The sequence below is a fragment of the Nostoc sp. DedQUE08 genome, assembly GCF_034530895.1.
In the GTDB taxonomy this organism is placed as follows: Bacteria; Cyanobacteriota; Cyanobacteriia; order Cyanobacteriales; family Nostocaceae; genus Nostoc.
Genome location: NZ_JAVRCD010000001.1, coordinates 250,888 through 308,558, shown reverse-complemented (window position 1 = coordinate 308,558; position 57,671 = coordinate 250,888). Strand labels below are relative to the sequence as shown.

42 protein-coding genes and 1 pseudogene (1 of these 43 running past the window's edge) are annotated in these 57,671 nt (G+C 41.0%); 7 read left to right on the top strand and 36 right to left on the bottom strand.

The window, feature by feature from the left end; all coding sequences use genetic code 11:
• Positions 1 to 210: 210 nt before the first annotated feature.
• Positions 211 to 1,659, bottom strand: a complete 1,449-nt coding sequence (atpD, locus tag RMY64_RS01200; RefSeq protein WP_322670030.1) for a F0F1 ATP synthase subunit beta — start codon at positions 1,657 to 1,659, stop codon at positions 211 to 213.
• Between the two features lie 572 nt (positions 1,660 to 2,231).
• Here atpD and RMY64_RS01195 point away from each other — a divergent pair.
• The gene (locus RMY64_RS01195; RefSeq protein ID WP_322699070.1) at positions 2,232 to 3,056 is read left to right on the top strand and encodes a SirB1 family protein; all 825 of its coding nucleotides are present in this window, start codon (positions 2,232 to 2,234) and stop codon (positions 3,054 to 3,056) included.
• 71 nt (positions 3,057 to 3,127) lie between these two features.
• On the opposite strand, the gene RMY64_RS01190 is transcribed toward RMY64_RS01195, so the two are convergent.
• A complete protein-coding gene (locus tag RMY64_RS01190) occupies positions 3,128 to 3,571 on the bottom strand; it encodes an SRPBCC family protein (RefSeq protein WP_322689514.1) in 444 nt (147 codons plus the stop codon).
• A 278-nt stretch (positions 3,572 to 3,849) separates the two neighbouring features.
• Here RMY64_RS01190 and RMY64_RS01185 point away from each other — a divergent pair, with 278 nt between their 5' ends.
• The 4 genes from RMY64_RS01185 to RMY64_RS01170 all read left to right on the top strand — a co-directional run bounded on the left by RMY64_RS01185 (position 3,850) and on the right by RMY64_RS01170 (position 7,961).
• Positions 3,850 to 5,526, top strand: a complete 1,677-nt coding sequence (locus RMY64_RS01185) for a mechanosensitive ion channel (protein ID WP_322670027.1) — start codon at positions 3,850 to 3,852, stop codon at positions 5,524 to 5,526.
• A 382-nt stretch (positions 5,527 to 5,908) separates the two neighbouring features.
• Complete coding sequence (locus tag RMY64_RS01180) at positions 5,909 to 6,079, top strand: hypothetical protein (RefSeq protein ID WP_322699069.1); 171 nt, start codon at positions 5,909 to 5,911, stop codon at positions 6,077 to 6,079.
• Positions 6,080 to 6,126: 47 nt separating this feature from the next.
• Entirely contained in the window at positions 6,127 to 6,714 is a 588-nt protein-coding gene (locus tag RMY64_RS01175) for a hypothetical protein (protein WP_322699068.1), read from the top strand.
• Positions 6,715 to 6,956: 242 nt separating this feature from the next.
• The gene (locus RMY64_RS01170) at positions 6,957 to 7,961 is read left to right on the top strand and encodes an HNH endonuclease (RefSeq protein ID WP_322670024.1); all 1,005 of its coding nucleotides are present in this window, start codon (positions 6,957 to 6,959) and stop codon (positions 7,959 to 7,961) included.
• Here RMY64_RS01170 and RMY64_RS01165 read toward each other — a convergent pair.
• The 28 genes and pseudogenes from RMY64_RS01165 to RMY64_RS01030 form a co-directional block, all read right to left on the bottom strand.
• Positions 7,945 to 9,246, bottom strand: coding sequence for a response regulator (locus RMY64_RS01165; RefSeq protein WP_322699067.1), 1,302 nt, complete (start codon positions 9,244 to 9,246; stop codon positions 7,945 to 7,947). The two genes, RMY64_RS01170 and RMY64_RS01165, sit on opposite strands and share 17 nt — an antisense overlap.
• Positions 9,243 to 12,116, bottom strand: a complete 2,874-nt coding sequence (locus tag RMY64_RS01160) for a CHASE2 domain-containing protein (RefSeq protein WP_322699066.1) — start codon at positions 12,114 to 12,116, stop codon at positions 9,243 to 9,245. Before RMY64_RS01160 ends, RMY64_RS01165 begins: the two co-directional genes overlap by 4 nt.
• A gap of 190 nt (positions 12,117 to 12,306) precedes the next feature.
• Complete coding sequence (locus RMY64_RS01155; protein WP_322670021.1) at positions 12,307 to 13,227, bottom strand: DUF928 domain-containing protein; 921 nt, start codon at positions 13,225 to 13,227, stop codon at positions 12,307 to 12,309.
• Positions 13,228 to 13,421: 194 nt separating this feature from the next.
• On the bottom strand, positions 13,422 to 15,983 hold the full coding sequence (locus tag RMY64_RS01150; RefSeq protein WP_322699065.1) for a CHAT domain-containing protein: 2,562 nt from the start codon (positions 15,981 to 15,983) through the stop codon (positions 13,422 to 13,424).
• A gap of 278 nt (positions 15,984 to 16,261) precedes the next feature.
• A pseudogene (locus tag RMY64_RS01145) lies at positions 16,262 to 16,458 on the bottom strand (IS1 family transposase); the annotation flags it as partial.
• 12 nt (positions 16,459 to 16,470) lie between these two features.
• On the bottom strand, positions 16,471 to 18,963 hold the full coding sequence (locus tag RMY64_RS01140) for an S-layer family protein (RefSeq protein WP_322699064.1): 2,493 nt from the start codon (positions 18,961 to 18,963) through the stop codon (positions 16,471 to 16,473).
• Between the two features lie 649 nt (positions 18,964 to 19,612).
• Positions 19,613 to 19,780, bottom strand: coding sequence for a CopG family transcriptional regulator (locus tag RMY64_RS01135; protein WP_322662451.1), 168 nt, complete (start codon positions 19,778 to 19,780; stop codon positions 19,613 to 19,615).
• Positions 19,781 to 20,182: 402 nt separating this feature from the next.
• The gene (locus tag RMY64_RS01130; protein ID WP_322699063.1) at positions 20,183 to 21,529 is read right to left on the bottom strand and encodes a DUF4910 domain-containing protein; all 1,347 of its coding nucleotides are present in this window, start codon (positions 21,527 to 21,529) and stop codon (positions 20,183 to 20,185) included.
• A 145-nt stretch (positions 21,530 to 21,674) separates the two neighbouring features.
• Entirely contained in the window at positions 21,675 to 22,592 is a 918-nt protein-coding gene (locus RMY64_RS01125) for an NAD(P)-dependent oxidoreductase (protein ID WP_322699062.1), read from the bottom strand.
• 35 nt (positions 22,593 to 22,627) lie between these two features.
• Positions 22,628 to 23,512 (bottom strand): hypothetical protein, encoded by an 885-nt coding sequence (locus RMY64_RS01120; RefSeq protein ID WP_322699061.1) that lies wholly within the window; start codon positions 23,510 to 23,512, stop codon positions 22,628 to 22,630.
• 157 nt (positions 23,513 to 23,669) lie between these two features.
• Positions 23,670 to 24,236, bottom strand: coding sequence for a dTDP-4-dehydrorhamnose 3,5-epimerase (gene rfbC / locus RMY64_RS01115; RefSeq protein WP_322699060.1), 567 nt, complete (start codon positions 24,234 to 24,236; stop codon positions 23,670 to 23,672).
• Positions 24,237 to 24,275: 39 nt separating this feature from the next.
• Complete coding sequence (locus tag RMY64_RS01110) at positions 24,276 to 24,929, bottom strand: PIG-L deacetylase family protein (RefSeq protein WP_322670014.1); 654 nt, start codon at positions 24,927 to 24,929, stop codon at positions 24,276 to 24,278.
• Entirely contained in the window at positions 24,926 to 25,723 is a 798-nt protein-coding gene (locus RMY64_RS01105; protein ID WP_322670013.1) for a sugar phosphate nucleotidyltransferase, read from the bottom strand. The genes RMY64_RS01110 and RMY64_RS01105 overlap by 4 nt, the downstream gene beginning before the upstream one ends.
• Before the next feature lie 36 nt (positions 25,724 to 25,759).
• Positions 25,760 to 27,025 carry a class I SAM-dependent methyltransferase gene (locus tag RMY64_RS01100; protein ID WP_322699059.1) on the bottom strand — a complete coding sequence of 422 codons (1,266 nt, stop codon included), beginning with the start codon at positions 27,023 to 27,025 and terminating at the stop codon, positions 25,760 to 25,762.
• A 10-nt stretch (positions 27,026 to 27,035) separates the two neighbouring features.
• The gene (locus RMY64_RS01095) at positions 27,036 to 28,064 is read right to left on the bottom strand and encodes an SDR family oxidoreductase (protein WP_322699058.1); all 1,029 of its coding nucleotides are present in this window, start codon (positions 28,062 to 28,064) and stop codon (positions 27,036 to 27,038) included.
• Positions 28,065 to 28,067: 3 nt separating this feature from the next.
• Positions 28,068 to 30,611: a glycosyltransferase gene (locus RMY64_RS01090; RefSeq protein WP_322699057.1), complete on the bottom strand. Its 2,544-nt coding sequence runs from the start codon at positions 30,609 to 30,611 to the stop codon at positions 28,068 to 28,070.
• 50 nt (positions 30,612 to 30,661) lie between these two features.
• A complete protein-coding gene (locus RMY64_RS01085; RefSeq protein ID WP_322699056.1) occupies positions 30,662 to 32,662 on the bottom strand; it encodes a tetratricopeptide repeat protein in 2,001 nt (666 codons plus the stop codon).
• Positions 32,663 to 33,048: 386 nt separating this feature from the next.
• Positions 33,049 to 34,329 carry a calcium-binding protein gene (locus tag RMY64_RS01080; protein WP_322670008.1) on the bottom strand — a complete coding sequence of 427 codons (1,281 nt, stop codon included), beginning with the start codon at positions 34,327 to 34,329 and terminating at the stop codon, positions 33,049 to 33,051.
• A gap of 108 nt (positions 34,330 to 34,437) precedes the next feature.
• Positions 34,438 to 34,608 (bottom strand): hypothetical protein, encoded by a 171-nt coding sequence (locus RMY64_RS01075; RefSeq protein WP_322670007.1) that lies wholly within the window; start codon positions 34,606 to 34,608, stop codon positions 34,438 to 34,440.
• A gap of 6 nt (positions 34,609 to 34,614) precedes the next feature.
• Positions 34,615 to 35,877: a nif11-class peptide radical SAM maturase 3 gene (locus RMY64_RS01070; protein ID WP_322670006.1), complete on the bottom strand. Its 1,263-nt coding sequence runs from the start codon at positions 35,875 to 35,877 to the stop codon at positions 34,615 to 34,617.
• Positions 35,878 to 35,944: 67 nt separating this feature from the next.
• The gene (locus tag RMY64_RS01065; RefSeq protein WP_322670005.1) at positions 35,945 to 36,382 is read right to left on the bottom strand and encodes a Nif11-like leader peptide family RiPP precursor; all 438 of its coding nucleotides are present in this window, start codon (positions 36,380 to 36,382) and stop codon (positions 35,945 to 35,947) included.
• Positions 36,383 to 36,454: 72 nt separating this feature from the next.
• Positions 36,455 to 39,547: a tetratricopeptide repeat protein gene (locus RMY64_RS01060; RefSeq protein WP_322670004.1), complete on the bottom strand. Its 3,093-nt coding sequence runs from the start codon at positions 39,545 to 39,547 to the stop codon at positions 36,455 to 36,457.
• 543 nt (positions 39,548 to 40,090) lie between these two features.
• The gene (locus tag RMY64_RS01055) at positions 40,091 to 40,342 is read right to left on the bottom strand and encodes a hypothetical protein (protein ID WP_322670003.1); all 252 of its coding nucleotides are present in this window, start codon (positions 40,340 to 40,342) and stop codon (positions 40,091 to 40,093) included.
• A gap of 433 nt (positions 40,343 to 40,775) precedes the next feature.
• A complete protein-coding gene (locus tag RMY64_RS01050) occupies positions 40,776 to 41,564 on the bottom strand; it encodes a peptidylprolyl isomerase (RefSeq protein WP_322670002.1) in 789 nt (262 codons plus the stop codon).
• A 175-nt stretch (positions 41,565 to 41,739) separates the two neighbouring features.
• The gene (locus tag RMY64_RS01045; protein ID WP_322699055.1) at positions 41,740 to 43,284 is read right to left on the bottom strand and encodes an HlyD family efflux transporter periplasmic adaptor subunit; all 1,545 of its coding nucleotides are present in this window, start codon (positions 43,282 to 43,284) and stop codon (positions 41,740 to 41,742) included.
• Positions 43,285 to 43,400: 116 nt separating this feature from the next.
• Positions 43,401 to 46,511 (bottom strand): peptidase domain-containing ABC transporter, encoded by a 3,111-nt coding sequence (locus RMY64_RS01040; protein WP_322699054.1) that lies wholly within the window; start codon positions 46,509 to 46,511, stop codon positions 43,401 to 43,403.
• A gap of 1,661 nt (positions 46,512 to 48,172) precedes the next feature.
• Positions 48,173 to 48,325, bottom strand: a complete 153-nt coding sequence (locus RMY64_RS01035) for a hypothetical protein (RefSeq protein ID WP_322669999.1) — start codon at positions 48,323 to 48,325, stop codon at positions 48,173 to 48,175.
• Positions 48,326 to 48,462: 137 nt separating this feature from the next.
• On the bottom strand, positions 48,463 to 48,651 hold the full coding sequence (locus RMY64_RS01030; protein WP_322699053.1) for a hypothetical protein: 189 nt from the start codon (positions 48,649 to 48,651) through the stop codon (positions 48,463 to 48,465).
• A 217-nt stretch (positions 48,652 to 48,868) separates the two neighbouring features.
• Between RMY64_RS01030 and RMY64_RS01025 the strand changes: the two genes are divergently transcribed.
• The gene (locus RMY64_RS01025; protein ID WP_322699052.1) at positions 48,869 to 50,068 is read left to right on the top strand and encodes an acyl-CoA dehydrogenase family protein; all 1,200 of its coding nucleotides are present in this window, start codon (positions 48,869 to 48,871) and stop codon (positions 50,066 to 50,068) included.
• Between the two features lie 123 nt (positions 50,069 to 50,191).
• Here the strand turns inward: RMY64_RS01025 and RMY64_RS01020 are convergent, their stop codons facing one another.
• From RMY64_RS01020 to ssuD, 6 genes are all read right to left on the bottom strand, one after another.
• Complete coding sequence (locus RMY64_RS01020) at positions 50,192 to 51,142, bottom strand: D-2-hydroxyacid dehydrogenase (protein ID WP_322669996.1); 951 nt, start codon at positions 51,140 to 51,142, stop codon at positions 50,192 to 50,194.
• Positions 51,143 to 51,276: 134 nt separating this feature from the next.
• Positions 51,277 to 52,224 carry a D-2-hydroxyacid dehydrogenase gene (locus RMY64_RS01015; protein WP_322669995.1) on the bottom strand — a complete coding sequence of 316 codons (948 nt, stop codon included), beginning with the start codon at positions 52,222 to 52,224 and terminating at the stop codon, positions 51,277 to 51,279.
• A gap of 120 nt (positions 52,225 to 52,344) precedes the next feature.
• A complete protein-coding gene (locus RMY64_RS01010) occupies positions 52,345 to 52,851 on the bottom strand; it encodes a GNAT family N-acetyltransferase (RefSeq protein WP_322669994.1) in 507 nt (168 codons plus the stop codon).
• Positions 52,852 to 53,199: 348 nt separating this feature from the next.
• Entirely contained in the window at positions 53,200 to 53,970 is a 771-nt protein-coding gene (locus RMY64_RS01005; protein WP_322669993.1) for an ATP-binding cassette domain-containing protein, read from the bottom strand.
• Between the two features lie 116 nt (positions 53,971 to 54,086).
• A complete protein-coding gene (ssuC, locus tag RMY64_RS01000; protein ID WP_322669992.1) occupies positions 54,087 to 54,914 on the bottom strand; it encodes an aliphatic sulfonate ABC transporter permease SsuC in 828 nt (275 codons plus the stop codon).
• Between the two features lie 98 nt (positions 54,915 to 55,012).
• On the bottom strand, positions 55,013 to 56,161 hold the full coding sequence (ssuD, locus tag RMY64_RS00995; protein ID WP_322699051.1) for an FMNH2-dependent alkanesulfonate monooxygenase: 1,149 nt from the start codon (positions 56,159 to 56,161) through the stop codon (positions 55,013 to 55,015).
• A gap of 879 nt (positions 56,162 to 57,040) precedes the next feature.
• Between ssuD and RMY64_RS00990 the strand changes: the two genes are divergently transcribed.
• Positions 57,041 to 57,671, top strand: the start of a protein-coding gene (locus RMY64_RS00990; protein WP_322699050.1) for an iron uptake porin. Its footprint extends 1,181 nt past the window's final position; only the first 631 of its 1,812 coding nucleotides appear in the window; its start codon is at positions 57,041 to 57,043; its stop codon lies off the right edge, out of view.

Here is a 57,671-nt window from a genome sequence, read left to right as displayed (position 1 = left end):
TGTCCTTTGTCTTTTGTCCTTTGTCTTTTGTCTTTTGTCCTCTCTTACAAAGTTCTGATGCCTACGGCGGGCTGCGCCAACGCCGGAAGCTGGCGCTCAGACTTTGCGCTTTGTCATTTGTAATTGCCATTAGTCATTAGCCTTGAACTAATGACTAATGACCAATGACCAATGACCCGTGACCAATGACCAATGACCAATGACTAATGACTAACCTTTGATTTTGTCAGCTTTGGCGATCGCTTCGTTAATATCGCCAACCAAGTAGAAAGCCTGTTCTGGCAGAGCATCTAACTCACCAGACAGAATTTTTTGGAACCCTTTGATGGTATCTTCCAACTTCACGTACTTACCAGGAGAACCGGTGAATACTTCTGCCACAAAGAACGGCTGAGACAAGAAACGCTCAACTTTCCGCGCCCGCGCTACGATCAGACGGTCTTCTTCAGACAATTCATCTAGACCGAGAATGGCGATAATGTCTTGGAGTTCTTTATAACGTTGCAGAGTTGATTGCACCGCCCGCGCCGTATTGTAGTGTTCGTCACCGACAATATTGGGCTGAAGCATGGTGGAAGTTGAGCCAAGGGGGTCAACTGCGGGGTAAATTCCCTTAGCAGCCAAACCGCGAGACAGTACTGTAGTTCCGTCCAAGTGGGCGAAGGTGGTAGCAGGTGCGGGGTCGGTGAGGTCATCCGCTGGTACGTACACTGCTTGAATGGAGGTAATGGAACCCTCGGTAGTCGAGGTAATCCGCTCTTGCAGTTCACCTACGTCGGTTCCCAATGTGGGCTGATATCCCACCGCTGAAGGCATCCGACCGAGTAACGCCGATACTTCCGAACCTGCTTGTACAAACCGGAAAATGTTGTCAATAAACAACAGCACATCCTGCTTGTTCACATCGCGGAAGTATTCTGCTACTGTCAATCCTGAAAGACCAACCCGCATTCTTGCTCCGGGTGGTTCGTTCATTTGACCGTAAACTAGAGCAATTTTTGATTCGTTGAGGTTGTCTTTGTTGATAACCCCAGATTCAATCATTTCGTTGTAAAGGTCATTGCCTTCGCGGGTACGTTCACCCACGCCAGCAAATACGGATACTCCACCATGCTGAGTAGCGATGTTGTTAATCAATTCCATCATGATTACGGTCTTACCAACACCAGCACCGCCGAATAGACCAATCTTACCGCCGCGTCGATAGGGAGTCAGAAGGTCAACAACTTTAATCCCAGTCTCGAACACGGAAGGTTTGGTTTCCAGGTCGGTGAATTTGGGAGCAGAGCGGTGGATGGGTAAACTTGCCTCAGCATTTACAGGGCCTTTGTTGTCCACAGGTTCGCCAAGGACGTTGAAAATTCGACCCAAAGTGGCTTTACCAACTGGCACGTTAATGGGAGCGCCTGTATCGGTGACTTCAAAACCGCGCACTAAGCCTTCGGTGGAACTCATCGCAACAGTCCGCACTTGGTTGTCGCCCAGCAGTTGCTGTACTTCAACGGTGATGTTGATTTCCTGTCCAGCTTCGTTGGTGCCAACGATTTTCAAAGCGTTGTAGATTTGTGGCAATTTCCCGCCGGGAAATTTAACGTCTACAACTGGGCCAATGATTTGGGTAATGTAGCCAATGTTTGTTTTTTCTGCGGTTGTGACCATGCTGCGCCTAATGAGTGAAGCTAGATTTCAGATAAGGTCGGAGAAGACATAAGAATAAGAAATGTCACCTTTCACTCTAGCATCGGACGGGGACATAACTTTCTTAGTAATTCCTTAAAAAGGAGTTTGGTGGTTGGGGTTGTAGTCCCGATCCTGACCAGATTGACAGAATACGCTCAAGTTTATCTTAATTTCATTTTTCAAATGCGATCGCCCTAATTTTCCTATACTGTATCAAAATATACTACTATTCTAACTTCCCTAAATATTTACACTTGCAGGCAAAAAGCAGATATTTTGATATCTAAACTTTGGTCTTAAAATAATGCATATTTATATTACGTCATATATTTTGCGTGGTTACAGCCCATAAAATACATCACCAAGGCAGCATTTACTAAAAGTTAGTTAGTAATAGATATATAAAGCTATCCATAAACTACATTTCCAAAACTTCTGAATATCCATAAGATAAAGAAAGATAGATACAAAAACAGTTTTTAGCCAAGCCGCGATGCTTGAATTGGGCGTACCTGCGGCTTCATCCTCACACTTACACCGAGCAATAGCCTATGAACTTCTCGTCAGCACGACAATATTTTTACCAGGAGATTCAGCAGTCTGACGAGCAAATTGACCTAGCAAAGGCAGCTTTGTACATTGCACAAGAAGAATATCCCAAGTTAGACCCAGAGGAATATCTCAACGCCCTTGATACAATGGCATGGGAGCTTCAAGAACGCCTGCCTGATTCACGTTATCCTTTGCGAATAGTTCAAACTATTAATCAGTATCTCTACGATGATTTAAAATTTTCTGGTAATAAAATCAACTATTACGATCCCCGTAACAGCTTTATCAATGATGTAATCGATCGCCGATTAGGGATTCCCATTACCTTAGCGCTGGTTTACCTGGAAGTTGCTCGACGTATTGATTTTCCGATGGTCGGTATAGGTATGCCAGGACATTTCCTGATCCGCCCAGATATTCCTGATATAGAGATTTTTGTGGATGCTTTCGATGGTGGTGAAATAATATTTACCCAAGATTGCGAAGAACGCCTATCTCAACTTTATCAGCAACCTGTGACGCTACAACCAGAATTTTTGGCTGTAGTTAGTAATCGGCAATTTTTGGCCCGGATGTTGACAAATTTAAAATTTATTTACCTCAAACAGCAAGAGTTAGAAAAAACGCTGGCAGCAGTCGAACGAATTTTGTTGTTGTTTCCTGGTTTAACCTTAGAATTGCGCGATCGCGGTTTGATCTACTATCAACTCGGTTACTACCCCCAAGCCGTAGACGACTTACAAAATTATTTAGCAAAAGTTCCCGACGCCGAAGATGCATCTGTGATTCAGCGGCTACTTACCGAACTGGGTAAAAACAAGTAGGGAATAAAGACTAGGAACTGGGAAAATTTTAGTAAGCCAATGACAAATGACAAATGACAAATGACAAATGACTAATTTTGTTCTTCTGCAACTCGTTTGAGGCGGCGGAGTTGGGCTTGCATATCTTCTTTTGTCCAAGATGCAGCAAAAGTGTTGAAGCCCCAACTAATTAAAGGGTTAGGGATATCGTACTCAAAGCGGTTGAGTAAAAGCGTTCCCTTTTCTGTTGGCTGACATTCCCAGCGATCGCGCCCTTGAAAAAACCCCTGAAATTCCCAGACTACCAAACCCGGTTGTCGTTCTACAACTACGCTATTCAAGGTGGGTTTCAGTAGAGGAATTTGAATAATAAAACGACTTTTACTGCCGACATCGGTACTCCAAGCTTCGCCCACAGGTTCGCAACGAAGAACGGGGTTGAGCCAACGGTGCATAAGAGCTAAATCGCTAATACAGCGCTCCACCACTGTAGCTGTAGCATTAATTTGAATCGATTGTTCCAAAACTTGGGACATTCCACATCTTTGGTGCTGTTGCTGCAATTAGAGTAACGCAAAATTCAGCAAAGTGGGAGCAGGGAAGCAGAGGGGCAGGGGAGACAAGGGGACAAGGAGATAAACGAAACTCCTAACTCCTAACTCAGCACTCATTACTCATTACTCAACACTGTTTTGCCCAATGCCCGTATATTAAATCAAATATGAGTAAATATGTATGTTTTTACTGGTAAATTGATAGGCAAAACACTGACTCAGTGTTTGCGGCGAATACTTAAGCATAATTCCCGAAAACCATGAACACAACTTGGCAAGAAATAACCCAGGTGATGTCTACGACGGGCTACGCCTATGGAGTTGGTTTATCCACAAAGGTGCAGCAATTTTTGGCACAATCATCGCCCAGCCTGCAACCAATACAACCAGCAGTGAATCAAGGAATCGCTGATGTGCAAGGTATTGTTCAACAGTTGATTCTATTTACGCCTCGTCTTCTAGGGGCAGTAGCAATCTTACTAGTAGGTTGGCTGATTGCAGCGATCGCAGCAGCAGTGACGCGAGGAATCCTCAAGCGCACAAACATAGATAACCGGATTGCTGCTGGGATAACGGGTCGTCAAGATGTTCCCCAAGTGGAGAAATTAATCTCCAGTTTAGTTTTTTGGAGCATTATCCTGTTGACGGCGGTTGCTGTTTTACAGACATTGGATCTGGAGATAGCCTCTCGACCCCTGAATAATTTTCTCAATCAACTTATTGGTTTTTTGCCAAAGTTGGTTGGTGCAGGAATCATTTTGGTAGCAGCCTGGTTTTTGGCGACGATTGTGAAGATTATCACTGTGCGCTCATTACAGGCATTTAACCTGGATGAGCGTTTGAATCCAGAACCAGAAGACAGAGCACCCAGCCTCAATCAGCTGTCTCTAAGTGAGACGATTGGCAACGCTCTGTATTGGTTTATATTTTTACTGTTTCTCGCTCCAATTTTGGATACTCTCGGACTACAGCAGGCTCTACAACCAGTACAAGCTCTAATTACAGAAGTTCTGCTAATTCTGCCGAACATTTTAGCGGCGATCTTGATTGCTGTAGTTGGCTGGTTCATCGCTAATGTAGTACGGCGGATTGTGACGAACTTGCTGGCAACAACTGGTCTTGACCATTTAGGTAGTCGGTTGGGATTATCTACAAGTGCGGGGGTACAACCTCTATCGAGTATTATCGGCACAATTGTCTATGTTTTGATTCTGATTCCTGTGGCGATCGCAGCGCTGAATGCCTTGCGAATTGATGCGATATCTGTCCCGGCGATCGCTATGCTGCAACAGATTCTCAACGCCTTACCTGCCATCTTTACAGCCGCAGCAATTTTGATTGTTGCTTATTTCATTGGGCGGTTTATCGCGGACTTAGTTACAAGTATCCTCACCAATTTAGGGTTTAATAACATTTTCACTATTTTGGGTCTGACTACACCCGGTCGACGAATCGTCATTTCCACAGAATCAGCAACCCCACCGATTCCAACCCGCACTCCATCGGAAGTTGTAGGCATTGTTGCTTTAGTGGGGATCATGCTGTTTGCTACAGTGGCGGCGGTGAATATCTTGAATATTCCAGCCTTGACAGCATTAGTGTCTGGGATTGTGATTATATTCGGGCGGATTTTGGCCGGATTGGTAATCTTTGCCATTGGCTTATTCCTGGCAAATTTGGCTTTTAACATCATTACCAGTTCAGGCGATCGCCAAGCCCAGATTTTAGGACAAGTGGCACGGATTGCCATTATTGCCTTAGTTTCTGCAATGGCACTGCAACAGATTGGAGTTGCCAGTGATATTGTGAATTTAGCCTTTGGACTTTTACTAGGTGCGATCGCAGTTGCTATTGCCCTAGCCTTTGGTCTTGGGGGACGCGATATTGCAAGAGAGCAAGTTCAAGAATGGTTAAACTCTTTCAAAGGTAGAAACTAAAAATTGATCGAGGCGCAATTTCATCTGTAAATCTGGAAAAGTGCAGCCGTAAGCATCAATAGTGCAGAAAATCTATCGGCAATTTTGCTTAAAAGGTTGAAAGTTACAGCTTAGAAACTCGGAGTTTGAGTAGAGAACTCGTAATCTCAAGTTCTAAAGCTCAAGTTCCGAGTTTGGAAGCTCAATTTAATCGTATTTTCCGAGTCACCTTTTTTAGCGACGTAAGTGACAAATTCCTTAGTATTAAGGAAAGCTGGGGATAAAGGAAGGACGCGTAGGCGCAGCCTGTTGTAGACATCGCAAGAAGGCGGGGTGTAGTCCATCGCAGTAACAATCAATTTTCTCAAAATTACCGAAAGCCTTGCTGATGTGGGTTATTGAAATGATGAGTGCCGTTTTGTTGGGAAATATTGAGTCAAGATTTGATTTGGCAGCTTTTGTGTTACAAAAACCACTTTTATGGGAAAACTTAAAACAAGACCTTGTGTTGAAGATATTGGCTGTAATTCGTCAGCCAAACGCTAAAAATTACAACAGCCTGTGCATGAGTTGAAAGAATAACTTGACATTTTAAATAAAAATTATTAACCAGTAACACTTATGGATTTACTTATCAACATTCTTAAACGTTTTTGGATAATTAATTGTTTCGGGATATTTGTTTTATCGGCTTGCACACCTGCATCATCCCAAGAAAAACTTTTAACATCCAAAGAAGGAAATTTTAGTATTTTAATGCCAGGGACTATTTTAGAAGAAGCTAGTTCTCCAACAAAAGGGATTAATAACCGAAATTGGGCAACTATTAAGAGTGAATCTATATATTCAGTGACCCATTCAACTCTTCCCAAAGAAATAGCCCCGCAGAGAATTCCAAAAGTTTTACAGCTTCTAGTTAAAACTGCTAATCAAACAAATTTTATTCAAGGTAAACAAATATCTCAGTCTTCCGTTAATCAAAGTGGATATAACTGCCAAGACTTTACTTTAATGGGCAAACCCAGTACTTCCTTGCAAGAAGAAATTAAGAAAAAAGGATTGAATATAAATAATAAATTCTTATATCAGAGAAGTCTGCTTTGTATGAAGAAAAATTATGCTGTTGAAGCTGTAATAATAACCGCATCATCTGAAGAACTAAAAACAAATGGTGCATCTTTTATTAAATCGCTAAACCTCAAACCATGAGGCTATTTATTAGTAATTGGTATGACCATTACTGTTAGTATACTTGTAACTTTATGGCTGAGACTGCATGGCATCATCTGCTGTACATAATCGGACAGTGAAGTTTTTGGAAGTAACATACACAAACAATATAAAATAATTACTATATCTTTAAAATTTTTGGAAGCAAATTCGTCATGAATGCTGAGGTGCTTCTTAGTTTGAGAAAGAGAAACTGGAGCAAACACTCCACGGCATAAAACATGGATTTTATCAACGAAGCACAAAAGTTGGCAGATACGGTTAGAGATAAAGCTCAAGAAGCAGCCAACAATGTAGTAAACGGGATGAATGAGGTAGTTGATGGAATCAAGAACGCTACTAGCGAGATGACTACTTCAAGTGTCCATGCAGTCAATGATTTACAAAGTTTGTCAACTATCGCAACACAATCAAGTTTTCAAACTGTTCAAAATGTTAGTCAAACATTTCAACAAACTGCTGTTGGAGTTGCCGCATCTAGCATGGTTATGGCTGATGCTTTGCAAAATTTACCAAAGACAGCTGCCGAATTAGCCCAAGAGATGCCCAAGATTGCAAATAGGCTCAGATATCGTGCTGGTGTTCGGGTAGGAGACTTACCTCGCTCTGATGCAGATGTCATGAAGCTTTTTGAGAAAATTCCTGGCACATCAAAGCTTGGAGGAAAAGAATATACAATTCGTCAATTTCTTAGAGATAAGCATGGTAGCCACATCAATCCACGTTCCCAAGGTGGCTCGAATGCTGCTGATAATATTCTTTGGGAAGTAGGTGTTGATAATCTCCGCCGAGGAGCCAAAGTAATGACCGTTGGCGAACAGTTTTATATTCGAGTTTATAATGCAGTAGATTCTATTGTCAGCAATTCTGGGACGATCGCCAAACTTGGGATTACTGCAACGGGAACAGCTATTCTCACTCAGGTTGTAGTCACGGCGATTTCTTACTCTTTGGATCTTTATCGGGGCGATATTACTGTTGAAGAGTATAAAAATCTAATTTTTGAAGCAGCAAAGGCAGCAGGTATTGCGACACCAATTGTTTTTTTAGTCTTGGTGGCTGTGTTAGCTTTATTTCCAGAATTTACAGTTATTTTGTCAGCACCAGTTGTTGTTGCAGGCTTCAATGCTTTATTTGGTATTAGTATTGCTACACCCATTATTCAATCGCTAGTTCGTCATATCGAAGCTGGAGGTTTTGGCATAGAAACTACATCGGCAGAGTAATAATAAATTTTGTCCCCTCACCAGGTGTTGATAAGCATTTGATTTGTCCGTTGTGTTTGTCAACAATAATTTGGTAGCTGATCGCTAATCCTAGCCCGGTTCCCTTGCCCACAGCCTTGGTTGTGAAAGATTGCTCAAAAATTCGAGATTGCACCTCAGTAAGCATACCGGTCCCGTTATCTTGGATGCAAATTGTGACGGTTTTTTGTTGGGGATCGACCGATGTGGTAATGGCGATCGTGTTCGGGCAAACAGCAATATCTCGATCGCAATTGTTTTGATGAACTTCATCAAATGCATCAATGGCATTAGCGATGATATTCATAAATACCTGGTTCAGTTGTCCGGGATAGCAACTGATTGGAGGTAACTCACCGTATTGTGTGACAACCTGGATTTTAGGGCGATCGCCATTGCCTTTGAGTCGATGTTTCAACAGCATTAAGGTGCTATCGATTCCTTCATGAATCTGAAACTCCACCTGAGATGAAATATCTGCGCGAGTAAAAGTTCTCAAAGAAAGACTGATATCTTTCAGACGGGTAATTCCTTGGTGCATTGATGCCAGTAGTTTTGGCAGATCCTCTGTCAGATACTCCAAGTCGATTTCTTCAACAAGCTCTTGAATTTCCGAGTCTGGCTGCGTTAGCTTCTGCTGTTGCAGGCTTACTAAGCGAAGTAGATTATTTACATATTCCTCAATATAAGATAAATTTCCGCCAACAAAACCAACCGGATTATTAATCTCATGACCAATACCTGCAACCAACTGCCCTAATGTGGACATTTTCTCACTCTGGATCATTTGTAGTTGGGTTTGCCGTAATTGCTGTAGAGATTGAGTTAATTCTCTGGTGCGTTCTTGCACGCGTTCTTCTAGTGTGCGGGTGAGATGAGAAATCTTGAGGTGTAACTTTAAACGGGCAATAACTTCTTCGTGTTGGAAGGGTTTGGTAATGTAGTCAACTGCACCTATTTCCAATCCGGCCACCTTGTCTGTAGAATCAGATAGGGCAGTCATGAAAATTACTGGAATATTCTGGGTGATTGGATTGGTTTTCAGTCTGCGACAAGTTTCAAATCCATCAATACCTGCCATCATCACATCCAAAAGAATCAGATCGGGATGAGCATATTCTGTTTGTTCGATCGCTGACTCTCCATCTGTTGCCATGAGAGCTTTCCAGCCGCACCTCTGAATCGCTTCCGATAGCACCTTGAGATTGTTTGGATTGTCATCCACTAACAAAATATGTATGGGTTTCGAGATCGGAACAGCAATCATGGATGTAACTCCGTTGTGACAAATGATTTGAGGAACTTACGGATTTTTCCGGTTTGGAAATTGGCAGTGAGTTTGCTTAACTCTGCTGCGAAGGGAGCTAGTTGACTGTTTTCCTCAATGAGTTCTCTTAACATTCCCTCAATCGCTGAGATATCTCCCATCATTGCCAGATGATAGAGTTGTTGCAAAACATCTTGGGATGGTAGAACCCATTCACTATTAGTTATCTGCTCACCTTTGGGAGGCGAAGATTTGGCATATATCCATTCCACTCCCAAGAGCGATCGCAGTCTATTGAGTAGTTCGTCAATCTGGAGAGGTTTGGGTAGGAATGCTGTTGCCCCTGCCTCTAAACTCCGCTGACGATTTGACTCAAAAACGCTGGCACTAGAGACGATAATCGGAATAGAACAGGTTTGTGGATTCGCTTGCAGGTGAACCATTAGCTCAAAACCATCCATATTAGGCATCGCTAAATCGAGTAGAATCACATCTGGATTGTGTTCAATTGCTACTTGTAGCCCATGTTTGCCATCGGTTGCTTCCAAGGTTCGACAGCCAATTTCTTGCAGCAAATTGGTCAACATAGAACAGTGGTTGCGATCGTCATCGACAATCAGAATTTGAGGCGCACTACCCTGAATCCCGGTAATTTTCTGGGGAGTTGGCGTGTAATCCGTCACAGACATCGTTCCTCCACGCCAGTCATGAGCGAGTGGTACCGATACTGTCAAATCCAGCCAAAATAGACTTCCTTCACCCAGGTGACTCTGCACCTGAATTTGGCTTTCCATCAATGCCGCAATTCTTTGGCTAATCGCCAATCCCAAGCCAGTACCTTCAGATCGTTGCCCTGCTTCACCCACTTGCTCAAAGGGTAAAAAGATTTTCTCCAGTTGGTCTGGTGACATCCCAATACCCGTATCTTCAATCTGAAAACGAATCTTTTGATGTGTCATTTGTCCATTGTCATTGGCCGTTTTAGACTCTTGACCAATGACCAATACTTCTCTATGAGAGGCTGCGCCAACGGCTTCGCTCAGTACAAGTGACGAATCACTAATGGCTTCCACTGTGAAGGTTACGCTACCGCTATCTGTAAATTTGATCGCGTTGCCCAGTAAGTTAATTAACACTTGTCGCAGTCGTTTTTCATCAGTTTCAATGGCAAGTGGTAGGCGATCGCTAATTAAGATATTAAATCCAATTCCTTTCTGTTCAGCCCGGATACCACAAATCTCAGTCACACCATGTAAGAAACTGGGCAAATGCACGCTAGTGACAACCAAATCCAATTTCCTTGCTTCTATCTTCGAGAGATCGAGAATGTCATTAATCAGCATCAAAAGATGCGAGCCGCATTGGTAGATAATGCTGACTCCTTCTAGGTTTTTAGCTGTCATATTTGGCGATCCTTCTAGTACCTGGGCAAAACCAAGGATGCCATTGAGAGGTGTGCGTAGTTCGTGGCTCATGTTGGCGAGAAACTCACTCTTGGCCTGATTGGCAGCATCGGCAGTTTGCTTTGCCTCCACTAATTCATGAGTGCGTTCTTCGACTTTTGTCTCTAGGGTTTTGGAATAATCCAATAGTTGACTGTTGGCAATTTCTAGTTGGCGATTGGTTTCTTCTAACTTCCGCTGTTTGTAGGCATTAGTTGTTGCAATCACACTACCAATAAACGCGGTTAAGGTGGGTGTTACCGGAATTAAAACACCATACAAAAACATCCCATAGCCACCCCATATATAGGCTCCACTGATGCCTACAGTTGCCCAAAGAATTTTGCCGCCAGGAATCCGCAGCTTGCTACTGGATAACAACCAACTGCCTGTAGAACCAATGACAGACGACAAAACAATCCAGAGTGATAAATAAATGCCAGAAACACCGTGCAGACTGGCATTTCCTGTTTTTGCTCCTCGTACTAGTTGATGAGCAATATTGGCATGAACAACCACACCTGGAGTCGGTTTTTGAGCAGATACCCAAGAAGAGAAGGGTGTGCTGAAGAAATCATTGGTACTGGAGGCAATCGATCCAATAAATACCATGCGATCGCGCATCAAATCTGCCGGAATTTTCCCTGCTAACACATCGCGCATCGCAACTGTCCGAAATGCGGCTTCTGTTCCATGCCAATTCAACAGAATTTGATAGCCTCCTAAATCGGCATCGGTATAACCTGCTTCTTGATTTTGCAGTGGTAAGTAAATTTCTTTACCCAACTGAAACTTTTGTTGTTGGGGGTCAATGCTTTCTAAGCTAATTTTCTCAGCTTCGAGGTACTTTAGGGCTACAAGGGTTGCTAGTCCGGCTTTAATGGTGTTTTTCTCTTTGGCATCTTCAGCTGTCAAGAGGGCGCGACGTACAAAGCGATCGCCATCCAAGACTAAATCTGCTAATCCTACCCGATCCTGTTTTTTCAATTCCGGTGGGGGATTGACGCGTTCGCCAGTAATTTTCTCAACTCCGATTAAATTGGGAGTGTTGCGAAAGACTTGAACAAGTTGCTTGTGTCCACTTCCTTCCGGTAAATCTCGATAGAGATCCAAGCCAATGGCTCTCGGCTGCTGCGCCCGGATTTTTTCTAGTAATCGTGCCAGCGCCCAGTCTGGAACTGGCCATTTACGCACCGATTGAATATCGCGCTCATCGATTGTAACAATCACAATCTCATCTGCGTAGGCGTAGCCCGCCATAGGCATCGCCTGTGAAGATCGCTGGCGAACCCATTCGTCGCGAATTTTCCATTCCGGTAAATTGAAAAGTCCCAAAGATTGCCCAACCATAACAGTTAAGGCAACGCTAGGAGTAATAATCAAAACGCTGCGAGTGCGTTGGATCAAAGCCTGGAATCTGCGCCACATATTTGTGTCATGCAATGGGGATTGGGAAAGGTAGGGTTCCCTCTGGGGATTAAGAAGTAATGGGGACTGTGTGGAAGTAAGAAGAGGGAAACAAAGGGGATAAGGGGGAATTATTGAACAAGTTTCTTCTTTGTCTCCCCCTCTCCTTTGTCTAGCTTGTCTCTTCCCATACCCAATGCCCAAATTGGTATTAGTTAGTAGATGCTAATAAGTTCGCTGTTACAATCTCTTTCAAACTAACTGAGGATAAAAGTTCTTCCCATTGTTTGCGGAGAGTTGCATTGTTAGGTTGAGTAGTGTATACCGATGCCAGTGTTGCCACACAGTCATACCAAACACCGTTTTTACCCAAAATAGTAGCCCGCTTCAAAGCATCTTGCTCTTGGATTGCTGTTGCCAACTCTGCACTGGGCTGGATACGCTGAATCCAACCATCGACGTAAGGCGTACTTGGGCTGAGTTGACCATCTACTTTCAGTGCTAGGAACCATTGATAGTTTTTACCAACGGCTAAAGCGGGTGCATTAGCTGGTAATTCGATCGCGATTACTCCGGTTTTTCCTGCAACTGAAATGTTCATCTGATGTTGCATATTGCCAGCTTCATCTTTGAGGCTGAACACTGCTTCTTCGGCATTGGAAGCTGGGAGATACACCAAGATTGTGGGACGTTCAGATACTGTTGTGCCATAGAAATTTTGGGGCAAGAGGGCGATTAGCGCTGCTGGTTGCGTTGTACTTGTAGTCGATGGATTCAAGTAGTAAGTACCAACACGAGAAGCTCCCGCACTTGCTTGTTGGGGAGCGCCTTTGCCAGGAGCAGGTGTAAAGAGCTTGCCGCGAGAAGCTCCTCCAGTTGCTTGTCTGGGCGCACCTTTGCCAGGAGCAGGTGTAAAGAGGTTGCCACGAGAAGCTCCTCCAGTTGCTTGTCTGGGCGCACCTTTGCCGACAGCAGGGGTAAACATACTACCGCGAGAAGCTCCCCCAGTTGATTGTCTAGGAGAGCTACTGTTGGGGGGTGGGGTAAATGTAACAGCATGGGCAGTAGTCCATGTACTGCTAGCGATCAGAGCGATGACGCTCAATGTACTAGCTAAATATCGACGTTTCACGATCTTTTTCCTTATGTTGTTGAAATATGATACAAACAAAATACGTTTCTTTCGACTATGTTCAGAAGTTCAGATAATCAGTCTAAGTAAGAGTAAAATCAAGGAACTTCTACTAGCAGTATAGGCGATATGGAAAGTAACTGTTGTAAAAAATAGTCTAATTTATTTACAATAAACTGCGTTTTATTACTTAGCTAAATCCAGTTGCCGATCAAAACAAAGCCAGACCAAAAGAACGGTTCGTGGAAATCAGTTTGGCGAATTAGGCTAATTTGTGCTTGTCTTAGTGCTTCGGCTTTAGTGATTTTGGGTTGTCGGAGTTGGTCATAGAAGCGAGTCATGAGCATCGCGGCTGCCCGATCTTTGACGGGCCATAGGGTGGCGATAGTTGAGCGAGCGCCGGATTTGACAGTCAACCCCGCCAGTCCCAGGACGGCGCGATCGTCGCCTGTGGCAGTATCGCAGGCACTTAGTACCAGCAACTCGATGGCTTTTGATGGATCGCTACCCCGATTTTTCAGGAGTTCAGATAATTCTTTAACATTGACTTGTCCATCCCAAGTGAGCAAGAAGGTGTCTTCGAGGCGGGAACTAAACTGTCCGTGGGTTGCTAGGTGGACAATACCTGCACTACTAGATTTCACACGTTCAGCAAGGGCTTGACTGGTGAATTCCTGATTCAGTAACACCCTAGAAGATACCGCCTTGGAGATTTGTTTCACTTCTGATTCCACGGCGGGCAAAGCACTAAAGCCAGCGCGAGATTGGCTAATGCCACCAACGATCGCACTGATGTGGTTTTGATGAAGCGATCGCGTCGCCATTAGTTGCAATCCTGGTGAGAGTGCCACAGCATACTTCTCGATCAGATATTGCTTACCGTCAAAAAGAGCTGCTATGGGAATGTTCCGCAATCGACCATCCAAAACAAACACCAATGTCTTAGTATCAATAAATGCTTGCTCTGCTGACTCTGGACGAATCAACCAACCATAAATTTGTTGAGATAATCGATCTCGGTTTTTAGAATCCGAAACAGGGTTAAGAGCAACCAAAAAATTGTCTAGAGTCTGTTCAATTTCAGTTTGAGATTTGTGAGTGACATAAGAACGGAGTGGTTGCCCTGCTTTGGAGAGAATTACTGTTAAACGATCTGGCAGGATAATCGGATAAATGACGGTTGCAGTGGGATCAACCCGATCAATTTGTTGAGTTCTATCTAAACAGGCTTCCCGAAAAAAGTTATCGAGTTCGGCAATTTGGAGTGCTTCAATCAATTCGCGAGCTTCTATTAGTTCTCCTTGACTAGGTTGATTCTCTAGAAGTAAATCAACCAGTTCTCGGTAGACAGGCTCCACACTGGTGCGAAAAGAGAACTGGACATCAGGGTTGATAGCCACCAAATCTCCCCGCAGTGCCTTTAAAGCGTTGACTGCTTCTGTATAAGCGGTAATCGCTTTTGAGCGATCGCCTTGTTGTTTATACAACTGTCCCACCTGCCAAGCAGATTGAGCAATGATATCGTTAGCTTGGAGTTGGCGGGCAATGTTAAGGGATTTCTGAGTTAACTCCTGTGCTTGGGATAACTGCTGTGTACGCTGATAGAGTTTTCCCCACTGAGTTAGTGCATGAGCTTCGGCTTGAGTATCCTGGATTTGCTGTGCAGATTTGACTGTGACTGCCATCAGTTGTGCCAAATCTTTCAGAGGTAGAATTTGCTCAGAATTTGACTGGTGGTTGAGAGTGGCAACAAAATTGATCGCTGCGTAGAGTGAGGTGTGACTGGGGGACAGTTCCCGGAGTTGTTGGAGTAGTTGAGGTACAAGTGGCGTAGCAAACTCCAGTTTGTCGTAATTGAGGAAAAGTTTGAACTGAGCTAAACGGGCTTGTAATCGATCGCTTGGGTTAGTTGTTAAGAGTTGAGCCTGTTCAAAGTAATCTAATGCGGCTTCTGGATCTTGCAAGTCAACGGCAGTTTGGCCCAGGGCGATCAGAATAGAACTTAACTGAGGTTGGGCTGAAATTTGGCGAGCGATCGCTAAACTTTGTTCTAAAATCTGTTGACTTTTACTATCGCCAATTATTTGCAGAGCCAAACCAAGCGATCGCAGTCCACTGACTTTGACTTCATTATCCGGCATCCTTTGGAGTTTTTGAGTCAGTCCCTCTAACTGCTGTTTAGAACGGCGGTAAAATCCTAAAGTTTGTAAAGCTTGTGCCTGGTTGATTTGACTACCTAAGCTTCCCATTGTGTCGCCTGCTTGCTCGTAAAATTTTTGAGCTTGTTGCCAACTTTCGAGAGCGGTTTCAGCTTTGCCAGTGTGCAATTGCAAATTTGCTTGCGTATTAAGTGCTTGTGCCCAGAGAATTGCATCAGCAGAGGGAATGGAGGTTTGCAACAGTTTCAGACTTTGCTCAATAGACTGTTGGGCTGCTTGCCATTGATTAAGTTCCTGTTGTGCCAGTGAGAGGTAACTTAAACTTAGAGCTTCATTCAAGCGATCGCCTTGGGTATGATACTGTTGTGCTGCCGTTTGCCAAATCGTCACTGCTTCAGCAAAGCGTCCTGAATGGTAGAGTTTTCGTCCCTGTTCTAGCCAATTGCTAGGCTGGGAAGTTGATACTGACACATTCAGGGTAGAAGTTGTTGGTATTTGCAGAGATGCTCTAGCAGGTGTGATGGTTACTGTCAAACACAAGCTCAAAATACTCAGACTAATATATAGCCAACGACGTTGTTTAATTAGGAAAATCATCAGTAGTTCTCAGTATACATATTTAGGAGTTTCCATATTCTGTTACTTTCATCTTGATAGGATTGCTTAGAGAATTTCTGGGCAATTTAACTTTTTGGAACAGATGCACAAGTTAACTGCGGCTGTTTATTTGCAGTAGATTGGGTGGCAATTTTAATATTCCCTAAATGGGAAACAATGTCCCACAAGAATTTAAATGTTTCTGAACTGCGTAGGCTTTGCCTGCCGTTGGCGTTCGCGTTAGCGTCTCTGAAAGAGAAGCCTCTGGTAGAGAAGGCATCGCTGATGACCCAAGCTAAGATACCCTCATGAAAATGATTTACCGCCGTCCACAACCAAACTTTATTTTTTTGAACCTATGAATGTTTCTAGTTCATCTAAGTTCTCCAACTTCTGGCACGTCGTCACTAGGCGGTACGTCAGGTAGTTTAGAGCCTATTTGTTTTAACCAATAAATTACGGTTATATGGTGAACTCTCAAGACTGATTAATTTGGCGTTGCAGCACAGGTTAAAGATGGTTGTATATACGCTGGTTGAACTGCAATTAACTCAATTTTACCGTCAGCGTTGCGCTGCCAAGTTGTAGCTTCAACGAGAACCTTTGAGGATGCTGGAATCTGGGCATTTAGCTCACCCGTTTTGCGGTAAGCAGATAAATCTCGTATATCATCCCAAGTTCGTAGGCGTAGCCCATCGTAGACATCACTCGTCACCTGATTAGGATTTTGCGGCACACCACCTCGTCCCGTTGCCACAAAGCGGCTGCCTTCACTGCCTGCGCAGCCTGTAGCAATTTGCTGGGATGGATCGGTGACATTTGCAGGCAGTTCGACTAAACCAGAATTTGGATCGATACCGATAGTATTAACTTGAACCGTGCCACTTACCCCAAATTGGGAACTGGCGGTGATGTCACTGTCAGGAGTGAGTTGGTTGCGGAACTTCAGCCCAAAAATGCCTTGAGTAGTGATTTGGATATTACCACCTCTGCCTTGCACTGCATTGGCAATAATGTCGCTGTTTTTTAAGCCGACGATGATGGGTGCATTGATGTTTATATTACCTCCATTCCCCAATCCGCCAGCTGTTGAGGTTATCTGGCTATTGTCTTGCAGAAGTAACAGGTTTGTGGTGGATAATTTAATATTGCCACCATTACCGGATTCTGTTTGTGCTTGAATAAACCCTTGATTCTTTAATTGGATGCTGGCTGCATTGATGTTAATATTGCCACTATTTCCACTGCCTTGACTGGTGACACTGACTGTCCCGCCATTCGTCAGCGTTAAGTTCGGTGTGGTAATGCTCACAGTCCCGGCATTTGCTGTTAATATATCTGGCAGACCAAATCGTTTCCGCAATAATGAATTGGGTCGGATGGTGGAGGCGTTAATGCTACTATTAGTTGCCCGACCTTGACCACTGATGACGATCGCTTCAGCAGCATTAATGCTCAAATCTCCCCCATTACCTGCAAAAAATGCGGTAGTGGCAACTGCTCCGCCATCCAAAATTTGCAATTTCGCAGTATCCAGGGTCAAGGTTTTGGCACTTCCAGTTGCAAATGTAGTTGAGCTAATGTTGCTGTAAAGTCCAGAGGGACTTTCTCCCATCACCGTGGTATTGTTGTTGCGAATCGTCACTTTACCGCTAGAACCACTGCCAAAGGTAGCCGAAGATAGTGAGGCACCGCTTGAAACTAGTAGACTATTACTATTGACGAAAACATCACCAGCATTTCCAGTGCTTAGTGTAGTAGTGTTGAGTGTGGTGACGTCAGCAGGATTATTGGGTGAAAAGCCAGACAGTTCAATGGCGGTTGCATCAATGTAAATATTGCTACTCGGAGCTGTTCCATAAGTTGTGCTATTCAACCCCGCTCCCGACTTAATAGTGAGGTTGGGAGTAATAACGCTGATATTCCCACTAGCTCCCATAGCAAAAGCATTACTACGCACTCCGCTCTGAATTGTGCCATCAGCTGTTTTGGCAATCAGATTAATGGACTCTGTAGCCTGAAGGCGAATATCACCACCGGGGAGATTGCCAAAATTTTGCGCCAGTACCAGAGAGCCATCAGTGAATTGAATTTGCCTACCCTGAATTTGAACGGAACCTGCATTCACACCGCTAATATCTAATAGCGATCGCTGTGCCAATTGAATATCGCCAAAGCTTTGTACATCGCCATATCCCAGTGTATAACCCTGTGCGGTTGGTATCAGGTTTACCAATGCTGTACCGTTTACACTACCCAATTCAACTCGCCCTCTTTCAGCGATCAGGTTTGCCCCATTTAGATTTATGTCGCCACCCACTAAGGCTAGAGTGTTTCCTGGCTGTACCCGCAGTTTTGTAGAACTGGGAGTTTGAATCGGGGGAAGCAGAGCCAGTCCACTGACATTCCTCAAAGTATGTCCTGTACCTTGAACATTGATGGGTGCGGGATTGTTGCCCAGTTGCAACCCAATGGGAACATTGATAGTCAACAACGGGGTAGCTTGGGAATTAATTGCGCTAAACTCAGCACCATCGGCAAATTTAATACTGCTGGCAGTTGTACCAATAAACGAACCCCCAATGTTTAGTTGGGCATTGGCTCCAAAGATGATTCCACTAGGGTTGATCAAGAAGAGACTAACGGGGTTGTTGCCGTTAATCGTCTGAATCAAGCCATCAATGCTAGAGATATTACCGCCAGTAACACGGCTGAAGATGGTAGAAATGTTGGGCGTGTTCGTTAAATCAAAAGTAGCCGAACCGCCAGTGGGAACTGAAAACTGCTGGAAACTGTGAAATAAGTTACTGTTGGCGGCACTACCATTAGTAATGGTGAAGTTATTACCGCTTTGGGAGACAGTAGTATTCAAGCTGCCATCAGGAGTTACCTGGGCGTTGGCAAAGCTGCACCAAAGTGGTATTACCATCAACGGCACTATTCTACTGCACAGACCCAAGGGAATGGAGGTCGTTGTCATTGCCAAGCCTTTATTTATACCTTGTATTTTAGGTTGCCCAAAATGGTATGATTTTGAACCCTTAACAAGGCGATCGCTTTCCTCAAAACGCTGAATAACTCACTGAAAAATACAGTCCATTTTCCTGAAGCGATCGCTTTTCACCGTCTACCGATATCAGGGGAATGTCCCAATCTGCCAAAACTCAATTGCGATCGCGCCGCAAATACATAGTGGTTGCTTTGCTGAGTATATTCTTGAAAAAAGCGCAAAGCCAGATATCAAGAAGGGTATTCTGCGCGAAAAAATGGATAAATTACTGCTTAAAGACAGCCACAAAACTTTAAATTTGGTGGTTTACAAAACACTTGCAGACTTGCTATTGCTACAAGTAAGCAAGCCAGTAAGAACATCTTGATGCTGAATTCTACCTTTTATTCAATTAATTTGATATTTTTAATTATGCAAGTGTATCAAAATGATTGCACGATATCCAAAGCAAAAGTCAGAGCGAAGATTTCCTCGGCTCTGAACTTTGTAAGAGAGTATTCTTATTTAAATTCCCTAACTTTACTTATAGGGATTCACTGTTAGCTGATAACTGTTAAGCAGCATATTTCACTGACAAATTAAAATGTACTTATTCTGTTTCACTTTTTTGCAGTTTAATTCATGAGCTTTCAGAGGCTTTTTCATCTTTAGGATAAAGAGAGCGAATTAACTCCCGAATTACATCAGTTGCTGGTCTGCCTGTCGTTGAACAGTATTGTTCAAGCTTCTGTGCCTCGCCTGATGTGAGATTGATTGTAAGTCGTTTAACAGCCCATTTTTTATTCATGTACTAGATAAGGTATGTTTTTGAAACTACTTCTCTAATATCAATCATCTAAACTGCTCTTACAATGGTATAAGTAATGACATTTAGTTCAAGTAATCATGAAGTTAAATAGGATATTTTTCCCAGCAATAGCGAAAATATGAAGTATATTCTAGATTATAAAGTTAAGCTACTTTCTAGGCAGTAATTATAAATAGGATGTAAAAATAATATTAAATATATGAATACAAAATAAGTATTCTCACAGAACGTTTAAACGCAGAGGGACACAGAGTATAGCGCAAAGGAGCGCAAAGTAAGTTTTGAGTCTATTCGCTACGAACTCAGGGTTAGCTGTGCTTAGTTGGTTTTAATTGTTAACATTGATTCTGACGCCTTGGCGGAGCGTCTCCGGCTTTGCTCCTAAATTATGACTTCTGAATTCTTCTTCAATAAGTCATGTGTTGATAATGTATCGGCAGCAGATTTAATTACATCAAATGGCATTGCCGACTTTTCTGCAATATCTAATAGAGTATGCTGACCGTCAGATAAATTTAAAACCCACAGGATTGCCATTTCATTTAGTCCGCTATCTTTGTTACCACCAACTGCTCGATATATTCCTCTTTTACCTAACTGTGGCTCACATTTAGGATTTTTGTTGTAGTAGATTTCGTTATTGTTGAGGATATGCAACATTGAATGACATTGAAAGAATGACTCGGCTAGATATTGGGGTTGAACGAAATTTAAATCGTCTGCTGAGGTATGGTATTCAGGAAAACTACCATGAGGCGATCGCATGAAGCAACCTACAGCTAAATTAAATCCAGGCGAGCAATATTGTCGCTCATCATAGCCATAGGGGAAGAAATCTATAATTTTGTGATCTTGTTTTGAGTTTTTGAGTACATAAGCAGCAACTTTATCGATTTCAGTGTCACCTCTACGACTTTTTTTGTAGGTAAAGTTGCCTGCATCTCCTAAACAAGTTAATACCAAGCCATGTTTAATGTTATTGACTTGAGCTTCATTAAGAGCCAACCATGTAATTGAGCCAATGGTTCCGGGAATCCAGAGAAATCTGTAGGAATATCTTGATGTCGTTTGACTTAAATATCTAGCCAGAAAAGTAGCGATCGCAATTCCCGAAAGATTATCATTACACAGTGAAGGATGACACGCATGGCAAGAAATCAAGACTTCATCAGTACTGTCCCCTGGAATATAATACTCACCATAAGTCAAATAACCTGGTTGCAGAGAAGAATCAATACATACTTCATATTCTTCATCTTTTAGTTGCAAATACTGATTGTGAGTCAGGCAAAAACCCCAACTTTCCTTGTAATATGAAGTTCGGTAAGGAATCCAATTAGGATAATCGGCAAGTGTAAATAGATGCGATTTAAGTTCTGGAAGAGATATTTTTTGATGTATAGGAATACTATAGTTAACAACGTGCAAATTTGAATTAGTAAAATCTACAATCTTTTCACCTTGAGAGTTTTTAATATAGGCATCTTTAATATTCCACTCATTAGGGACTGTCCAATCAAATACCTCTGTTCCTGTTGGCACTTCATGAACTGACAAAGGAATATACTGCTGGAGACTTTTTAAAGTTTCTCTAAAACCATTACCTGTAATACTACGGCAAATGGGATATAAATCAGAAATTAGTTGGTAAATTTCTAGACTGATATCCTTTAAGTTCAAAGAATTTTTTAAATCGACTAAATTAATATTCTGAATATCTGCAACCATAAATAGAATCCTTGTGAACTTGTGTATCTAATCTTTTATCCTGAAATCAAGGGGTATCTTTACGTCTACACGTAGTATCAATTGAGTTGGGGTTTAAATTCCCAACTTCAACTGTCTTTAATTTTGAATTTTGAATTTTGAATTGTTAATGATGTTTTGTATACCAATTTACAGTCAATTCTAAGCCCTTCTTTAGAGGGATTGAAGGTTGCCAACCCAGTTTATCGTATGTATAAGCCGTATCAGCTACTCTTATTCTTTCCATCGGCCGCTCAGGTAAAGCACCAAATAGAGGCTGGATTTGAGGGTTAACCAGATTAACAACCTGGGACACAACTGCATGAATGGGTACTAGTTCTCCCGAACCTAAGTCAAATGTACAACCCTCTACATTAGGAACTTGTGTTACAGCCAGAAGTCCTGCAATCACGTCATCGATATAAATCCAATCAACTTGACGCTTTCCACTACTAAGTTTTGGAGCTTGCCCTTGCAACAAGGAAAGAATAACAGAAGGAACGATCTTATACACATTTTGCCCTGGCCCATAGGTCATAAAGGGTCTAACAAGAACTACAGGTGTCTGATAGAGTCGATGGAACATCCGACCATAAGTACTACTAGCAAATTTAGCAATAGCGTAAGGAGAAGAAGGAACTACTTCAGGACGATCTTGTTCTGGTTCTTCTAAAGAAGCTATTAACACAATGCGACTACAGCCAATTTCGGCAGCTACCGTCAACAAGTTAATAGTACTAGTCAGTAAACTGTGAAAGGTAGGCAATATGAACTCTAGATTAGAAACTGCTGTCACAAGACCGGATAAATGGAAGATTAGGTCAGGTTTAATGCTGTGGAAAAGGTTTTGAACAAACTTAATGTCTTCCATGTCACCGTGCCACCATCGCAAGCAGCTGATATCAGAAGTATGAAAACTGCGAGAAACAGCATGTACTTCTGCACCATTCTGGCATAAATGACGGACTAAATGAGATCCTAGAAATCCGCTAGCACCTGTAATTAGTATTGTTTGTCCAGACAATTTTTCAACAGAGTTCACCATTTATACAGACTGGAGTTGGGAAAACAAAAGTTATTCTACAAGAGATTGTTTGTTGTAGACAACAACAATGTGTCAGTAATCGGATAGAAGTCAGTGCCTCGTAAAAAGTCGCCTAAAGAAGTTCCTGTACAAGCTGAATCAATATTTGGCGCACCCTTTTGAGCTATGACATCATCAAAATGTACAGTTCTAAAGTCAATACTAAAACGGGTATAGCCTGATGTGTTGGGAATAGTGGAGTGCATCTGCGCTCCTGAAAAGAGAATCATGCCACCGACTTGTGTAATTAACCGCAATTGCGGCTCCATTTCTAAAGTTTCTTCTGCATGGGGTTGCTTGCGCGTATCTGTTTTAATATGCTGTGCCGCATTTTTGCGACTTTCTTTAGTCCACTGACCGTAGTCATAATCCCTTGAGGTATTCTTAACTGGTTGACTCCAGTAGCGGGGATGGAATGCCATCGCATTCTCTGGGGTAATATCGTAGACGGGAATCCACCAGTTGATCTGGCACTGAGGAGCAGAGTACCAGGTGTCACGATGAGGATGGAAAGCGTAAGCAATGCCAGCAGTCAGATAGCGATCGCTGGTTGCTGTTCTCAGGCGAGGTACATCGAAATAGGTTTTGTTTAAGTCACATCCACTTTCTTTCAAGATGCCTTGAATAAGTTGTTTAGATTCAGGGTGATGGATAAAAGCTGGCTTGAGTTGTGCTAAAATCTCAACGTATTTCTCTACAGGCAGGCTATGTTGTGCATCTCTTGGATCTAAAGGGGCAAATGCTTCTTCAACCATGCCACGAGCAAAATCACATAGAGCGATCGCACTGGCGCAAGGAGAAAAGACAAACACTTGTCCATCATAAAGATGCTTGCGTCTGATTTCATCACTAAAAATCGAATCAAAATAAATTGTACTCACTTCGCCCTCATTTGCTGTAACAAAGTTTGAACACAGTATTAAGTATGAAAATCAAAATTTAATTTTTCAAATTTTGATTTTCTGTGTCTGTGCGCCTCTGTGCGTTCCTAATCCTATATTCACTCAGCAACTATATATTTTTAAATTGCTCTTACTCTTAAAAGTCTGACATTACCGTAGGCGTTACAATTTCTTTCGATTCAAATAAACTCCAAGCCCGATCTTTATCCGAAATTTCAGTCACAGATAGAGGCCATTCAATACCAAAAGCTGGGTCATCATAGCGATACCCGCCAGCATATTCTGGTGCATAAAAGTCACCCATTTGATACATCACCTCCGTCTCATCGCTGAGAGTTTGAAAACCGTGAGCACATCTATCTGGGATATAGAGAGCAAGACGATTTTCAGCAGTTAACTCTATACCAATATGAGATAAATAACTAGGAGATTCTGGACGCAAATCGATAATTAGATCATAAATAGCCCCCTTGATACAACGCACCAATTTTGTTTCCTGAGAAGGAGGCATTTGATAATGCATACCCCGCAATGTTCCTTTTTTATAGTTAAAAGATAAATTGCATTGGGCAATAGTAGGTTTTAAGCCACGATCTTGAAATTCCTGAATACAGAAACTCCGAGCAAAAAAGCCCCGACTATCTCGGTGCAACTCTAAATCAACAATAAATGCTTCTTTTATTTTAGTTTCAGTAAAGATCATAAATTTGCAAATTAGCGAGAAAATTAAAACTCTAATTTTTTAGAAAAACATTTTTCGACAGTAAAATGCTTCAGCATATTTACTCGGTGAATTTGATTCAATCCCACGAATTCTGAGAATTGCACGAAAAGTCTCTTCTGTAAACCACTGCTTATTATTCTGGGTAGCAAACGCATCCAAAATATATTGAATTTTTCGATGGCAGAGTGTTTCATTTAAATGAACAAAGAAATTAGGAATACCCAAATCACCGTCATATTTGGGTATTTCATATTCTAAAATTAAATGATTTCTAAAGGTATTCCAAGTCAAGTCAGAAATTAAGCGGTGATCTTGATGGCGATCGTCTCGATGATGAGTAAAGACTATATCTGGTGAAAATTCCTGCTTTAACTGTTCAAAGCACTCCTTTACCTTTATCCCTTCAAAAGGCAGAAAGCCATCTCGAAAATTTTTAATGATAATTTTCTTGACTGGGATTTCTTTTAAGAATAGATTAGCACTTATGGTTGCTTCCTGCGCTCTTTGCTCGTTGGAACTAAAGACAACCCAATAGATAACAACATCTTGGTAATTTTCTATTAGCTTTAAGATTGTGCCTCCACAACCAATCTCGATATCATCGCAATGAGAACCTAGACAAAGAATTTTGTACTCAGATTCTTCTGTCTTGTTCAAGGTAAGTTGGATCATAGATGGCTAACTTCTAGTTGTTCATCTCCCCATACTTCCCAAGGTCTTTCGCCTTGAGCATACATATCATCTAACTGTTGCTTCTCTTTAAACGTATCCATTACCCCGAAAAAGCCAGTGTATCGATACGCAAAAAGTTCTTTTTTGGCAATCAGTCTTTGAAAAGGTTCAAGAACAAGTTCTTCGCCACGATTAATATAGTTAAAAATCTCTTTTTTAAAGATAAAATATCCTCCATTAATCCAAATATCACGTTGCTTGACCTCATTGATATCCTTTACCAAACCATCCTCATCCATATCAACTAGGTGAAAACTTTGGCTAGGTCTAACACACAAAAAACTACCAATTTTATCACGCTCATAAAAATGATTAATATACGTTGGCAGATGCAAGTCTGTCAAACCGTCACTATAGTTAGCTAAAAATACTTCTTCTCCTTCTAGATACTTTTCTACTGCCTTGAATCTTTGTCCAATATTGGCAGTTAACCCTGTATCTACAAATGTGATATTCCAGTCTTGAATATCCCGATTAAACAACTGAATGTTGCTGCCATTGGAAAGGCTAAAGTTATTAGAAAGCCATTCATTGTAATTCAAAAAATAGCTTTTAATTAAGTCAGCTTTGTAACCAAGACATAAGATAAAATCTTTGTGCCCATAGTGAGCATAGTATTTCATTACGTGCCATAATATTGGTCTATAACCAATATTCACCATTGGCTTAGGAATACTTTCTGAATACTCTCTCATTCTAGTTCCTAAACCACCGCAAAATAAAACTACTTTCATGTTATTTACCTCTTTTTGATAAAAAATATCAAATACTCAAGAGTAGATATTCACTTCAGGAATTGGTACAACAAATTGACCTCCCCAATCCCGAATATAAGCCATTTGTGCCATAATTTCATTTTTCAGATTCCAGGGCAAAATTAGTAGATAGTCAGGCTTTGTTTCGGTAATTTTGTCTGGATGAAAAATCGGAATATGAGTTCCTGGTAAAAATTGACCCTGTTTGTAAGGGTTACGGTCTACTGTATAGTCAAGAAAATCTGTGCGGATACCACAATAGTTTAAAAGAGTATTTCCCTTACCTGGAGCACCGTAACCAACAATCGATTTTCCCTCCCGCTTAACTTCGATCAAAAAATCTAATAACTTGCGTTTAGTTTCTTTAACCTGTTCTCCAAAGGAAAAATAGTATTCTAATTGCGTAAAACCAGCCGCTTCTTCTCTAGATTTCAGTTCTGATACTTGATGACTAACGGGTTTAGAAGAGTCTTCATTGTGGCGGGCATAAATTCTCAAAGAACCACCATGAGTAGTTAATTCTTCTACATCAAAAATTGTCAAACCGTGAGCTGCAAAAATCTTTTCTACGGTAAGAAAGGAAAAATAAGAGAAATGCTCGTGGTAAATAGTATCAAACTGATTTTCCTCGATTAACCGCATCAAGTGGGGAAATTCCATAGTAATTACACCATACGGTTTGAGGATAATTTTCATCCCTTTGACAAAATCATTGAGATATGGTGTGTGAGCAAGGACATTATTTCCGAGTAATAAATCTGCCTGTTTGCCTTGAGCAACCTGTTCTTGGGCTGTCTTCTGTCCAAAAAACTTGACAACTGTAGGAATACCTTTTTTAATTGCTACTTCAGCAACATTTGCTGCTGGTTCTATTCCCAGCGCTGGGATATTTTTGGCAACAAAGTATTGCAGCAAGTAACCATCATTGCTAGCAATTTCTATTACTTGACTCTCCTGGTTTAATTGTAAACGTTCTACTACCAAATCAACGTATTTTTTAGCGTGTTGCAACCAGCTATCAGAGTAGGAAGAGAAATAAGCGTAGTCACTAAAAATATTTTCCGGGCTAATGTATTCTTGGAGTTGAACTAAAAAACATTCCTCACAAACATAGACATGCAGAGGATAAAATGGCTCCACTTCATTGAGTTGTTTGAGACTGCGATAGCTTTCGCAGGGAGGAGACATCCCTAAATCTACGAAGGTATGGCGCAACCCTGTTCCACAGAACAGACAGTTACCAGTTATTAGTTGATTATTTGTTGATTTTGATAAATTCATAATTTATATTTTAAACAGTCTGCCAGAAGAAATCTCGATCGATTTGCTGGGTGCGAATGAGGTATTCCAGTTGTTTCAGGCGAGTAAAACCTCTAGACTCAAATGTTTCTTTATCCATATCAATTTGCTGGAAGACATTATATAGTTGTTGGGCACCGCGTTGGGCATCCCATTCACATTTGAATCCTGGTAAATTTTGGTTAATCTTATTAAATAAAACCCGATAGCTGCGATTGTCAGGATCGTGTTTACCAAAGCTCAATTGACAATCTGTAAAAACATCTGCAACTATTTGAGCAATTTGTTTGACTTGATAGTTGCTATTTGTATCGCCGACATTGAAAATTTGGTTGTGAATTAGATCGCGCGGAGCTTCTAAGGTACAGATAATTGCTTTGCAGATATCCAATAAATGCACTAAGGGACGCCAAGGTGTACCGTCGCTATTCATCTTGATTTCTTTTATTGTCCATGCCCAACCGGCTAGATTGTTTAAGACAATATCAAAGCGCATTCTGGGAGAAGCGCCATAGGCTGTGGCATTTCGGAGAAAGGTGGGAGAAAAGCTATCATCAGCAAGGAGTTTCACATCCTGTTCGACAAGTGCTTTGCATTTGGCATAAGCTGTTTGGGGATTGATGGTAGACTCTTCGCTAACGTAGTCTTCAGTGGCAAAACCATAGACACTGCATGATGAAGTATAGACAAAGCGTTGAATTCCTGCTGCTTTTGCTAGTTTCGCTATATGTACTGAGCCTTTGTGGTTGATATCGTAGGTGATATCAGGAGCTAACTGACCTAAAGGATCGTTAGAGAGTTCTGCCATGTGAACTATTGCTTCTACGCCTTGTAGGTCTTCTATTGTAATGTGGCGGATGTCTTTGTTGAGGGTTTTGGCAGTTAGCTTAGTGCCGTTATATAGCCAACCTACTTTATAAAAGCCAGTATCTAAACCAATAACTTCATGACCTTGTTGGATCAACAAAGGAGCTAATAATGAGCCGATATAACCTTCAGTTCCAGTTACAAGTATTTTCATATCCTATAGTGCGATCGCAGTTTGTGGGGGTTTTAATTCAGTAGGAATATTGTCTATAGGTGCTAATAGCAACTTAGCAATGATTTCTTCGCGTAGGGGAGCGGCTTCATCTTGAGTCAACAAAGCGAATAACTTTGCTACTGCTTGTGGAGAGCGATCTATTTTGAGGGACTCTTGCAGTATAGACAAAGCTCCGGCGATATTGCCCACCTGGAGAGGAATTGATGCTCGTGTCAGACAATAGTTGAAATTTTGGCTGCGAGCTTCTCTGGTAATCTTGGCGCGCTGCTCAATAGGAAAATAGGTATCAGAAATTTCAATCGCATGGCGGATAGCTTTTGGCATCTTTCCAGAAAGCCAATTTGCAGATGTCAATTTTTGGGTATGTTCGCGATAACGTGCCAAAATGCCTGGTTCGTACCACCAATCGTAATTAGCAGCATAGCGTTTAAATATTTCCCAGTCAGAAATTTCAGTTAAGTGCGGGTAATGCCCTCCTAACTGTTCGTAAGCGGTTCGACGAATGACTATTGCAGGTATGGTTACTAGACCACAGACACCAATGTTGGACAGCCAATTTGTCATGATGCCCCTGTGTTCTCCATACACCGAAACTACTTCTCCAGTGTTGATCGTTTCTCCTTTTTCGTTAATATATTCAAAACCGGTACAACCAACTCCAACTGTATCTGGACAAGTTGCCAGATACAGTTGGAGGCGTTCATAAAAACCTGGAAGTACACAGTCATCATCATGGAGAACATGCACCCACTGACCGCGACTCAGGGCAATCCCGGCGTTATAATTTCTCGCTCCACCGATATTTTCTTGATTGCGGTAGTAGCGGATTATTCCTCCCCCAATACTGTTTACTAGATCGAACAACGGTGTTGTACTGGCATTATCCATTACCAGAATTTCCATCTGCTCTGCCCCAGGCCATTGCACTAAGACACTAGCCAGACATTCCAGGAGATAATCGGTGCGGTTATATACCGGGATCACTACAGTCCAAAATGGTCGAGGTTTCTCTGGGCCTGTTACAGGTGGAATCGCTGGAAACTGATAGTCGCCAACAGTAACCTCAGCTTGAGGAATGGGGGGAGTAACGAGCATTTCTGGAGTGATGGCAGCATCAAAGTAAGCAGATACGGCTTTGGCATAGTGAGGATTGAGTAAAGTTAATGCCTGACGATACACAGAAATCGCCTCTGCTATATTGTTTTGAGCTTGGTAAACTTGACTCAAACGAATGTATATTTTCCAGTTTAAGGGATTGAGTTTTAGGGCTTGGCGATATGAGGCGATCGCTTCTTCCGATAAACCTTCTTCTTGCAGGATGTTGCCTAAGCTATAATATGTCTCTGGCGAATTTGGGTCAAGAGCGATCGCTTGACGATAATAATTAATTGCTTTCTTAAAATCCCCTGCGATCGTGCAAGAATGTGCAAATTTCTGATTCAAATCCGCGTAGTCTGCTTGTTGAGCTTTTGATAGTTTACCTTGCGCGTTCAGGGCGTTGCCTAAGTTAACTTTTGCTTCGGCAAAGTTGGGCTGGAGTTCTAAGGCTTTTTGATAATAAGTAACTGCTTCATCAAACTTACCTTGTTGTTCCAAAGTATAACCCAAGTTATTATGTCTTGCTACTAGCTTTGACTCTAGGGCTATTACATCAGGCAAAGAAGCAAAATCGAAATACAATAAAAACCTTTGGTAAGGGATATTTTGAAAGTTTTTATTTTCTTGCTTAAATTTTGGAGATAGTAAAACTAATTCTTTCTCTCTATTTCTTTTCTCCATATCGTTCAGTTTTTCTAAAAGCTCGCCATCTAATTCTCTGCCGCCATTTCTCGAAAATGCGTTCTTCTTTAACCAATGTGTATGCCAAAAAATAAAACCTAAATAATATGGTGTAATTCCTTCAAATTGAATTGCTTCACAAAATGGAATTTTGGCATTTTTATCGAAAATATTTTGCGGTGAAACTGTCCAATATGCCACATCTCCATCACCAGAAGCAACACATTTTAAATTTGTGTAGTACTTGGGATCGTTTGGACGTTGATATAAATTTACTCCTGAAAAAAATAAGGCTGTATTTTGCAGAGGATTTTGCTTCAAATAATTATAAATAATTTTTAATTTATCGGGAATACCTATGCAATCGCCGTCGATATAAACGCAAATTTTATACTGCGTCTGACTAAGACCAAAATTAGAATAAAAAACGAAAGAATGAATGTTGTTTACATCCAATTCAACTTGTTCTTTTGTACTAAACGAATAGACGTGAGGTAAGTAATGAAAAGCCCGTATTTTCTGAGGATATTTTTGTGCAAATGCCTCTATTATTTGAGGAGTTTTGTCTGTACACTGATGAAACACTATTACCAATTCATCAACATAATCAATCCAAGATTCGATTGTTGGTGCCAAAAACTCTTCTTCATTACGAACTCGCATCAGACCGCTGATCCCATCTTGTCGATTTTGTGGCTCAAAAGATGAAGCATTTATAGTAGGATGCTCTACTTGACTAATTGACATAGTTTTTTAGTCCAAAACTAGAAAATTTTTGCTTTTTCCTAAACAAGTCTTTATAAAGGAAGTGAGATAAATCTTGAGGCAATTTCTTCACGCAGAGGAGCTGCTTTTTCTTGTGTTAACCATCGGAATAACTTTGCCACTGCTTCCGGGCTACGATCTATTTTTAAAGCTTCTTCTAACCCTTGCCAAACTCCAGCCATATTCCCAGTCTGTAGGGGAATTATCAGCGATTCTAGACAATAAAGAAAATAATGACTCTGGGATTGGACGGTAATTTGTGCCGAGTATTCAATAGGAAAATAACTCTTTGAAATTTCAATTGCACGGCGGATGGATATCATCTGTTTCCCAGAGAGTAACAGTTGGCTGGTGACATTGTTAGCATGTTCGCGGTAACGAGCTAAAATTTCTGGTTCATACCACCAATCATAAACAGAGGCAATGCGTTTATAAACTTCCCAATCGCTTGTATAGGTCAGTTCAGGATGATATACGCCCAATTGTTCGTGTGCTTCTCGACGAATCACTACCGCAGGCATATTCAATGAGTTACTAACTCCAATAATTTGCAACCAATTTTGGGCAATTCCTCGCTGCTCTCCATAAACTTGTTGGCTGAAAATTACTTCCCCTTTCTCGTTAATATTTTCATAACCTGTAAAAGCGGCTCCTACAGAATCCGAACACCCTTCTAGACTTTCTTGTAGCCGAGAATAAAAACCTGGGAGAATATAATCATCGTCGTGCAGTAAATGAATCCAATGACCGCGAGTTAGAGCAACTCCGGCATTCCAATTTCCTGGCAAACCGAGATTTTGCGGATTGCGATAGTAGTTGATTATTCCTTGTCCGATACTATTCACCAGTTCAAATACTGGCGTTGTACTAGCATCGTCCATGACGATGATTTCCATCTGCTCTTCTCCTTGCCATTGGGTCAATACACTAACAAGGCATTCGAGTAGATAATCTATGCGGTTGTATACAGTTACCACCACACTCCAGAAAGGACGCTTACCTGTATTTGCTACGGTTGGAATAGTCGGAAAGCTGTATTCCCCTACAATTACCTCTCTTTGGGGAATTGAGGGCGTGACTGGTACTTGTTGAGGAATTTCAGCATCCTCACTAGATACTAATGCTTTGGCATAGTGAGGATTAATTAGCTTTAATCCTTGTCGATAGGCAGAAACAGCTTTTTGATATTGGTTGAGTTGTTGGTAAATTTTGCCTAAATTGAGGTATATTTCTTCATCGTTGGGATTAAGTTCTAATAGTTTTTGGTAGGATGCGATCGCCTCTTCTAATTCTCCTTGTTCTTGCAGCGCCAAAGCCAAGTTATAATGGGCTTCTAACAAATTTGGTTGTAGTGCGATCGCTTGCTTGTAACAAGTAACAGCATTTTTCAGATCGAGAGCTTTTTTCCGAGCAACACCCAATTGATTATTTAATTGTGCATAGTATATTTTTTGATTGATCGAGAGCTTACCTTGAGCGTGTAACGCATTACCCAAATTAGTCTCTGCTTCGATAAAGTCTGGCTTTAGCTCTAGAGCTTTTTGATAATAGTTAATTGCTTCTTCAAATAATCCTTGTTGTTGCAGAGTATAGCCCAAGTTGTTGTAAATTGGTAATGAATTAGGTAATAAAACTAAAGCTTGCCGATAAGCTTTCTCTGCTTCGGAAAACTGTTCTTGAACTAAATGCAAATTACCTAAACTGAACCAAGTTTTTACAGAATTTTGTTGAACTTGTGAAGCCGCACTTAGCCACTGTTCAGCAGTTTGGAGTTGCCCCATCTGTTGCGCTAACATCCCTAAACCATATAAAGCTTCATGGTTATCGGGTTGTTTTTCCAGAACTTGACTATACAGCAGTTCTGCCTCCAATAAACTATTGTCTTGTTGCTGTTGAACTGCTAGTTCAAGGATTTCAGCTACTTCTGTTTGATTTAGCGATTCAGCTTCATCCTTGTCACCTGACTGATGCTTTTGTATCGCAATTTGAATAAAAGATTTAACTCTAGATGCTGAAATATTTGTAGCATTCATAACTCTGTAGTATCTATAACTATATTTGAATTTGATATTATATTGTTATAGATTACTATAATTTCAGAACATAAGTGATAACTATTAATAAAATATTTTCCCTATTTTTGCCTGTTAATCAAGCAAGGCTATTTAATTAAAATAAGGGAGAGATTTTGTCAACAGTATGGACGAGAAATAAGCCTGAAGCTAGCGATCGAACATTACCAAGTCAAGTAATTTCAGTGGGTACACCATAGTGTTTGCTGTTGGCAAAACCTCTCCCAGAAAAGGTATCGAAATTTTATTGTACAATCAGATTTTTTTACTTACCTGATTGTTTTGACTGAGATGCTTGTAAATCAGAGTCTGTTAGGAAATGAAACGAGCAATTAGCCTTAAGCAAATTATATTACCGAGCTGATATCACTTGCACTCACGTTTGAAAATAGTATGCTTTGTTGAGGATTATTACCGAGAGACAAAGTATTACCTAGAGACAAAGTATTACCCAGAGACAAAGTATTTAAGGTGAGAAGAGCGCCATCGCTGGTATCTGTGATGTTACCTCGACTTCCCCAGCCATCTAATACCAGCTTGTCAACACCAATCTGAAAATCTTGAATGACATCAAAATCTTTTTTCAACAAGGAATCGCTACGTTTGAAAGTAAATGTGTCATTACCTTCGCCACCAATTAAGACATCATTACCACTACCACCATACAGTGTATCATTGCCTTTACCGCCATAGAGTGTATCATCGCCTTCGGCACCATCTAGGGAATCATTACCTTGGCCGGCGTCGAGGTTATCATTACCTCTTTTTCCAGATAGCTTATCATCCCCTAAGCTAGCATAAAGTTTGTCTGCCCCGTTGGTTCCCGTCAGATTATCCTTCCGAATCGTGCCGTAGATAACATCTCTACCCAGGTTGCCGATTAAAGTGTCTCCTGCCAATTCAACAGAAGTAGTATTAATTTTAACTATAGTTAAGTTGGTATTACGATTAAAATTCCGTTCATAAGTCCCAACAGCACTACCATTGAGGAAATCAGTACCATTGTCGCCATCAATATCATCATCTTTGTCACGACTCTCGATTGTGACATTGCGACTACGACCAAATGTTAGATCCCCGATTTGGTCGGAGGAGACTAATTTACCTTGGATGCCAAAATAATCTAAAACTTTGGCCCGATTAGGATTTGTGGTATCTAATACCAAAAAAGTTGTTGTCGACTGGCCCTTGTTATATTCAACGTCAGGATTTTCAATTTCTTTAGCTGCCAATTTTAAATTTGCTGAAAAATCAAAAGAGAAGCTTTCATTACGACCAACCGCAAAACTAGCAAGTACCTTTGCTTCGCTGTTGGAAGTACCTTCAAATTGACCACTTAATCCCACTACAGCAGCCTTAGTGAAAAGTGATGAAAAAGTTGGATCAAAACTTGCTTGAGCCTCAGCAATTGCAGCAGTTATACCACCTTTAACTAAGGTATCTGCCTGAGTAGTAGTTAAAATGCTTGCAGCACTTTCACTATAGTTAGAAAAAGTAGCATCCCCTTCAGCGGTAACAAAATTAGGACTAGGATCGGGCTTGGGATCGGGTCTATTGTTGAGATTAGTTCTACCATTAAAAGAAAGTAACTTTGGAACTGTCAGTGTTAGACTTACTCTTGATGCCATAAAAAAACTGTGTTGATTTTGTGAGTTAACAAATTTGCGCGTAAATATTTGGGGAGTAATTCTCTCCTAATTTACGAGCTAAATCTCTTGATATCCCTAATGAAGCTGTTAGCTTTTATCCAGGATTTGCTTCGCTTTTAACAGCACTTTGAAATAGGTTAATTGACTATTCCAAGCGGAACGTGGAAGTAGTGGGATCTTCTCTAATTCTTGAGATGGTGATGACTCAAGGTCAGTTTTTTCCGCTGAAATTGTGTTAATTTCGGAATTTTCTGCCATAATTTATTATCTCACGAGAGAGTAATAACGATCGGGTTCTTTTTGCCAACTTTCCGACCACTGAATGCTGTCAGCAGTAAAGTGTAAGCGGTCGTTTGCTGGCAATAAAGTATCTCTAGACTCGACAATTAGCTCAAATTCGCCATTATCAAATGGCAATCCTTGTGCCTTTACTTTGGGAACTACACGCTCTCTCATACCTTGTTTGGCATGAACAAGAGCGCGATGATGACAGTAAGGATTATTACCTCTCTTATTAAAGAAAACATGGGCTGTCCAACTGCAACCCCCACGACAAAGTTCAGCATATTCGCAGGTTTTACAGAAACCCCACAGGTGTTTTGTACCTTCAGGTGTTCCTGCTCCTAAATTGAAGCGTAGTTCTTCTGCACCCTCGATAATATCATGCAAGGTATGTTCTCGAATGTTACCACCTGTATAGGCAGTAGTCGGCAGTGAGGGACAACCTTTAATCGCTCCGTCAGCTTCAATTCCCAAAGTGGAAAGTCCTGCACCGCAACCTTGCCAAAATGAGAAGTCATCCTCCTTTCCCCGTCCCCGCAACAGTCGTTCATAAGGGCCGTAGTAACCAATGTTATTTCCCGCCTGAAGTTGCACGCCTTCTTGGTAAGCACGACGCGCCACACGGGCAAGCATGGGGTATATATCTAGCAGTTCATGGGGTTGGAGGAGGATATCTGCGTTATCGGCTGCATTTCCCATTGGTACAGTTAGCTGAACTTGCCAAGCACGCGCACCTGCATCACGAATGCACTCATAGATGCAGGGAAACTCTGGCGCTGACAGGCGATTAATTTGGGTGTTACAACCAAAAGAAATACCTACTTCTCGCAGATGACTCATGGTCTTAAATGCATATTTCCAAGAGCCTTTCTTTCCCCGCAGACGGTCATGAGTTGCTTCCAAGCCATCAATAGAAACAGAGACGGTACGAATTCCCGCTTCCTTCATTTTTTGGGCGGTTTCTAAGGAAATGCCATAACCGCCTGTAGTCATACCACATAACATTCCCGCCTCGTTGATAGCTTTGGCAATTTCCAGCCAGTCTGGACGCAGAAATGCTTCACCACCAATGAGAGTAACTTCTTTAATTCCAACTTCTGCCATCTGCTTGACGAGATCCAAAGCTTCTTTTGGAGAAAGTTCTTTGGCGCGCTCATGTCCTGCACGGGAACCACAGTGACTACAAGCTAGATTGCACTTCAAGGTAATTTCCCAAACTGCGTAGCTTTTGCGGTGATGTGTCATAGGTTAACTCTCAATCTCAACCCTCGAAATAAACGAACGAATTCTATTTCTTCATCGTTTTATCGGGTTATTGTACTTCTGTTGAACTAAGAACTGCTCCATATAACGGTTGTACAGATGGAATTTTTCCTTTGGGAAGTGGCCATGGCTTTGGATTTGGTTTAGGAATCCATTTACATTTAATTGGTGGTTTTCCACATTCTTCGTCGACAGGTGGAGGTGAGACTACAGCTCCATACAATGGTTGAGCGACTGTGTTTGTAAGCCCGCCAAAGGCTCCTACTAATTCCTCTTCACTGAGGTCGTCAAACTGGCCTAGTTCTTTTAACTCCAAGATTTTAATTGAGGCTGTTTCAAATTCTTCTTGAGAAAAATTATAGCCACCTTCTTCCATGACTTTTATCACTTCCTCAATCTTATCACTCATCAATTGAGTGTAAAAAGCCTCGTCTTTGACTAGTCTTACCAGGAAGTCTTTAACTTTCTCGAAAATTGTTAATGACATAAATTTTACCCCCTTAATTTGAAAGTTGAAGTTTAGATTGATGAAAATTGACGATCGCGTGAACTAACCCGTTTAGCGAGAAACTTTTAGTGAGTCCACTTGTGTAACTTTTTGTTGCTGGTTTTGGTAAATCTCTCCTAATTTCATGTTGGCTTCCTGGTGTTGGGGATTGAACTCCAAAGCTTTTTGATAGCAAGCGATCGCTTCTTCTAGCTCCCCTTGTTCTTGCAGTGCCACCCCCAAGTTATAATGGGCTTCTACCAAATCAGGCTGTATTGCGATCGCAGTTCGATAGTAAACAACAGCAGTTTGCCAATCAGCTCCTTCTTGGTGGGCAAAGCCCATCTGATAATTCAATTCTGCATAATAGGCTTGTTTCTCTGGTGAAAGCTTCCCTTGAGCAAACAGCGCATTCGCTAAATTGATTTCTGCTTCTATGCAGTTGGGCTGAAATTCCAGAGCTTTTTCATAAGATGCGATCGCATCCTCCCACTTCTCTTGTTGTTGCAAGGTGTAGCCCAAATTGTTGTATATTGTCCCTGCATCTGGTCGCAAAGCAATAGCTTTTCGGTAAGCTGCTTCAGCTTCTGGTAACTGTCCTTGGCCTTGCAGCAAATTGCCTAAACTAAACCAAATTTTCACGGAGTTAGGCTGAACTTGCGAAGCTGCACTCAAATGCTTCTGAGCTTCCTGCAACTCACCTTTCTGCTGTAGCAGCATCCCTAAATTGTATAATGCTTCTGAATAGTCTGGTTGTTTTTCGATCGCTTGACGATATAGCTGTTCGGCTGTATCTAGGCGATTAGCTCGATGCTCCTGAAGTGCAAGTTGAAACAGTTCAGCAACTTCTTTAGCATTAAATTGTCTTGGTTTATTAACCAGCTGCAAAATAAAATCTTCCAGCGCTCTGACTGGCTTTAAATCGCCATATAATTTATGTTTATTTTCTGCAACTTGCTGAGAAATATATTGCCGATATTTAGCATCTTTCCCCAGACGGATGGCGATTTGGACATATTCTGATTTATTTGAAGCGATCGTCTCTTCGATACCCATCATCTGTAAAATTGCTAGAGAATGGCGCGATCGCATCAGTTCTCCAGGTAAAGTTACAACCGGAATATTATGAGCAATAGATTCGAGTGTGGAGTTACATCCAGACCAACCAATACTATCTAAGAAGACATCTGCTATAGCTGTAGTTCCAGCAAACTTCCTGTCATTGAGGAAAGACAAAAACAAACAGTGATTTTGATAATCTAATCCTAATTCTGCAAAAGCATGATTTAAGCGCTGGCGAAATTTTTCTGTTATTTCTTCACTTTTGCTTTTAATAAATACAAACTTAGAATTTACTAGCTCTTTAGCAATAGAAGGAAAAACATCATCATGATTAGGCAAATATTTATATAATGACTGACAACACCAGAAGAAAATATCATCCTCTTTTAAACCTATATCTCGTTTCTTAATTTCTTCGGGTGGAATTGCTAAAGGCATATAATGAATAGATAGATTGGGTAATCTAACTAATTTTTCTGTGTAATGTTCTTGAGCATTTTCGGGTTCCATTAAGTCACTGCTCAAGTAATAGTCAATTGTCGGCAGTCCACTAGTCTCAGGGTGTCCCCAAGATGTCATTTGAATTGGCGCTAATCTCAGACAACCCAGTTTGAGAGCCATTGGGTCCATCCCAAATTCTGGGAAAATCAGGATATGTAATCGATCTTTTGTAATTACCTCACACCATTGTTCAGTTGAGCGAACACCTTGAACAAATTTATCAAAAGTTTTGGTGGCACTCATTGTTGAGTAATCTTTTTTGTCTCCAGTATAATAACCAAATAATTCAAACTCACTTCGATCTATATTTTCTACCCAACCTTTAATCGGGATTTTCCAATTAGAATGACTAGATAAAAACCCAGAAACGATCCCAATACGAACCTTTTGATTTTTATCTAAATTTGGCAGAGCAAGCGGCTGGCAATCTTGGGGATAGCGACTCGACATAATTTGGAAAATCATTTCTCCATAAGTTCGCTGTAAATCTCGGTCATTTAAACCTTGATATGTCAAATAAAAAGGTTGAAATGCTCCCACAGCTTCCGATGCTTTTGCCCGTCCTTCCCGATTAGTTAATTCATAATATTTAGCTAAATCTTGCAAATACTGTTGATACTGATTTCGTCTGAATGCAATTTCATCAACATTAGAATAGATAACTGGTAGTTGGCTCATACAAGCACCAAATTTAGCCATATTATAGTTTGGGTTCACTTTTACGGCTTGCTCAAATGCCTGAACTGCTGCTTCTATTTGGTTATCATCTCTCAATGCTGTTCCCAAGTTGGAATATATATAATCAACATCAGGTCGAATTTTAATCGCTTTTTGATAGGATTCTATGGCAGCATCAAATTTATTTTGCGCCCTGAGAATATTTCCTAAGTTGTTATAGGTGATTGCAAAATCAGGTTGAATACTTAAAGTTTTTTCATAAGCTTCTATTGCTTCTGTAAATTTTCCTTTTTCCTGGAAAAGATACCCTAAGTTGTGATATGCGTAATGATAGTCTGGTTTAATTTTTAGTGCTTGCTGGTAAGAATCGATGGCATCATTGAATCGCCCTTGTTTTTGGAGTACTTCTCCTAAATTAGTATGAGATGATACCAAATCTGGCTGCAATGCAATAGCTTGGCGATAATATAATTCTGCTATCTTGAAATCGCCTACCTTTTGCTTACCTAAAGCAAACTGCTCATTCAACTCTGCATAGTGGGCTTGTTCTTCTGGTGACAGCTTACCTTGAATGTGAAGAATATTTTTGATATTAATTTGTACTTCTATGCTGTCTGGGAGAATTAAGAGTGCTTTTTCATAACAGGCGATCGCTTCTTCTAGCTTACCCTGTTGTTGCAGACTAAACCCCAAACTGTTATGTATTGACCCTGCTTCAGGTTGTAATTGTAGGGCTGCTTGAAAAAATTGTTCTGCATTTTGATATTGTTCCCGTTGCTGCGCCAGCAGACCTAATCCATAGAATGCTTCTGACTGCTGGGGATCTAAGTCTATAATTTGACGATAAATCTCTTCGGCTTGGGTGAAGCGCTTACTTTGATAATATTGACTTGCGAGTTGGAGAGCATCAGGAATTGTGGTCACGTCGCTTTGCTCCAAATTTAAAATTAACAATCCCCATAAATAAATTTAGGAGCTTATATCCTTTCATTTATGGGCTTTTATGGGCTATAAATACAATCTTTTTTATTTAAAATGTCTTTTTTTCCTATATCTGCAAGGAACTCAAGCTTTTGAAACTTATAACTGATATCGATTGATATCATGTCTGCTTGGTTACTTCTTAAACTTAATTAACAGGAATTTTACTTTTTTCTACCTTTCGGGGGTCTACGAGAAGCTTAAGGCTACAGTAAAATCTTTGCTCTTATGACTATTAGCCCAGAGTTTTAATTCAGGGCGGGTAAATAACACAGGCTGCAACTGGGTTGAGGATTAAATGTTCTAAGCTGTAAAATTTTATTGCAGAAACATTTTTTTAAGACCAAAGGGTGTATTTTTGGTAAAAGCCGAAGGCTCAAATGAGCAAAGAGCCTTCGGCATTTATCAATATACTAAGCTTTCGAGCCTAACTCTACTTGCAGAAGTTAATACTTTTTGTAAGTAGAGTTTAATTATTACTACTTGTTAGTTAGAAGTAGAAGCATAGCTTGATGACGAAGCAGTAGCGCTATTAGGAGTAACGGTGGCGTTAGTAAAGGTTACAGCTACGTTGTTGAGACCGCCAGTTGCTTTAGCATCTGCGTCAGCTTGTGCAACACTGTTGAATTTTGCAGGAGGCTTAGGCGCTGGCTTCTTGATTATGATGGTGATTGTCTTAGTACCACCAATAATTTCTTCAGTGGTATTTTCCAAATAGTTCAGATCAGAAATAATCATTTGAGTTCTCCTAAAATTTGTAACTGTTGTTGGGAATATTTGGTCTAACCAACTTGTTTTGTTTGGCTATACATCTAATATACTTTATTCCTCAAAAAAGTCAATGCTTTTTTGAGGAATTTTTGATTAAAAAAACTAATATATTTGTGTTGAAAAATCATTATATATAGTCCTATTTGAAGTTAGAAAACACTGCATGACAAATTTGAGCAGAAATAAAATAATTACTGCCTAGCAAGAGTTATAGCGATTGAATTTAACTTTGAAATAACGCAAATACAGCACTTTGTAGATATATTCACAAAACACTAAAAAGGAAAAAATATTAAGTTTTAAGTATATAAATCTGTATCTGCAACATTTTTGAAGCTTCAAGGAATCTCCCATAACTTAGGTAGATACTTAGCGACAAAAACATTTGATAATTATTAAATTATTTAGTCTTGGTGTATAACATATCTATTAATTCCTCTTGTGAACCGTCTGAGTCTATTTGAGTAACTATTTTCATCATGGTGATTTGTTGCTTTAACCAATCAGAAAAGGATTCTGTAATGATTTTTTGGCGCAACTGTTCATCTAATTGGGGTTGAATGACTTCTTCCACCCAAATTAAATACACTCCCTTGGGAGTCGTTATCGGTTTAAGAGCTTCTGGTGGTGCAGCAGCAAATACAGCAGCTGCAATCTCTGGACGAAAATCTTTGCGGTATCGGAGTCCTTTGTATCCATAAGCACGACGAGCTTCTGGTTCTGAGATATATAGACGAGCAATATCTGGAAAACTGATTTCGCCTTCTTCTAGGGCATAAAAAAGCTCTAAAGCCAAGTCTCGATCCTCGAAGACAACTTCGTAGGTAACGGCGGCGATATAATCTAGCTGATGTTCGTAAAAGTGCTTTTCCAGTTGATCGGAAAATAGATGATTCGCTAACTTCCGCGAAAGGATATTGTTGTAGGCTAATTCTTCAAACTGATCCACAGAGAGGTGATGTTTTTCTAGCCATGACCAGGTGTCTTTAGCTTTGACAAGCTTCTTGGCGAACCTTAAGTTATCTCCTTCTTGCTGTAGTTCTTCTGGCGTGACTGTAATTCCTGCCGCTTGAGCTGCTTCGGTAATAATACTTTGCGACGCGATCGCCTCCACAACAGCAGGTATCTGACAGGAGAGTTTAAGACTGTGAATGATATCTGAGGTAGAAATGGTCAGATTGTGGGGCATAACACTATATCTCCAATAATTAAGCGGATTGGGTATCCCTTCTCTGCGAGACGCTAGGCGAACGGCTTACCTCGCAACGCTTGGCACAAGTCGCTCAGGGCAAGTGAGCACGCGGCATTAATTATTCCTCCAATCTCCCTTGTCCTATTTCCTGATTTGGATGCGATATCTTTAACTACATCTCCAAACCGCCCTTTTTCAGTTTTTTGAACGGATCTAGAACAAAGTCAATTACTCGGCGTTGACGAATGATCACTTCAGCATTTGCTGTCTGACCGGCACCTAATGGAATACGTTTGTTGCCATTTTGGACATACTGCTGGTCTAAGGTGATTTCTAATTCATAGGTTTCGATGTTGCCTTGGGGTGTTTGGCTAACTTTTGAGTCAGGCGAGATCCAAGTAACTTTTCCTGGCACGATGCCATACTCTTGGAAGGGATAGGCATCAAACTTGACTTTTACTGGCATTCCTACCTTCAAGAAACCGCTATCCTGATTAGGCATATTGGCTCTGAGTACGAAGTCTGTTGTTGCGGGTGCAATTTGGGCAATCCTTTGACCGACTTGTACCACTGCTCCTGGTTTAGTTGTGGGTAATTCAAAAATCACCCCATTAAGCGGCGATCGCACTACGCGCTGCTGAATTTGCAATCTTGTAGATAGAAGCTGGCTTTTTGTCTGAGCGATTTCTGATTGCGTTGCTGTTATTTGTGCTTGTAAATCTTTTAGCTGCTCCTGATTTTTCATTACAGCTAGTTGTCCGGCTTGCGTGGCACTTTTATAACTACTTTGTTCTTCTTGCAGTCGGAGTTTTGCTTGTTTGATATCAGATTCTAAGGTTTTGATAGTTACCTGATAATTATTTAGCTCTTGGGCTAAACGCAATTCGGCTTGTTTAATATCTGATAGAGACTTTTTATAAAGTCGTTTGCTTTCTTCCTCTTGTTTTTTGAGTTGATCGACTTGGGCTGTAGACACTGCACCATCGTGAACGAGTTGGCTATAAGTTTCAACTTGCTTAGAATCTATACCCAAAAGTTTTTTAGTCGATTCTTGATCGTCGCGACTGGTGGAAATTTGCTGCTGTGCTTGTTTAACTGATGATTCTTTTTCTAACTTTTGGAGGTTATAGCTACTCAGTTTGGCATCCAAGTTTTGCTGCACCTGGTTGAGTTGAGCCAATTTTTCTAATTCTTGGGATTTATTTTGTTGTTCTAAAAGACTCGTTGACATTAAGAGTTGATTTTTCAGCATTTCCAGTTGGGATTGCCGATTTTGTAGCCCTTGCAATTTGCTCTGGACTTGTTGCAGTTCCGTTTGCAGCAACTCAGAATCCAGTTCTAGTAAAACCTGGCCGGCTTTAACTGTATCTCCTTCTTTAACCGTAACTGCTTTGACACTTCCACCAGCTTGAGCGTCTAGTTTTTGAGTTGCGCCTTTAGGTTCTATACGCCCTCTGGCGCTACCAGTTTCATCGACTTTTGAAAGAGTTGCCCAAGGCAAAAATAGACCAGCAAAGCCGATGAGCGTATATAACAAACCACGAGTCCAAATTCGAGGTAAGGCATCGAGTAGTTTTTCTGTACCGTAGTACAAATCTTGACTTTCATTTTCTGCCTCTATTTGCTCGTCAAATACCGATTCCTCTTGCTGTTTGTAACTTTGATATTCATCTTGCTCATCTGGGGGAAGTGGGGACGATCTGTTGGGATGTGGCATGGTTTTATTTCCGATAACAGTAGATGGGGAGTGAGGGAGAAATCAATTCAAAATTCAAAATTCAAAATTGTTCGTGTAGAGTCTCGTAAAGAAGAAAAAGACTGCCCAATGCCCCATCAACTAACTTGAGACATCTGTTGTTGATTCAGGTAGTAATAATGACCTTTTTTAGCGATTAATTCGTCGTGGGTACCGCTTTCTACCAAAATACCTTGATCTAAAACCAGGATTAAGTCCGCGTTGCGGACTGTAGAGAGGCGGTGGGCAATAATTACACTTGTGCGTCCTTTAAGAATTGTTTTGAGGTTGTTTTGAATAATTCGTTCTGATTCTGAATCTAGGTGACTAGTGGCTTCATCAAACAGTAATAACCGGGGATTTCCAAGCAAAGCACGAGCAATAGCTAGGCGTTGGCGCTGTCCACCAGAAAGCATACCACCGCTTTCACCAATTTCGGATTCGTAATCCAGGGGTAGTTTTTGAATAAATTCATCCGCTCCAGCATATTTTGCTGCTTGGCTAATTTCTTCTGAAGAAGCATTTGGATTAGCGATCGCAATGTTTTCACGAACAGTCCCACCAAACAGGAAAGTATCTTGGTCTACAACGCCGATTTGGGAACGGAGCGATCGCATAGATACACTGGTGATATCGTTACCATCAATGAGTATTTTGCCATCTGTCGGTGGGTATAAACCTAAAATTAATTTACTGAGAGTTGTTTTTCCAGAACCACTGCGCCCTACGACTGCAACCATCTGTTCTGGCTGAATTTCAAAGTTGAGATTTTCTAATACGTTAGTGTCGCTTTCTGAGTGATAACGAAAAGTAACATTTTGAAAACAAATGTTACCGCGAAGTTTACCCAACGATTTGCGGGGTTTAATTGCTAAGTCTTCTTCTGGTTCCGCCTCCAATACATCATTAATCCGTTCGGTAGAAATCACGATTTCCTGTAATTCATTCCACAGCAAAGCTAGCCGTTGGAAAGGACTCAAGACGTTACCCACCAACATATTGAAAGCAACTAATTGTCCAATAGTTAGTTCGTTATTAATTACCTGGGTTGCTCCATACCACAGCAATGAAGTATTTACAAAGGTGTGGATGACGCCACTGATAATCTGCAAGCGATTGTCAATTATTTGAGCATTAAAGTCTTTTTTGATTAAATCATTTAGCAGTTCCTCCCAACGCCAACGCACTGTCTGTTCAATTGCTAATGAGCGGACAGTACGAATTCCGCTTAGGGATTCTATGAGATAGCTTTGTTCTTTGGTAGCTGCATTAAAAATATCTCTGGAGATGCGGCGCAAAATACTTGTGCTGGCCAGCGCCAAGATAAAAAATGGCGGTACAGTACACAGCACGAATAATGCCATCCGCCAGCTATAGGAGAACATCAAAGCCAGATAAACCACTAATGTCAGCATATCCAACACAATCGAGAGTGTCTGACCAGTAAGGAAGTGCTGAATTTTCTGGTTTTCTTGGATGCGCGAGATTATATCCCCAACGAAACGCGACTCGAAATAAGCAAGGGGTAAACGGAAGGTATGTTTGATAAAGCCTACGAGTAAGGCGATACTAATGCGGTTAGCAGTGTGAAATAAGAGATATTGCCGTACACCGTTGACAGCAACACCAAACAACCCAAAAACAATCATTCCCAAACCAATGGCGTTTAAGGTTGGAACACTGCGTTGCACAAGTACTCTGTCGAGCAACAACTGGGTAAATACTGGCGTTACTAACCCAAATAATTGAATTACTATCGAAGCTATGAAAATTTCTACCAGTGTTCGATAGTGAGGTTTGACTAGCTCAAAAAATTTCCAGAAGCTTCTACTTTCGTCTTTAGCACTTTTTAGTAGAGCTGTCGGTTGTAGTAACAATGCATAACCAGTCCAACCTGCTTGAAATTCAGCTTTTGTCAAACTGCGTTGACCAAGAGCCGGGTCACATACAATCACCCGCTTAGGAGTGATTTCATAGACAACAATAAAGTGTTTACCTTCCCAGTGAGCAATTGCAGGTAAAGGCTGTTCTGCTAATTTATCAAGAGTAGCTTTTACTGGACGGGTGGCAAAACCCAGGTATTCTGCTGTTGCTGCCATCGCTTTTAGGGATGCACCGTTGCGAGTGACATTGGTCATATCCCGTAGGCGATTGATACTAAAATGTTTGCCCCAATAGTTACCAATCATCACCAAGCAAGCAGAACCACAATCAGCTGCACTTTGTTGGGCATAGAAGGGATAGCTTTTGGTAATCCGCTTCCACCAATGTCCCATTTGTACTTTCGGACTGGGAAAGTAAAAACGTGATTTTTTTGTTGGCTGTTGTTGTGACGGCTTCTCTCTTTGGGGAAAAGGAATAATTTTAGATTTTGGAGATTGGGAAGTTTTTTCTCTAGTACCTAATCCCCTGCGACGCACTGAGCCGATCGTTGCGTCCTCAGTCTCCAATTCCGTTTCGCTGACACTCATGCCAAAAGACCACTCCCCTAACTCCGGGAAGTATTCTAGTGCTGTTTGCATTTGGTCGTTTTTCAGAATGTAAGCAATCGTTGGTTGCGTTGTTTGCCAATCTCCTTGTTTTGGTTGAGCAAAGATTGTACCTGGTGTCAAAAAATCGCCTTCAGAATGCCGCAGTTGACCTTTGTACAATAGCCACAACTGTGAATCTTGGGATATTTGTGGACTGACAGAGCCAGTTTCTAACTGGTGTCGCTCAAACAAAGATAAGGCTTTGAGCATTCCTGAAACTTGTGATGTATGGCGGGGGAATTGTGATACTTGGCGACATAACAACAACAAATCCCAAAGTTCTGCACGGGCAAATAAGCGATCGCGAATGTTAGGATACTTGTCTATCAACCTTTGCAATGCTTCTTGACTGAAATAGCCAAGTTTCAAGCTTGTCGAAGCTCTAACTACATAAGGACTAAAGTTAGCTTCGGGAAACAAGGTCAATTCACCAAAAACAGACCATGCACCAAAGGTAGTAATTAAATTCTCAGAGCTATCTAATAGTCGGACTTTACCTGTAAGAATAATATATATACCAGGATTCGCCTGTGCAGATTCCCAGAATTGCTTTGCTGATGGTGGCTCCACAATCTCCATTTCTGCCAAGAAGTCCTCTAATTCTTTTTCTGAGAGTTTTGTATCTAAGGTGTACAAAATTCTTTCACCCAGATGTTGCTCAGAAAGCACTGATGGCATTTTTTCATCTCCACAAAAAAAATTTACTTATCAGTCGGAATCCAATTCAAAACTTCATTAAAAATATTATTTAATCCCGTATTTTCACCGAGGAAACTCTCAGCTTTATTAAAGTAGAGTTGAGAAAGAAACAGTATGCTAGCAAAGCATCTATCTTTTACATACAAGGTATTTTTATTGAGTGGGCAATCTACAAGAAGTTGTTGCAGCGAGTTATTGATGTGGCAATAACTAGTGTAAATGCTAGAATATCGAGCTAGAGCTTTGTTTAACGACATTTAGCTTCAAAAGCGACTAACTGCATTGACAGCCTCTGCACAAATATGGATTGCTCATTTTTGCAATCAGCAGTGGTTGTAAGCGATCGTTAAGAGGAATTATTTTCGCAATCTAATTTGCTGTATGCAGCAAGAGCTATGCAAAGTATTTCATTCCTCAATCACAAACCGAAGTTTTTTTTAGTTCAGGACAATGTTATGGCTGAAAGTTATTTCATGCTCTTGAACAACACCTGACTCGGAAGAATTTTTAAAAGAATGTTTTCAAACATTCCTAACTTTTTAACAGCCTTGTCTTGACTTAAATGGTGTGACATAATTGTAGTTAGAAATTGCATTGATTCGTAAATTATGTGAAAACGTAATTCATTAGCAGTTGTGTGAACAAAGCCTGACAGCAAAAAAAACACAACTACAAGTCTGACTAACGTTGTAGTGTTAATCAGAAATTTACACAATGTGCAATTAGCTCCCAGCATATTCCCTAGTACTTTGGCGAGTCTAGGGGATAGTCTTCGGGATAGCTTCATCCCGCTCGTGCAACCTGGAACAAAAGAAGATTTTGAGTAGGCTACAAGAAACAGAAGACTATAAAAACTATAAAGCTATAAAAGCACATCGTAATTTTGTTTAAGTAGTATTTTACCAATTAAGCTAAATTACACTTAAACAAATATTGCTTAAGTTTGCTTGGAGATTCCAGAATGGATCTTTTTCCAGCACTGCTTAGTATCTTTTAGGGAGCATCTAGCAAGTTATTTAACGTTTGTATTATACCTCCTATAGTGTAACAAATGCAAGTGACTAAAAGAGACTTGCGAACATCATCATATTTACATACAAACATGATATTTACATAATTAGCTTACACTCTTTCTGTTCTTAAATTTAGATATTTTAGTAGTTTCTTAATGTAAATTTTCTGACAAGTCACCTAATAGATGATATTTAACAAAAAAAATATATTTAACAACCATTTATACATTAAATCTTTAAATAGCGAGGTGGCATAACATGATGCTAGTCATAACGGCGACTATTGTTTGCTTAAAGGTAATATTTAAGTTGTTTAAATTAGCTGTGAGGTAAAACACATTAATATTGTGATCGGGCACACACACTAGTTGACTAAGGCAATCTTAGCATTTTTTCCATCAAGGGTATAGCAGCAATACATATTACAGCTTGATAGAAGTTGAGAAATAACCATCATGTTTAAATGAGTCTATAGTTCAAAAAATGACAATAAATCGCCAATTCGTCTTTTAAAACCTAAGATTACCATCCGATCGAGTCAAGTAATAAATGGATAAATTGAATGGTGGTTATAGAGCCAGTGCCCTGACAAAGTGTAACACCATCGATTTGGTAAAATATAGAAAATCATCCATAGCGGTTCTTAATCAGATAAGGTACATCCTCAAAGTTAAAAATATATCCAGTCCAGTTATACCTCAGTTGCAGAGGAACCGCTATAAAAGCAACCAATATCACTTTGGTTGCGATCGCCAATGCTGTTGCTGTATATTTATCCATTGGAAAATCTACTTGATGAGAAAATTATCCCTGTGTAATCTAGGGATCTTTATATTACTCTCAACAGAGAATATTTAAATGCTTGTTTCTTTGTGCTTAGTTCCAAACGCAAAGATTTAATTTAAATGGTAATTAGCTTAAAAGACCATAGGACTTACGCACAAGTTACGAAATAACGAACCGCAGAGGCGCAGAGAACACAGAGAAATCAGAGTTTGAGAGATATTTTGCGTAAGTCCTAAACCGGTAAGGAATTCAGTTCCTAAGTTGTGGCGCGATCGCTGAATTTTCCCCTTGGCTTGCTCGATGAAAGGAGTTTGTGTCATACTTACAAAAACCACAAATTACTAAATCTCGGTCGATTTTAAGTAGTATTTACAGGGCATTAGGGAGCATTAGAAGTAATACAGTTAGGGCAATGAGGATTGGGGGTGAGGGGAGACTGGCGTCGTGCGAAAAATTGATATTCCTACAAACTTGAGATGCTTCCATATTGAAAAACATCTCTGATTTAGTAGTACAGTGAATTACGAAGGAGTACTTATGTCACAGTTGGAGCAAGCAGTGCCAAACACCTTTGTAGCCCAAGGTCTAGAAACTCTCCCCAATATTTTCGACCAAGTTGAGGCTTTGGCCAAAGATTTCGCCACCCGCGCAGGGGCACACGATAGAGATGCTTCCTTTCCCTTCGAGAATTTTACAGCTTTGCATGAGGCAGGATTACTCAACCTCACCATTCCACGTGAATTCGGCGGCCAGGATTTGGGTTTGGCAACTGTCTGTCGGGTGATTGAAGGGATAGCACGTGGCGATGCTTCGACCGCATTAGTACTGACAATGCACTATCTTCAACACGCTCATGCAGCCCGTAGCCGTCGCTGGCATCCAGAAGTGTATAAGCGGCTGTGTCGTGAATCAATTGAAGGCATTGCTCTGCTGAATGCTGCCCGTGTTGAACCAGAGCTAGGAACGCCAGCCAGAGGCGGATTGCCAGCGACAATTGCCGAACGAACAACAGAGGGCTGGCGTTTAACAGGACATAAGCAATACACCACAGGCAGTCCCATCCTCAGCTATTTTGTTGTTTGGGCACGGACAACTGAAGATGAACCACAAGTTGGGAATTTTCTGGTTCCGCGCGATCTCCCAGGTTTGCGAATTGTCGAAACCTGGGATCACTTGGGGATGAGAGCTACAGGCAGCCACGATCTCATTTTAGAGAATGTATTAATTCCCTCAGAGTATGCTTTAAATATCAACCCCATATCAGTTGCACCATCTTTCGATCCGCTAATTTCCACTTGGGGCAGTTTGACAGTGAGTGCTTTATATCTCGGTGTTGCTAGTAGTGCGCGAGACTGGCTTGTTAAATATCTTTGGGAGCGATCGCCTTCTAATCTCCAAGAGCCACTGGCAACTCTGCCACGCTTCCAAACTGCCGTGGGTGAGATAGAAGCACTGCTGTTTGCTAATAATAGATTGATTTATAGTTTGGCTCAAGATATTGACAAGAGCGAATATGAGCCTAACGTAGGATTACAGGCACAGGCTGTTAAATATCTTACTACAACTAACTCGATTCGTGCTGTGGAGATTGCCTTAGAACTAACTGGCAATCCTGGTTTATTAAAAAGAAATCCTTTAGAGCGTCACTACCGTGACGTTTTATGCAGCCGTATACATACGCCACAAAATGATGTTATTTGCCAATCTTTAGGAAAGTCTGTGTTGAAAGTTAAGTGATTGGGCATGGGGTATGGGGGAAGACTTGTTGCAAGTTCTCATTAGAGTCACCTTGTCTCTCATCTTCTCAATGCCCAATGCCCAATGCCCAATGCCCAATTCCCAATCCCCAATCACCAATATTTAGTATCCAGCTTGCTTGTCTACAACATTCCGCAAAGGCTGACCGTTTTGGTAGCGTTGAAGATTGTCGATAAATAGTTGTGCTATGCGCTCTCTGAGGCGTGGTGACAAGGCTGAACAATGGGGAGTGATAAAAGCGTTCGGTAACGACCATAAGGGACTTTCTGGCGGCAGAGGTTCGGTTGCAACAGTGTCTAATCCAGCACCCGCAATCCAACCCTCACGTAGTGCAGTCAGCAATGCGGCTTCATCCACGATCGCACCACGAGCAATGTTAATTAGGTAAGCAGAGTGACGCATAGAGCGCAACGCAGCTTCATCGATCGAGCCTTTAGTTTCTGGGGTTAATGGTGTGGCAATCACTACATAATCTGCGGCTGGGAGGAGCGATCGCCACTCATCAGCGCCTACAACTTTGTCAAAATTCGGTAAGGGTTCGGGATGGCGGCGACTACCCCAAACTGTGACTCCAAAGGCTTTAGCACGAGATGCGATCGCTTGACCGATATTTCCTGTGCCGAGAATTAATAAAGTTGCGTCTGCCAACTCTTCAAGAAACACTCCTCTTACCCAAGTGTGCTCATTCTGCAAAGTTTGCAATTTCCGCAGATTCTTGGCGTGATAGAGCATAAATGCCAGTACAAATTCCGAAATTGGAATTGCATGAACCCCTGCACCATTAGTGAGGATGATGTCCTTTTGCAAAAAAGTTGGCGTGAGGATGTGATTTACGCCAGCACTCGGTGATTGTTGCCAACGCAGCGCGGGTGCTGCTGTCAGTACTTTGTCAAGAGTAGAGGTTTTCAGGTAAAATCCATTGACATAAATCTCTGCATCACTGGCATCACCATCGAGATTACCTTCACTATCCACCTCTACTACATCGATATTAGATGGTAGGTGTGGCTCTATATCTGCAATGAGATGATCGGGTAAAATTAGTTTCACCATTTGTTAGTCTTCCATTTCATTTTGAATTTTCAAAGGGACTGGGTATTAGGGCAGAAAGACAGAAGATTAAAAGTTAAATTCTTTACCAATTTCCAATGCCCAATGCCCAATGCCCAATGCCCAATACCCAATGTTTAGTATCCTGCTTCTTTATCTACTACATTTCGTAATGGCTGACCAGCTTGGTAACGCTTTAGATTGTCGATAAATAGAGCTATTGAACGCTGTTTACTCTTGGGTGAATGACCGGAAGTATGAGGAGTGATAAAGATGTTAGGAAGTGACCACAAAGGGCTTTCTGGTGGTAACGGTTCTGAGTTAACTGTGTCTAATGCTGCACCTGCAATCCAACCTTCTGTGAGCGCTTTTATTAATGCCGATTCATCGATTACGCCGCCGCGAGCAATATTAATAAGGTAGGCATGATTTGGGAGCGAGCGCAATACAGATTCATCAATAAATTCTTTGGTTTCGGGAGTTAGAGGTGTTGCAATAACTATATAATCTACCTCTGGCAGGAGCGATCGCCATTCATCAGCACCTACTACTTTATCAAAATTTGCTAGTTCATGAGGATGACGGCGACTGCCAATAATTTTTAAGCCGAAGGGTTTAGCACGGGCGGCAATTTCTTGACCAATACCACCAGCGCCAATAATTAGCAAGGTTGCATCTGTTAATTCTTGGATAGCAAAGCCTCTTTTCCAGTGACGTTCTGCTTGTAAAGCATATAATTCTTGTAGATGCTTGGCATGAGCCAGTATATAAGTGATTACAAATTCTGCGATCGGAATTCCATGTACTCCAGCCCCATTAGTGAGGATAATATCTCTTTGCAAATAAGTTGGTGTCAGGATGTGATTCACCCCTGCATTTGGTGCGTGATGCCAACGCAATGCCGGTGCTGATTCTAGTATTTTATGTAGTGTCGGACTTCTCGATAAAAACCAACTGAAATAAACTTCGGCATCGCTAGCATCCCCATCTAGATTTCCTTCAACATCTACTCGTACAATCTGTGTATTGGGTGGTAGATGTGGCTCAATGTCAGCAACCAAATCGAGCGGCAAAATGAGCTTCATTGTAGATTACCTCTTCTTTATTTACAAGGCTATATCTGTAAATTGCTTCTGCTTGACAAAAAACTAAGTGCCATTTTTACTTGGCACACATTATGATGATATTTAGTAAGATTTCAAAGTTTATTCTTTAATCTGTAAATACATAAACTCTAGATCAAAATATTGGGTATTAAATTTATACGCCATTTTCTGTGTACCATATATTTGAAAGCCCAATGATAAATAAAGTTGTTTTGCTAAAAAATTGCTTTTAACAATATCAAGTAATAAAATTTCTACTTCCTTAATAGCTTTCGCTCTTTCAATTAATTTTTTCAATAAGAGTTTACCTATACCTTTTTCCCGATATTCTTGTTTAACATACATGCTACTAATATGTGCTTTATGCCGGAGTTTTATTCTGGATTCTTGGTTGAATGCGACTATTCCAATTAAATGTTTATCCTCAAAACATCCCAAAATAAAATTGTTGTTATCTACTGGAATTCTATCCCGAAATTGTTCTATAGTTTTAATTACTTCTTCTTGATATGTTGTGCCAAATGAATCTGGATTTTTCTCTAAAGCTTCTAATCTGATCTGTCTATAATCTTCTGCATGAGCCTTTGTTAATTTTTTGACAATCATTAAATTAAATATAAGTAAGAGATACTTGTGTATTATTTAATTTTCAATAAAGCGATATAGATTATATTTTAGTTTATCTAGCTCGTAAATATAGAAAAAATTACCCAGACTAGCAAAGAGGAGAGTTGGGAGGTATTTTGAGTGTTCATATAGGACTCATATTTGATTTTTGCGAGGCTAGGTACACCTTTATTCCTTCTTCCCAGTCCCCAGTCCCTACGATTAATTCAGAAATCAAATCGGATTGCTATAAATAATTTTTTGCTATAGCAAGTTTTAATCTCGAAGTAGCCTATTTACCGCAGCTACCTCAAGTTGAATATTGATTGACTACTAAAAGCTTAAATTTCAACTACTAAGCTGTAATAACTGGTTGTTTACTTGAGTATTTTCATTGCTCATTACTCGTTCTAAAACAGCTTCTCGGATATTGATAAACACTTCGCTACTTCGATCTCGCGGGCGTGAAAGTTTCACAGGTAAATCCATAGAAATCTTTCCTTGATCGATCACTATCACTCGGTCTGCCAACGCCACAGCCTCTTCCACATCGTGAGTAACCAAAAACGCAGTAAATCTTCGCTCTTGCCACAAGTTTTCAATCAAATGCTGCATTTCTTGGCGAGTTAGAGCATCCAATGCTCCCAAAGGTTCATCTAGCAACAACAAACGGGGCTGACTGGCTAACGCTCTGGCCAATGATACCCGTTGCCGTTGTCCTCCAGACAAAACATAAGGCCACTCATCAGCTCTATCTTTAAGTCCGACTTTATTGAGTACCCACAAAGCTTTTTCACGCCAATTACCTTCTAAGCCCAACCCCACGTTCTGAATAACGCGCTTCCACGGTAGCAAGCGGGGATCTTGAAACATCACTGTTACAAAGCGGCTGAGTCTATGTAGTGGTTCTCCATCAAGTAATATTCCACCTGAAGTTGCTCTATCTAATCCTGACACAAGACGCAATAAGGTACTTTTACCACAACCACTTCGTCCGACAATAGCGACAAACTCACCTGCTTCAACTTCTAAATTAAGGGAGTTTAAAACAGTTTTCTTGCCAAAAGATTTCGTCAAATCCAAAATACTTAGTTGTGTACCCTGTACATTTGAACTCACTTGCAAAACCTCCTTTTGAGAACAATTAGAATTTAATTATTTGATGAGATGTTGAAAAAAGGAACCCACATTTAAAATCATGATTTTTCAACCTATGATTTTGGTGAACTTAGCATTTATGACTTTTGATAATTGGGATTCCAAGCCAAGAATTTTGTTTCTAATCCTCTGGCAACAGCATCTGCTAATTTACCCAGCAGCGCATAGATTACAATACTCAAAACTACAACATCGGTTTGCATAAACTCACGGGCATTCATTGCCATATAACCAAGACCGGAATCTGCTGCGATCGTTTCTGCCACAATTAGTGTTAGCCACATAATCCCCAACGAAAAACGAACACCAACGAGAATCGAAGACAAAGCTCCTGGAAAAATAATTTGCCACAGAAGTTGTGGTGTTTTTAATCCATAGACTTTTCCCATTTCAATCAGTCCAGGGTCAACACTACGGATACCATGAAATGTATTGAGATATATCGGGAAAAATACCCCCATAGATACTAGAAATAATCTAGCTTGATCGCCAATACCAAACCAGAGAATCACTAGCGGAATTAATGCCAAATTAGGGATAGTACGGAGCATTTGTAAGGAACTATCCAATAACTTTTCTGCTACACGGGAAAAGCCATTGAGCAATCCCAAACCGAACCCAATACTGCCACCAACTATAAAACCAGATATCGCCCGCCCAGCACTAATTCCTATATGTTGGAAAAGTTCTCCAGTTGAGCCAAGTTTAATTGCTGTAGCGATTACACCACTAGGGGCTGGTAAAATCCTGGTTGAAAGTAGACCAGTTCTAGAAGCAAGTTCCCAAAGAATTAATATGGTAACAGGCACAATCCAAGGAACTATTTTCTCGATTTGCGGGTTGTCTAACACCTCGCTCAGGGATATCTTGTTTTTGCTTTTGGTGCTTTTAAAGGTAATAGTCATGGAATTTGGGATTTTAGATTGTTCCAAAGGATGAATCTAGAAGCATCACCAACAAAATTAGTAATTTACTCTTTAATTACAAATTACTAATTATTAGGTCATGAAGCACTTGTGAGTTGTTTCGCAAATTTTTCATTGGCGACAATTTCGCCAACAGAACTCAAGACTGGTGGTGTTAAAGGTGCAGGTTCACTTTGCAAAGGTAGGCGGGGAAATAATAATTCAGCAGTGCGATACGCTTCTTCTAAATGGGGATATCCAGAAAAAACGAATGTTTCTATCCCCAAATTGCGATATTCCAGCATCCTAGCGGCAACAGTGTCAGGATCTCCGACTAAGGCCGTACCAGCACCACCCCGCACCAATCCAATTCCTGTCCAAAGGTTGGGGCTAATCTCTAAGGTTTCTCGGCTACCGCTATGTAGTTGACTCATGCGCCGCTGTCCTTCAGAATCAGATTGAGCTAAGTCTTTCTGAGCTTTTGCGATCGCATCCTCATCCACATACTTAATTAGCTCATTGGCTGCATCCCAAGCAGCTGACTCGGTTTCTCGCACAATTACATGCAAGCGAATCCCAAAACGAACTGTTCTACCTTGTTCAGCCGCTAGTCGCCGAACTTCGGCAATCTTTTGGGCTACTTGTTGTGGAGGTTCACCCCAAGTCAGGTAAACATCTATATGTTTAGCAGCAACCCGCTTGGCGGCAGCAGATGAGCCACCAAACCACAAAGGTGGATAGGGTTTTTGAACTGGTGGGAATAGGAGTTTACCACCTTTGATATCGAGGTAGCTTCCTTTAAAATCGACTGTTTCCCCACTGACAATACCCCGCCAAACTCTGAGAAATTCATCGGTTAAATCATAGCGATCGTCATGACTAAGATGCAAACCATCCCCAGCCAGCTGCACCGGATCTCCACCCGTCACTACATTAATTAACAATCTTCCTTTAGAAATCCGATCAAATGTTGCTGCCATCCGTGCAGCCGCACCTGGGGAAGTAATTCCTGGACGAATTGCCACGAGAAACTTCATCTGCTTGGTGACAGATATAAAAGCGGCGGCGGTTATCCAAGCGTCCTCACAAGAACTCCCTGTAGGTAACAATGCGCCTGTGTAGCCTAAACTATCCACAGCTTGGGCAATTTGCTGCAAATAATCAGGTGTGGCAACACGAGAGCCAATATCTGTGCCTAAATAGCGTCCGTCATGAGATCCAGTAGGAATAAACCAGAGAATTTGCATTTGTGTCAGACAGGGTACAAGTATATATCCTACGGCAGGTCGATCGAATTACCGTAGTTTATAGTCAGCATTTTACAGGAAATTATTTAAAACGCCAGTATAGATTAACGATTCATAAACAATAACTGCCCACAAGATTGAGTTTTTACGCACAATGCCAATCATCATGACACTTTTTTTGCAACAATAGCTGTCGTGAAGAATACAAGTTTTGTGTCAATTACTCGCCTTTTTGCGACTTTGAAGTGTTCATTTCTGGTTTCATCGACAGAAACCTTGCTAATTTGCACTTTCTAAAGATGAAAAAGTACTAGGTCTTGCATTGTACCAAGCTCTATGCAAAGATAATGCTACGAATGTACGGTAAGTCGATAGAAGTATCGTACTTCAGTAACGCTTGATGCTGTCAAAATATAGCTGATTAGAAAATAGTGTTTTCAATTAATGTTAATTGGCAAATAATCGAATTTAAATCAAGCTTGAGTCAATGTCAATAGCCATTGATGAACTTTATACAGCATAACCCAAAAAAAGGATTTTAGGATGTATTAGAAAGATCAGTTCATATAGCGTGTGGTTGAGTTTCCCTTAAAAGTAGAGAAGTCCTTGCTAAGGCAGTCATTGTCTGATTCTAGATGTTTTTAGGATTATTTTAAACGTCAGAATTCTTAGTTTGCTGCGAATTTTGGATTGGGCATTTAACTACTTAGTACTGGTTTCAATACTTATCAGAACTTTGCACTTTTTTTAGCGGCTAAAGCCCTGCTGAATCTATGTTCTAATCGTTTTTTATAAACATTAGAGCAATGATTTGTCTTGTCTTTTATGTCAAATAAAGGGCGAATTTATTCATCTTTAAGGTTGAGGAGTTAAGGAGTCATGTTGAAATTTCGCTGGAATTATAGATCCATAGTGTTGCTGCTTTCGGTGCTAGATATTCTAGCTATACTGGTAATTCATCCAGCTAAAAGTCAGGCTGAATTACCTAAATCTGATGTATCTACTATTGTAGAAGAGAACAAAGCTCCAGAAGCAGTTGTCAATCAAACAGTAGACACTTCAATTGCACCAGTCACTGTTAAAAAAGCTCCAAACGAGCTGCAAGATCGAGTGATACCTGTATCACAATTGTTGCAAGCTACACCGCCAACTAACCAAAAAACCCCAAAGAATGCAGCAGGGCAAGTAACATCCGTCTCACAACTATCTGATATTAAGCCGACAGATTGGGCATTTCAAGCATTACAGTCTCTAGTTGAGCGCTACGGTGTAATTGCAGGATATACAGATGGTACATTTAAAGGCGATCGCTCCCTAACGCGCTATGAATTTGCCGCTGGGTTGAATGCAGCTTTAGATCGCCTCAATGAACTAATAGCGACTTCAACGACAGATTTAGTCAAACGCGAAGACTTGGATACCATCAAAAAACTACAAGAACAATTTTCTCCAGAACTCGCTCAACTTCGGGGACGCGTAGATAGTCTGGAAGCACGAAATGCGAAGTTAG

Coding starts and splice junctions, on each gene's coding strand:
- atpD (WP_322670030.1), bottom strand. CDS start 1,659: ATGGTCACAACCGCAGAAAAAACAAACATTGGCTACATTACCCAAATC.
- RMY64_RS01195 (WP_322699070.1), top strand. CDS start 2,232: ATGAACTTCTCGTCAGCACGACAATATTTTTACCAGGAGATTCAGCAG.
- RMY64_RS01190 (WP_322689514.1), bottom strand. CDS start 3,571: ATGTCCCAAGTTTTGGAACAATCGATTCAAATTAATGCTACAGCTACA.
- RMY64_RS01185 (WP_322670027.1), top strand. CDS start 3,850: ATGAACACAACTTGGCAAGAAATAACCCAGGTGATGTCTACGACGGGC.
- RMY64_RS01180 (WP_322699069.1), top strand. CDS start 5,909: ATGATGAGTGCCGTTTTGTTGGGAAATATTGAGTCAAGATTTGATTTG.
- RMY64_RS01175 (WP_322699068.1), top strand. CDS start 6,127: ATGGATTTACTTATCAACATTCTTAAACGTTTTTGGATAATTAATTGT.
- RMY64_RS01170 (WP_322670024.1), top strand. CDS start 6,957: ATGGATTTTATCAACGAAGCACAAAAGTTGGCAGATACGGTTAGAGAT.
- RMY64_RS01165 (WP_322699067.1), bottom strand. CDS start 9,246: ATGATTGCTGTTCCGATCTCGAAACCCATACATATTTTGTTAGTGGAT.
- RMY64_RS01160 (WP_322699066.1), bottom strand. CDS start 12,116: ATGTGGCGCAGATTCCAGGCTTTGATCCAACGCACTCGCAGCGTTTTG.
- RMY64_RS01150 (WP_322699065.1), bottom strand. CDS start 15,983: ATGATTTTCCTAATTAAACAACGTCGTTGGCTATATATTAGTCTGAGT.
- RMY64_RS01140 (WP_322699064.1), bottom strand. CDS start 18,963: ATGACAACGACCTCCATTCCCTTGGGTCTGTGCAGTAGAATAGTGCCG.
- RMY64_RS01135 (WP_322662451.1), bottom strand. CDS start 19,780: ATGAATAAAAAATGGGCTGTTAAACGACTTACAATCAATCTCACATCA.
- RMY64_RS01130 (WP_322699063.1), bottom strand. CDS start 21,529: ATGGTTGCAGATATTCAGAATATTAATTTAGTCGATTTAAAAAATTCT.
- RMY64_RS01125 (WP_322699062.1), bottom strand. CDS start 22,592: ATGGTGAACTCTGTTGAAAAATTGTCTGGACAAACAATACTAATTACA.
- rfbC (WP_322699060.1), bottom strand. CDS start 24,236: ATGATCTTTACTGAAACTAAAATAAAAGAAGCATTTATTGTTGATTTA.
- RMY64_RS01110 (WP_322670014.1), bottom strand. CDS start 24,929: ATGATCCAACTTACCTTGAACAAGACAGAAGAATCTGAGTACAAAATT.
- RMY64_RS01105 (WP_322670013.1), bottom strand. CDS start 25,723: ATGAAAGTAGTTTTATTTTGCGGTGGTTTAGGAACTAGAATGAGAGAG.
- RMY64_RS01100 (WP_322699059.1), bottom strand. CDS start 27,025: ATGAATTTATCAAAATCAACAAATAATCAACTAATAACTGGTAACTGT.
- RMY64_RS01095 (WP_322699058.1), bottom strand. CDS start 28,064: ATGAAAATACTTGTAACTGGAACTGAAGGTTATATCGGCTCATTATTA.
- RMY64_RS01090 (WP_322699057.1), bottom strand. CDS start 30,611: ATGTCAATTAGTCAAGTAGAGCATCCTACTATAAATGCTTCATCTTTT.
- RMY64_RS01085 (WP_322699056.1), bottom strand. CDS start 32,662: ATGAATGCTACAAATATTTCAGCATCTAGAGTTAAATCTTTTATTCAA.
- RMY64_RS01080 (WP_322670008.1), bottom strand. CDS start 34,329: ATGGCATCAAGAGTAAGTCTAACACTGACAGTTCCAAAGTTACTTTCT.
- RMY64_RS01075 (WP_322670007.1), bottom strand. CDS start 34,608: ATGGCAGAAAATTCCGAAATTAACACAATTTCAGCGGAAAAAACTGAC.
- RMY64_RS01070 (WP_322670006.1), bottom strand. CDS start 35,877: ATGACACATCACCGCAAAAGCTACGCAGTTTGGGAAATTACCTTGAAG.
- RMY64_RS01065 (WP_322670005.1), bottom strand. CDS start 36,382: ATGTCATTAACAATTTTCGAGAAAGTTAAAGACTTCCTGGTAAGACTA.
- RMY64_RS01055 (WP_322670003.1), bottom strand. CDS start 40,342: ATGATTATTTCTGATCTGAACTATTTGGAAAATACCACTGAAGAAATT.
- RMY64_RS01050 (WP_322670002.1), bottom strand. CDS start 41,564: ATGCCCCACAATCTGACCATTTCTACCTCAGATATCATTCACAGTCTT.
- RMY64_RS01045 (WP_322699055.1), bottom strand. CDS start 43,284: ATGCCACATCCCAACAGATCGTCCCCACTTCCCCCAGATGAGCAAGAT.
- RMY64_RS01040 (WP_322699054.1), bottom strand. CDS start 46,511: ATGCCATCAGTGCTTTCTGAGCAACATCTGGGTGAAAGAATTTTGTAC.
- RMY64_RS01035 (WP_322669999.1), bottom strand. CDS start 48,325: ATGGATAAATATACAGCAACAGCATTGGCGATCGCAACCAAAGTGATA.
- RMY64_RS01030 (WP_322699053.1), bottom strand. CDS start 48,651: ATGACACAAACTCCTTTCATCGAGCAAGCCAAGGGGAAAATTCAGCGA.
- RMY64_RS01025 (WP_322699052.1), top strand. CDS start 48,869: ATGTCACAGTTGGAGCAAGCAGTGCCAAACACCTTTGTAGCCCAAGGT.
- RMY64_RS01020 (WP_322669996.1), bottom strand. CDS start 51,142: ATGGTGAAACTAATTTTACCCGATCATCTCATTGCAGATATAGAGCCA.
- RMY64_RS01015 (WP_322669995.1), bottom strand. CDS start 52,224: ATGAAGCTCATTTTGCCGCTCGATTTGGTTGCTGACATTGAGCCACAT.
- RMY64_RS01010 (WP_322669994.1), bottom strand. CDS start 52,851: ATGATTGTCAAAAAATTAACAAAGGCTCATGCAGAAGATTATAGACAG.
- ssuC (WP_322669992.1), bottom strand. CDS start 54,914: ATGACTATTACCTTTAAAAGCACCAAAAGCAAAAACAAGATATCCCTG.
- ssuD (WP_322699051.1), bottom strand. CDS start 56,161: ATGCAAATTCTCTGGTTTATTCCTACTGGATCTCATGACGGACGCTAT.